Raw genomic sequence first — 47,757 nt, forward strand, 5'->3', positions numbered from 1 at the left:
AATTCAGAGCCTGTCTTAGTTCACTTTATTTCCTTTCTCTTTCTTAAATTTATAAAAACAAATCTAAAGGAGCTTGTCGAAATATTTTAACTTATCGATAATCAATATCGGTTTCGACAAGCTAACTTGACAAATAAAATGTAATTTACTTTTAAGACAGCCTCAAAAATCGTTTAAAACGAGTGGATTATAGGGCAGATTTAAACTGCTCTAAGAAGCGCACATCATTCTCACTTAATAAGCGGATATCACTAATTTGGTGAAGCAACATGGCAATACGGTCTATCCCTACGCCAAACGCAAAACCAGAATATTCTTTAGAGTCAATGTTGCAGTTTTCCAAAACATTAGGATCTACCATTCCGCAGCCACCAATTTCCAACCAACCGGTTCCTTTGGTAATGCGGTAATCCGATTCGGTTTCCAAGCCCCAATACACATCAATTTCTGCACTTGGTTCTGTAAATGGGAAGTAAGAAGGACGCAAACGTATTTTAGATTTCCCAAACATTTGGGTGGTAAAATATTGAAGCGTTTGTTTTAAATCTGCAAAACTGACATCCTTATCAATATACAAACCTTCCAATTGGTGGAAAAAACAATGCGAACGTGCCGAAATAGCTTCGTTACGATACACACGACCCGGTGAAATGGTACGGATAGGTGGTTGATTATTTTCCATATAACGCACCTGTACCGAACTGGTGTGGGTACGCAATAAAATATCGGGATTTGTTTGAATGAAAAACGTATCCTGCATATCGCGTGCCGGATGGTATTCTGGCAAGTTTAATGCGGTAAAATTATGCCAATCGTCTTCAATCTCAGGGCCTTCACTTACGTTAAAACCAATGTTTGAAAAGATATCGATAATTTGATTTTTCACGATAGAAATCGGGTGGCGTGCCCCTATTTGGATGGCATCCCCTGGACGCGATAAATCGCCATAAACACCTTTTACCTCTTCTTTACTTTCAAGTTCTTCCTTTAAGGCGTTTACTTTCTCTTCGGCTGTTTTTTTAAGGGTGTTTATTACTTGTCCGAATTCCTTTTTTTGGTCGTTGGCTACGTTTTTAAACTCAGAAAAAAACTCATTAAGCAATCCTTTTTTTCCTAAGTATTTAATTCTAAAAGCTTCTACTTCCTCTTTGGTTTGTGCTTTAAAAGCATCGGCTTCGGCAATAAGTTCTTTTATCTTGTCTATCATGGTTCGTTCAAAATGATGGCAAATTTAATCAAAATATCGTCATTACGAGGCGAAAACCACCAAGTAATCTTTTAAAATGTAAACAGATTGCTTTGGCAAATACAAACCCAAGGGCGGTTTTTAGCAATTGAAATGACCAAAAAGTTTTGGAAATGCAAATAGATTGTAGTATAAATAATTAAAATTTTAACGTATTTTTTTACAGAAAATAATTTTATATTTACGGGATAACAGTAGCAATAAACTTACCGTAACCAGAATTATTTTTGGGATATGAGTGATGGATGTTGTTATGTAAGGAGTTCGCTACAATTAAACAATAAATGAGCAAAACAAAGGAAACAATAAATCTATCGGAAAAACAATTTGACCTATTTAAAAGTCTATTGATTGCAATCGTCAGTGGATTTAGTGTAGTCTTATTTCAACAAATGTTTTTTAAAAGTAATGTTGACTATGAATTACGGAAAGATATTTTAAAAGATAATTATGAATATTATGTTGCAATTCAAAACTTTGCGGATTTAAATAATTATACCGAATATAATTTTGAAAAAGTACAAAATATCGGAACACCTAGAATACTGATTGACGTCAATACTAATGATACTATTCAGCGAGACACTATTTATGAATACTCAAAAACGAATAAAAAAATTATAATACCAACGATATCTGTAGATAGCTTAAGGCAAAAAAAATGGATAGCTGAAAAAAATTACATCGAGACGAATAAAAACAAAATTGACCAAGATATTTATTTGGATTTTCAGGAAATAGTTAGCATTGTTGAAAATAACTCTTGGCCACAAGAAATCTCCTTTGAGTCTTTAAATAAAAATATCTGGTCTGAAAAAAAATTCGAAAATACTTGGTCTGAAAAAAATATGAAATTACATTATAAAGCAAGTCAATACATAAAAATTAAATAACTGTGGCTAACATGCTATAACAAATAAAAAGTTAAAAAGATTCTGAAAAGCAACAATACACCCTTCAAAACAAAACAGAATCCCTATACCTTTTCCACAAACAAAACGAACAGCATTGGTACTTGGTAATAATTAACACATTGTCACGTCTTAAGTCCTCGCACACAAATACACAACTTTTTCATGTAAATAAACTTTAGGTAAAATTTGAAGAAACACTACGAAATACAGAATAAACTTTTGAGAAGATTGATTTTCGACAATCTGAAAGTGACTTTATTGTTGGTAGTTTTATTTCCAATTTATTTTAAGTTGAAAAACGGAACAGAATTTTTCTTCGAGGAATTTATGATTTGGTTATTAATTGGATTTACTGTTATAACAAATATTCCAGCAATTGTTATTTATTTAAATTATTATCGAGAGAATAAAAACACGAAATTTACTTTAGACTTTGAAGAGGAAAAGATAATTATAACAAAAGACGGAATTGAAAAAGAATATTTAAAAACTGAAATTATAAAATCTACTTATCACTTAGGAATTTATTATAAAAATGCCATTGATAGAGCTGGAAGATTACCAATGCTAATTTCTGATTTTGGTTATTGGGATTTACAATTCAAAAATGGAGACAGATATTATTTAAGTAATATTCTGCACGATTTTCTTCACGAAGCACCTCAAGTTCCAAAAACTAAATATAGATTTAGATTTTATCCTTACATCAATAAAAAGGACACCAAGCAAGCCATAAACCTAAATGAAAAACCAAAAAAAGAAAAAACCTTAACGGAAACCTTTATTGAAAAATTTAAAACCAAAAATGATAAACAATTAAGAGAAATTATAGACAATAAAAAAAGTTATCAGAAAGAAGCTGTGGAAGCTGCGGAATTTGTTCTGAAAAATAAAAACGTTGGCATCAATTAATAAATGAAAATACTTAAACTAACTTTTTTATTTCTATTAATATCCAACATGTGTTACAAACAAAATCCTGAAAACCCACAATATTCAACCTTCAAAATAAAAACAGAATCTCTATTTCTTTTCCATTAACAAAACGAATAGGATTGGTACTTGGTAATGATTAACAGATTGCCGCGTTCTGCTTCCTCGCCATGACGTAAAGAACTACTGGATATACTCGGTTTCTAAAAAGTAGTTTACAATGGCTTCTTTCATTAAAACACTTTGCTCGCCTGCTTTTAAGTGCGGTAAGGTTTCAATGGTTTTGTAATGTGGCCAACCTTCGGCATCCACAAAATCGAGCTCGTAATAGCCATAGGGTGCCAAAAGTTTGCAAATGGCAATGTGCATTAAATCGAGTTTGTGGTCTTTTTTAAACTCACGGTCAAACTGCCCAAGCTCTTGCACGCCTATTAAATAAATAATGGCATCGAGGTCCAGCGTATCGCCATCGGCAAATTGATTGGATAGTTTGTTTACTACCAATTCCCAACGTTCTTTTAATTGTTCGTCTCTAGACATTTATTGAGTTGAAAAGTTTAAAGTTTTAAAAGTTCAAAGTTAGCAAACTTCTAGGTTCTTGCAGATAGTTATGCTTAAAATTGAAAAAAATTGTAGGTTTGTTAAAACGGATTACACATGGTGGCTTTGGATGTTGTTTTATTGGCCTTTTTGGTACTTGGATTTGTAAGAGGCTTTTGGCGTGGTTTTTTTGTTGAAATAGCATCGTTAGTGGCTTTGGTAGCGGGTGTTTATGGCGCATTTCACTTTAGTGCCTATGCCTCGGAATTTTTAAGGGAAAAAGTAGATTGGAATGAAAACACCATAAACATTGTAGCCTCTTTTGGTACGCTGATACTGATAGTTTTGGCCATTGCTTTGGCGGGCAAAGCGTTAACAAAAATTGCCGATTTTGCCGCTTTGGGATTGTTTAACAAGCTTTTGGGAGCTCTTTTTGGTGGTTTGAAAATTGCCGTTATTTTAAGTGCAGTGCTTATTGTTTTTGAAAAGATGAACCGCCCTGTTCCTTTTACAGAAGAAGCTGATAAAGAAGTTTCGGTTTTATATGCGCCCGTAAAATCTATCATTCCGTTGATTTTCCCCAATTTAATGGTGAATGGAAAACCTATTGGTGATGATTTGGATGAAGAGGAAGAAATAAATATGCAAAGTGCCTTGCTTTTTTTGAAGGATTAAGAAGTTAACTGCTTATCCGAAATCAAACATTAATTACTGTCTCCTCGAGCATTGCCGAAATCAAAACATGTTTTGGTTGAAGGTCGTTCGCAAAGCGAATCGAGTGGTTATTAAACTTAACAACTTCAAAGTGAGGTCTCGACTGCGCTCGACCTGACATGGAGAATTTTATTATGATTGATTACGGATATGCGATAAAATTAATCCAAATGATAAATCTCTCGGATGCTTTCAAGGATATTTTCAAAATCTATTTTTAAATCTATCAATTCCCCTGTATGAACATCGAACACCCAACCGTGAACTTTTAATCCGCGTTCTCTGGCTGCTTTTTGTACCGCTGCCGTTTTAATCAGGTTTACACATTGCTCTTGAACGTTAAGCTCCACAAGGCGTTCGTACTTTTTTTCTTCATCTGGAATAGCATTCAACTCGGTTTTATGGATACGGTACACATCGCGTATGTTACGCAACCATGGGTTTAGAAGACCCAAATCGGCCGATTGCATTGCTGCTTTTACACCGCCGCAAGCATAGTGCCCGCAAACCACCACATGATTTACTTTTAAATGCTCTACAGCATAATTCACTACCGACATTACATTTAAATCGATGCTAATTACCATATTGGCGATGTTACGATGTACAAAAACCTCACCAGGACCTAAACCCATGAGTTCTTCGGCAGTAACACGACTATCGGAACAACCAATAAATAATAATTCTGGACTTTGACCTTCACCTAAATTTTCAAAGTATTTGGCATCGGTAGCCAATTTATCTTTAATCCATTGTTTATTGTTCTTAAAGACTCTATCTAGGTTCATATAGTATGGTGTTTGGTTAAAGATACATTAAAAATCAACCTAAGGATACGAAGTAGTTTCCAAAAAAAATATTTTTATTTTGAGGTAAGTTTCGGTGGTATTAAAGTGCTTTGATGTCTTCGGCAGAAATCCAACCCGTTTTACCATCTTGAAGCTTTATTTTTTTCCAATTATCTAGCGTATCTAAAACTTGTACTTTGGTGCCTTCGTGTAACCTGAAAGATTCTTCACTTCTATTGTTCGGGGCATTTTTTACCAAACTTTCCTTTGCAAATACAATAGCTGGCTGGTCCTTTTTATCTAAGTTGTATTTATGGAAAGCAAACAACAAGGCAACACACATGATGGCCAAAGCGGTTAAACTCCCTAAAAAAGCAAGCCGTTTTCTTAATGAGGAATAGGCAAAATAATAGACCAAAAACAAGATAACAAAACAAAACACAAAAGCTATGGCGGTTTTAGCCCACCCATCAAAAGTCATGCTGTTGGTAGCATTGTTCAAAATTTTTGATAAGCCTGCTTCTGGAACCACATCTATGGCATCAATGGTCATGTTTTGTGCAAAAGCTAGGTTATTTTTTATGTCCTCATCATTGGGCGACAACTGTAAAGCCTTTTCGTAATAATAAATACTTGGTGCTATGTTGTTTAACTTGTAATGTGCATTTGCTAAATTGAAATACAGTTCTGCCGAATGGTTTTTAGTATCTAAAATGCTTTTGTACTTATCTATAGCTTCGCCATATTTCCCTTCGTTGTACAAGGCGTTTGCCTGTTCAAAAATAGCTTCGTTTTGGGCTAATACTGCAAAACTGAACAAAAACGATAGTATGTAGAGTAACTTTTTCATCTTAACGTGCTTGTTTATCTATTAATGAAATGGTTTTAGCTGCTTTCTCATAATCTTCTTGCATGGTTACAATATCTATGGGGGTGTAACGCGCTAACTCGCAGCTTTCCAAAATACTAAAGAAATCTTTAACCACACCTGCATCTACTTGTTTCTCGGTAAGTAAGGTATCGATGCGTTCTTTACTTAATTCGTAGGTTTCAATATGTAATTTCGCCTTTAAGTAATTATGCAGTGCTTTTTCCAAAGCAATATAAAAGGCTTCTTTTTTACCAAGCGATTTTTTGGCACTGCTTAAGTATTTTCTAGCCAGTTTATCGGCCTTTCTAATTCTATTTCCATACACATCGGCATCTCTAGTTGCTTTTTTGTTTCTTATAACAATAGCTAATGGAATGGCTAAAAAAGGCAATAGCAACAAACTCCAAAAGGTGGTAGTTTTGAAAAAAGTGGTACTGTGTACGCTTTCAAAATTGGTGCTTGTTTTAATATATGCAAACTGGTCTTTGTTTAAAACTACGGGTTGTTTTCCATTATTGGCAACCGCTGCACTGTTAGCGTTCGCGTTATTAATGGGGCCATCCAACACATCTAAAACAATCTCATCGGAAGATAATCGTTTATAGGTTTCGGTTTTTAAATCGAAATACGAAAAGGAAATACTCGGTATGGGATACTTGCCCTTAAATTGTGGTACAATGGTATAACTATCGGAAATGGCACCTTGCATGCCCGCTAAGGTTGTATTAACTTCTTCTTTATGTTCGGGTTCATAAACCTCCAATGAACTTGGTAGCGTTACTTTAGGAAGCTTAAAAAGTTTTAAATTCCCGTTTCCTTTAACCGCGACTTTTAACTGCAACGATTCGGATGCGCTTAATTCCTTTTTTGAAGGTGTAACATCAAAAGTAAAATTCCCAACGGCACCAGAAAAATCTAATGGCTTGCCTTGTTCGGGCAATGGTTTTACCGTAATGGTGCTATTGCCCGCCGAAACCACTTTGTTGGTACGCGTCATTAAAACACTTCCAAAAATATCGCGTCTGTTGGATGGCACGCGCAAAGCAATGTCCAAACTTAAAGGTTCTATTTCAAGCTTTCCGGTTTTTTGAGGATACAAAACCACTTTCTTTAAAACCAAAAAGCGGTAATCTTCACCTTTAAAAGTTCCGTTTTGTACTTTTTGACCTTGCGTATCTATATTCTGGCTCCAAAAATCGTTATAGCGTGGGCTGTCCAATTCATTCCAGTTATCTACCGCTATATTTGGAGACACGTACAATTTGTAAACTACCGTAATGGCTTCGTTTAAATAAGGATTGGTTTTTGAAATTTCAGCAATTAAATGAATGCCTTCTGAAGCTATATAATCTGGATTATTAGGGTCTTTAGGTACTTCTACTGCTGCCGTAACCTCAATGTTAATGGGTACTGTTTTATACGTTTCGCCTCCAATATTAATAGTTGCCTGTGCAATGGTGAAGTTCCCGCGGCTTTTGGGAGCTAAAAAATAACTATAGGTTTTTTTGAAACTTCTAACCCCATTGATCCATGAATTGCTAACCGATTGATTGGGGCCACCAACGACGTTGAAATTGGAAAAATCGGGCGGATTGAAATTATCGCCATCTTGATTCATTTCAAAATCGATACGCAAACGCTCATTTACCCCAAGTTTTTGTTTACTTACTTTGGCATCAAACTTAACTTGTGCTGAAGCTATACTTGTAACAAGTACGATTAGTAGTAGGTATGTGTGTTTTATAAGTTTCATAATGATTTACGATTTTAGAAGTACGATTTACGATTTTGAAGATGTAGAAATCAAAACTCGTAATTCATAATTCGTAATTCGTTTTACCAATCTTTATCAGTTTTTACTTTTATTCCTTTTTGCTTTTCGGCATTTACTTTTTCTTGAACTTTTTGTTCTTGATTGTTCATGGCTTCTAGCAGACTTTTAACCTGTTGAGGCGACATTTGCCCTGGACGTGGTTGCTGGGGCTGTTGTTTTTCATCTCCTTTTCCTTTATCGTCCTTTTCATCTTTAGGCTTTCCTTTATCATCTTTTTTATCATCACCTTCTTTTTGGTCTTGATCGCCTTTATCCTTTTGGTCTTGGTCTTTTTTATCGTCGCCTTCTTTTTTGTCCTGATCCTTTTTATCGTCCTTTTTATCTTTATTATCCTTGTCGTCTTTCTTATCGTCTTGATTGTCTTTTTGTTGTTCAGCACATATTTTAGCTAAACCTAAATTGTAACGCGTTTCTTCATCGGTTGGATCGTTTCTCAAAGCGTTTTTGTAAGCTTCAACCGCTTCTTGGCATTTTTTGTTTTCCATAAGCACATTGCCTATGTTGTGGTACGCTTTATGTTTTTCTTCTTTTGAAGTTGCAATTTTAGCCGCTTGATCCAATCGGTACAGCGCTTCTTCTAAATTTCCTTTTTTTATGTAAGAACTCCCTAAATTATAAATACCCGCAACGCTTGTAGCTTGCTCTGAAATGGCCTTTCTATATTCCTTTTCAGCTGAAACAAAATCCTTTTCATTAATTAAATTATTGGCCTCGTACACATAATTATTTGCTTTTTTAGCTGCCAATAAAGCTTCCTTGTCTTTCTCTTGCGAAAAGGAAAAGGTTGCGGTTAATGTTATTATAATTAAAATTATATGCTTCATATTATCATTCTTTAATCAACTTATAAATATATAAAACCTAATAACTGCTTCTAGTTAAAGGTTTTATAAAAAATAAACATTAACGAGTAACGAATGCTGATTTTGAATTGCTGAATCACTAATTATTATTCCCATTTATGTTCCAATATCAAAAAATCGTTATTCTGAATTCGTTATTCTTTAGAGGTTTTCGTTAAATAAATTCAATTTTTTTAACCAAGCAGTTTTACGGTCTAATAAGAAAATATCGAGCAGTAAAAAGAGAACAGCAAATGCTAAAAACCATTGAAATTGGTCTTTAAAATCGGCATATTCCTTCGTTTCAAACTCTTTCTTATCCATGCCGTTTAAAATATCACCTATTTTTTTAACGACATCGTTTGTGTTTCTTCCGTTCAAATATACGCCATTGGCTTCGGCTGCAATAGTTTTAAGGGTTTCTTCATCCAAACGGGTAATAACCGTTTCGCCTTGGCTGTCTTTTTTGTAATTCAATACAATACCATTACGTTTTTCTGGGATGGGACCTCCTTTTACATCGCCAACACCAATAGTGAAAATTCTAATACCTGCTTCCTTGGCTTCTTCGGCCACTGCTGCTGCTTCCTCGCTGTGGTCTTCACCATCAGAAATAATGATTAGAATACGATTGGTTTGCTCTTCATCATCAAAATAGGTGGTTGCCAATTTTATGGCTTCATTTATAGCGGTTCCTTGTGATGATAACATATCGGTATTCATACTTTGAAGGAACATTTTTGCCGAACCATAATCGGTTGTAATGGGCAACTGCGGAAATGCTTTAGCAGCATAAGCGATAATACCCACACGGTCGCTAGCCAAATTATTGATGATTTGAGTTACCAATTGTTTTGCTTTGTCTAACCTGTTTGGGGCAATATCTTCGGCAAGCATACTTTTTGATACATCGACAGCAAACACAATATCAACGCCTTCGCGTTTTATGGTTTCCAATTTCGTGCCAATTTTTGGGTTTACCAAGGCAATCGCTAAACAGGCAAATGCTAAGCTTAGCACCACTATTTTTAATACCGATTTGAACAATGACGTATTGGGGCTTAATTTTTTAAGCAATGCTTTGTCGGCAAATTTGCGTTGGGTGCGGTGTTTCCAAAATTGAAGCACCAAAAAGAATAGGATGATTACCGGAATAACTCCTAATGCCCAAAACCATATTTTTTCGTCTAATTGATACATTAATTGTTTATTTGTTTTTTGTGGATTTGTTTATTTTATAAATACAAATTCACAAAATTTTTAATAAAAGTAGGTCTCGACTGCGCTCGACCTGACATTTCAGTTTCTATACAAAACTTCTAAAAAGTGTGTTTCTAAGTAAAAACTCTATTAATAAAAATAAGCCCGCTAACAATACCAACGGACGGTATTTTTCCTCATAATTGTAATATTTAAACTCTTCAACATCCGTTTTTTCAAGTTTATTTATTTCATTATATATTTCTTCAAGCTTTTTGTTGTTTGTGGCTCTAAAATATAAACCACCAGTAACTTTTGCTATGTCTTTAAGTAAGGCCTCATCAATTTCAACGGGAACACGTGCGTATTGAAACTGCCCATTTCTTGGGTCTAACGCTACGGGCGATAAGGCCATTCCGTTTGTTCCTAATCCGATTGTATAGGTTTTAATACCATATTCAACTGCCAATTCACTAGCGATTTTTGGGTCTATAAAACCTGTATTATTAACCCCGTCAGTCAATAAAATAATGACTTTACTTTTTGCTTTACTATCTTTTAATCGGTTTACTGATGTTGCCAACCCCATACCAATGGCAGTTCCTCCTTCTATAATCGTGTTATATTTTATATCTTTTAATGACCTTAATACAATTGATTTATCACTGGTAACAGGTGTTCTTGTATAGCTTTCACCTGCATATTCCACCAAACCTATTCTGTCGTTCGGTCTGCCTTTAATAAATTCTGCCGCTACGTTTTTTAAGGCTTCCAATCGGTTTGGAGATAAATCTTTAGCCAACATACTCGCCGAAACATCAATGGCCATTACAATATCAATACCTCTTGTTGTTTTGGTTCTTGAAGAAACATCTACCGTTTGTGGTCGTGCCAATGCTGTAATTAGTAGAGCCAATGCCAACAAACGCAGTATGAACAAACCGTGTTTTAATTTTGGCAATACCGAATGGGTAAGTTTAAACCCTTTTATGCTAGATATTCTAAGTTCGGCCGTTTGTTTTTTGTGCTTAAAAATATACCACACAATAGCCAAAGGCAAAATTAGAAGTGCCCAAAACCATTGTTTATTTAAAAAATCGATGCCTTCAAACATTATTCTTCTGCTTTTTTAAGTTCAACTGAATTTAAAATACGCGCTATCATTTGGTCTGCATACTCATCATCCAAAGGATAGGATAAAATAATTTGCTGCAACACATTTTCTGAAGTAAACTGCAACAACACATAATTTCCTTCTTGAACTTTCTGCGTTATTGGGTTTTTAACTTTTAATGTACCATAGGTTTTCAACCCTTCGGCGCCATTTGGTGTTATAAACTTATCTCTTAGTACCACAATGTCTTGCGCACCTTGAGCTTCAATGCCTTTAAGACTTCCTTCGGAAGCTTTTTCTAAATCAATTTTATTTTCACCTAAATTTTTATAGGACGTAGTCGAAACCATAACACTGAACATGTCCAACAAGGTTCCGTACATAAAAGCCGTTTGCGTTACTTGGGCTTTCATTTCATCGGGTAATGGAAGCTCTACACGTGTTAGCACTTTTGGTGTTGAAATGGTAACTGGTGGGAAACCGTATTCGCTGGTTACCCATTCGCCTTCTAAAAGTTCTACGCTATCGTGACCAATAATAGTGTCTTTTACATAGTTGAAACCATATTTTAAACCAAAACCAACAAATGTTGCCATTAATAGAAATACACCAATTACAACGGTAACAATAACTTTTTTGCGTTTCTTTTTGCGTTCTAACTCCTCGCGGTATTTTTCATCCAAAAGTTTTTCTTCCTCGGTGGGTTCTGGAAGTGCTTCTTTTACATGGTCTATTTCAATATCAATGGTTTTTCTATCTATTTTGGCAAGCTCTACATCTACCGCAGATTTTGCGAATTTTACCAAATCGGCACGTTTTAAGATGCTTTCTAAGTTTCTAATATCTTCTTTACTTAGCTCTATTTGATTGCTTTCTTTAAGGATGTTAAGTCGGGTAATCAACTCGTCCGTAGTGCTTTCCAAAGCCTTATCATAAACTTTTTCATCAAGATATTTTCTAATAATGAAGGTAAGCTCCGAATAATATTCTTTTATAGATTCGGTTTCCAAATAATGGCTTTCGTCAAGCTTTCTTAAGGCTAATTTTGCTCTGTCGTAAGGTGGTAATAAGGCTATTTGTTCTGCTTCGGTTAATGGTTTTTTTCGCCAAATGAACCAATACATTAAAAACCCAATCACACCAATTATTAAAAGCGTTATCAATAAATATTTCCACCAATCGCTGCCTTTTTTATCAACCTCTATGATGGGTTTTATATCATAAAGCCCTTGTTTTGTAGTATCTACAACCACATTATTAACCTCAACTTTTAACGAATCGGTAAAAAATGTTTTATCGCCAATAATTATTTTTTGCCTTGGAATGGTGTATTTTCCAGAATCGAATTGGGTTAAACCATACTTTTTTATCAGGTTGTATCTATCGTTCTTTTTGATGGTATCAATGGCGTACGATTCAATCATTTCCAAAGGTGAAAATGTTTGCCCTTCGGGGAACACCACCAAGCTATTTGGTTTGCTTTCCACTTCAATTTTATAGGTAATTTGTTGTCCTATTTTGATTTTTGTGGAATCGATTGACGATTTTACCTGTGCGTTTAAGACACTAGACGATAGAATCAAGAAGAAAGAAAAAAAGACCAATGACAGATGCCTGTTGACCATGGCTTTCATATTCGTAATTCGTAATTCGTAATTCATAATTTGTTTATCCTCTTCTTTTAAAATACCCCAACATTTTTTTTACATAACTCTCGTCCACACGGCAATCGATGGTACCTGCGCCCGATTTTGTAAAACTCTCTCTGTAATAATCTACTTTTTCTTGGTAGAACTTAGCGTAATTTAAACGCACCTTTTTTGATGATGTGTTAACCAGCATATACTCGCCCGATTCTTCGTCTTGCATCTGGACCACACCCAAATTTGGTATGTCTTCTTCACGTTTATCGTATACTCGAATACCTGTTACATCGTGTTTACCAGAAACAATTTTCATGGTTTGATTGTAATCATCCGCAATAAAATCAGATAGTACAAACACGATGGCTTTCTTTTTCATAACGTTTTGCATGAATTTTAAAGCTTCGGCTAAATTGGTTTGTTTGCTTTCCGGTTCAAACTCAATCAATTCTCTAATGATACGCAATACGTGGGAGCGTCCTTTTTTTGGCGGGATGTAAAGCTCCACTTTATCTGAAAATAATATCAGCCCTATTTTATCGTTATTCTGGGTTGCCGAAAACGCCAAAGTAGCGGCAATTTCAGTAACCACTTCATTTTTAAATTGGGTATCGGTACCAAACATTTCAGAGCCCGAAACATCTACCATAAGCATCATGGTAAGTTCGCGCTCCTCTTCAAAAACTTTTACAAAAGGTTCATTGTAACGTGCTGTAACGTTCCAATCGATATTTCTAACATCATCACCAAATTGGTACTGGCGAACTTCGCTGAAAGTCATACCTTTCCCCTTGAAGGTAGAATGGTATTCACCTCCAAAAATATGATCGGACAAACGGCGTGTCTTAATCTCTATTTTCCGTACTTTTTTTAGTAATTCTTTAGTATCCATTTTTTAATTTACGATTGTAGATTTTTGATTTACGACTTCATACATTACTGAAAATCATAAATCGTCATTCGTTATTCTAAAATCTGAAATCCTATGGTACTTCTATTTCGTTTACTATTTTGTTGATGATGTCTACCGACGTTACATTTTCAGCTTCCGCTTCGTAAGTAATGCCAATTCTGTGTCTTAGCACATCATAAACTACGGCACGTACATCTTCAGGAATTACATAACCACGACGTTTGATGAAAGCATAACATTTTGCTGCGGTAGCTAAATTGATACTTCCACGAGGTGATGCTCCAAACGAAATAAGTGGTTTTAAATCGGCAAGTTTATATTTTTCTGGGTAACGCGTAGCGAAAATAATATCAAGAATGTATTTTTCAATTTTCTCGTCCATGTACACATCACGAACTGCTACCTGCGCTTTTAAAATTTGTTCTACGGAAACTACGGGGTTTACTTTATCCCAAGCACCTTTCATGTTGGCGCGCATAATTAGTTGCTCTTCAGCAATTTTTGGGTAGTCAATCACTGTTTTAAGCATGAAACGGTCTACTTGCGCTTCTGGTAATGGATAGGTTCCTTCTTGCTCAACAGGGTTTTGGGTTGCCATTACTAAAAATGGTTTGTCTAACTTAAAGGTTTCATCTCCAATGGTTACTTGTTTTTCCTGCATCGCCTCAAGTAATGCCGATTGCACTTTTGCAGGTGCACGGTTAATCTCATCTGCCAATACGAAGTTTGCAAAAATAGGTCCTTTCTTGATGGAGAAGTCGTTAACCTTCATGTTGTAAATTAAAGTACCGGTAACATCGGCAGGTAATAAATCTGGGGTAAACTGTATTCTGCTAAAGCTACCATGAACAGCCTGTGCCAAGGTATTAATGGCCAAGGTTTTCGCCAATCCGGGAACACCTTCAAGCAAAATATGTCCTTGCCCTAGCAAACCAATAAGCAAACGTTCAACCATATGCTTTTGCCCTACTATGACCTTGTTCATCTCTAGCATCAGTAAATCAACAAAAGCACTTTCCTTTTCAATTTTTTCGTTAATTGTCTTAATATCAATAGTACCTGTTTCTTCCATCATTTATATTTTTTTTAACGCCCGAATATACTAAGCTTATTTGAGCAGTGCAAATTGTTAAAATTTTTCTTTGAACGCTGTTAAATATTGGTTAAAATAATTGGGGTACAGCGTTAATACTAGGTTAAAATAAAAAGAGCAGCTTCCTTAAGAAACTGCTCTTTAACTATTTGATATTGTTTAATTTATTGAGCCACCAATGTAATATCTGCTAAAGTAGTTAGCATATTAGCTGTTACTATAGCTTCTATATCTTGCGATACATATCCTGCAGCACCAACCGTTACTGTGTAAGTTCCGGCTGGAAGATTTTCAATTAAGAATTCACCATTAGCATTAGAATCAACCGTTGCCAGAACTTCAACCGAGCCTTTTAATTTTACAGTTACTGCAACAACGATATCATTTGTTACATCTCCACTAATAGAACCTGGCTTTAATTGTAATTCAATAGGGTTTGAAATAGTAGTCGTTTCTCCATTAACAACGGTTGCCATCGCGCTTCCAGAACCGTAATTAGAAGTTTCATCTAAAGGTGTAACAACAACCTCATAAGTTCCGGCAGGAACTCCCCATAAGGCAAAAGCACCATTTTCATCTGTATTTGCTGAAATAATAAAATCATCATCCGTTTCTGGCGTTCCTTTATCATCTACCAATACGGATGCTACCGCAGGTACATCTGACGGACTTACTGTACCTTGAATAATCCCTGAACTAACTTCTGCACTCGCATAAAGCACAGGCTTTAAGATAATGTTGCCTGAATTTCCGGCCATTACAATAGATTTTTCCACATCAAAATCTAACACAAAATCATAAGTAAATCCTTCTTCTAAAACCGTGTTTATTTTCACCTTCAAACCAGATTGTTGCGCACTTGGTGTTTTAAGTTCGTACTCCGCATCCCCAGTCTCACCTTCTATAACGATGGTATTTCCATTGCCCAATACCAAACGCATTTGGCTTAATGTTCCAGCAGGTATTGGAAAACGATCTACCAGAACCTTACTAAACCCGCCAGTAAAATCTAATAAATTAACCGTTCCGTTTTCTGCGTTTAAAGATATCCATCCACTATCGCTGTCTGAATCATCATCCATTTTGACCATAACATCTACAATCTCTACATTAACAGCTTTATAATCGCCCGGAGCATCCACAAGTCTTACTGATATGGTTGGATCCGATTTGTCAATACTATTAGAATCTGAATCTGTACAAGAAAAAACAAACGCTAATAATAGTAAAGAGAATAAAAGTTTTAATTTTTTTAGAGTTTTCATAAACATGCTATTTTTTAAATTTACACTATAGTTTTATATACGCACATCTTTGTTGATTTGGATGCTTTAAACTATTTCAACCAAAATTTAACGCTTGTTTTTAAAGGTCAACATTTTAATACCCATGGTACAATCTACTAAAAATCAATCATAAAGAACATTTAAAAAGTAAAATCAAAATATTAAATACAATTTAAGTATTTTTATAAATGTATTAAAAAACAACATTAACAAATGGCAAAAACAGCCTTAATAACGGGTGCAACAAGTGGTATTGGATTTGCAACTGCCTGCGAATTTGCAAAACATGGCATGCGCTTAATTTTATGCGGAAGACGTTTGGAACGCCTACATGCCTTACAAGAAGCACTTAGCAAGCTCACCAATGTGCATATTTTAAATTTTGATGTGAGGGATAAAACCGAAACTTTTAAAGCCATTGAGTCGCTACCCGAAAATTTTAAACAGATAGATATTTTAATTAATAATGCAGGAAACGCCCATGGTTTAGACCCCATTGATGCCGGGAGTTTGGACGATTGGGATGCCATGATGGATATAAACGTAAAAGGTTTATTGTATGTAAGCAAAGCCATTATACCACAGATGACGGCAAGAAAATCAGGGCATATCATCAATATTGGTTCATCGGCAGGAAAAGAAGTGTATCCAAAAGGCAATGTATATTGTGGGAGTAAACATGCTGTTTTGGCCATTACGGAAGGTATGCGTATTGATTTGAATCCATATGGCATAAAAGAGGTGCTATTAATCCAGGCTTGGTAGAAACCGAATTTTCTCAAGTACGTTTTAAAGGTGATAAAATTGCCGATACCGTTTACAAAGGGTTTAAAGCACTACAAGCCGAGGATGTTGCTGAAGTTATCTATTTTGCCATATCACGACCGCCTCATGTGAACATTGCCGATGTATTGATGTTTTGTACGGCACAGGCAAATAGTGTTACAGTAAATAAAGAACTTTAAACTAAATACATGAGATTTCCGCCTGCGCGGGAATGACAAGAGATGATCAACAAACGCCTACTTATAAAAAACCTATTATCGCATAACGATGAAAATAGCTTTTACGACAAAAAGCGCAAAATTGATATTAGTTTTAAAGAAGGTAAAGCGAAGTTTTTAAAACATATTTGTGCACTTTCAAATAGCAACCCAAAAAACAACTCCTATATTGTTATTGGTGTTGAAGATGTCGACAACGATATTGTTGGTGTCGATTTTTTTGATGATAGTAAAATACAAAACCTCATCAATGCCTATTTAACAAACCCACCTATTGTTCAATACGAGAACATCCCATTTCCGCACTTACCAGACCACAAAGTAGTGGGTTTGGTTACCATTCGCCCAACCGGAAAATTAACCTCATTAAGAAAAAACATTTGGAAATATTACGGTGGCTCGGTGTTTTTTAGAGATGGCAGCATGAGCATGCCCAAAGTGTTTGATATTGAAGTTAAAGATGTTAATTCTAAAATTGTAGAGTCTATTGAAAACAACTCACAAAACAACATAGAACACACCTTAAATGGTGTTTTCGATTTTTTAAAAAAACGCAAAGATTACAATCCGCAATACAAGGTTTTTAAAGAATATTTTGTGGTTTGTTGGGCAGGTCAAAAAAAAATAATTAAAAATGAAACTTTTTTCTCTAGAGTTGATATTGAATTAATAAACGAGCAAGTACGATTGTTTTTTTCGGCTTTAGATGAAGTTGCCATTTTTATTGATGAAGATTCTTTTAAAATTATTGAATACGTTAATCTTGGATTTCAAAATTCCAATAAATACTATCAATTGGAAGAAACACTCATCAATTTTGAGCATAATGCAAATTACACTATCGAAACAAAATTATTGTTTGAAGCTCCTCAATATGATAAAAAAGTGCTTCATCATATTTACAATACCACAAATGCCCTTTTGGAAAAACTAAAAAAGGGGCTTTCTTTTACAAAATCGGAAGAAATGGATTTAAAAAACTTGCCCGTAACCTATCTTATCTGTTACCTTAATCTGTTTCATGAAGCCATAGATAAATTGGAGGAAGCAAAACCATATTTAAGAGCATATAGTGACGAATTATACCATCTATACAAAGAGTCAATGCGTGTTTTAAGAAAGGTAAAATACAGTTAATCGAATTTAAATTAACTTAACCTAAAATTAACTTTGGTGCTTTTTTTCTCACGAAATAAAACTTATATTTGTCCCGCTATTAATCTTTTTAAGATACAACCTTGTTCCTCCCGATATAGTTTCGGCATTGGAGCAAGGTTTTTTTTATTAGATAAAATTCATTTGGTTAAACGACCTGTTTAGAATTTTGCTATCATCTACTACCAACCATTTGTTTAATACCGTAGCATAAATAGTTCTAAAATCTATTTCGAATTTTAAATCGCCGTTATCGTCTAAATCACTTAAACTGGCCATGTTGTTATAAACGCCTTGCTTTTTCAAGTTATCGCCAATTACAAACACATTGTTTGCTGTCCCATGGTCGGTCCCTACACTGGCATTTTGATTTACACGACGTCCAAATTCTGAAAACGTTAGCACCAAAGTATCTTTAAACGTGTTGTTTGCTTTTAAATCTTCAACAAAAGCCTCAACAGATTCGGCATAAATTTTTAAAAGTCTTTTTTGGGCATTTAACTGATTTACATGCGTATCAAATCCGCTTAACGATGTGTAAAACACTTTGGTTTCCAAACCGGAATTGATAAACTGCGCTGTTGTTTTAAGTTGATTCCCGAATTTATTATTTGGATACTCTTTTTTTGAAGTAACCGTTTTACTGGTTTCGTAAATATACTTTGCCGATGATTGTGCTTCAATCATGGTTTTATACAAGTAGCCTAAATTATGTTCGCTTAAATGCGCATCGTTTTGGTGTTTCCCTAGATTTTTAAAGTAAGGGTCTCGCAAGAGATTAAACAAGCTTTTAGCATCTTGTGTGGCAATGCCATTTATATTTTCACCTTTTAAAGCTAATGATAACGTATCATCTACCTCAATAACATTATAAGGCTGTTTGCCATAATTATCTAAATAACGCCCTAACCAACCTGTTTGCGAAAATTTATTGGAATCGGTTGCTGTTTGCCAAATATCCATAGACCTGAAATGTGAACGCACCGGATTTGGATAGCCTACATTATTGATGATGGATAAATAGCCATTATCGTATAACCTTTTTAAAGGCATTAAACTGCTATGCAACCCCAGTTCATCATTTAGATTTATAACCTCGTTTTTTGGAATCCCTAAGGTGGGACGTTCTTTATAATATAAATCGTTTCTAAAAGGAATAACGGTATTTAACCCATCGTTTCCTCCAGATAGTTGAATAATAACCAAACGTTTATACCCCAAGCTGCTACTTGCAACTTGCTCAAAAGCTTTTACAAAACTTGGCACAAAAAATAAGCTACTAGCTAAAGATGACTGTTTTAAAAATTTTCTTCTGTCCATAATTAACACATTTGGTATTCTGGCAACGACATAAGTTGTATACCATACTCTTTTTTAGACACCTTGCTTAATGAATTTAAATAACTACTGGCCTCAGGGTTTAATTCGCTTAACAAAATATAATCTTGCAAGTCTTTTACATTTACATCTTTGAAATTTTTATTGAAGGTTTCCCAATCATGCTGTATTTTGAATTTCCTTCCGTAGGTGTTTTTAAATGCAGATTTTTTTACCGCCATCATATCGTCAGATTCGCCCAATTCAGTTTTAGAAATATAGGCATCGTTTAAAAGAATGGATGGCAATTTTAAACGCAGTACAATGGTGTTGCTATCTATCCAACTTTTTCCACCTTTCCAACCTGCCACATTGGGAGGGTCCAATAAGGTTTGTCCTAATTGCTTTTGAATGTATAAAAGTTGTCTTGGATTGTTGAATTGCACAGGAACCAAAACATTCAACCCCACTAAAAACTCTATGGGCGATTTTATTTTTGTTCCAATATTTTCTGGGTTGTAAAACCAATCGGAACTAAACACAAAACGCATCAAAGTTTCAATATTATAGTCTTTATAAAACACATCGACCATTTGTTTTATATGTGTTTCATTTAAAGCATCGTTTACAAAATAGCGGTATATTTTTTCGCAAATAAATTTAGCACATTGCTTTTGTTCTAAAATAATATCAATAATATCCTCTCCATTAAAATTACCTGTTTTTCCAAAAAAAGTTTTGATGGAGGCATCGTGGGTATAGCGCCTAAAAACAAATTCACCATTAAAATTATGGCTATAACCCGTAAAAGCTTTGGCGCTTTCTTTAATATCATTTTCGGTATAATGGCCTTCACCTAAAGTGAACAATTCCATAAGCTCGCGCGCAAAATTTTCATTGGGCTTTTGCTTTTTATTTTGCTTCGTATTTAAATACTTTGTCATGGCAGCTTCTTTTGAAACGGCGTTTACAAATTCTTTAAAATTGCCCAAAGCATGTTGGCGCAACATATTGTTAAACTGCTGAATGTACACCACGTTGTTATCTTCGCAAACAAAAACATTTGCCCAAAACAACGTCATTTTTTCTCGTAAAAGTTCCGATGGGTTGATAAGTCGGTTTACCCAAGCTACATTTAGATCTATGGTTTTTTCGCGACTTAATTGTTGAAGCCTTTTTTGATTTTCTGAAGATATTTTGGTTTCTCCACTTAAGATACTATCTATTTCAGCAGTATCTATTTTTAAAGGCGTTGTTTTTTTCGAGTTTTCGAAAAGACCATCAATAACTTCTTCCTTTTTCTTTTTAGCTAAAGCATGCAATTGGTTTGGTAAAATACCAAAACCTGCACGCCAATATAGATGTTGTATATAATTGACTTTCATAAGAAAAAAGAATAAAGTTATATAACCCTTTAGACTTGAATAGTTTAGAAAGGTTTAATTACTAGTAATTATTATATAAAAACGGTTTTATTCTTTTTTATATTGTTGACTCAACTACAAATCAAACTTAATACCTTGTGCCAAAGGCAATTCGGTGGTATAATTGATGGTATTGGTTTGGCGACGCATATATACTTTCCAAGCATCACTACCAGATTCACGGCCGCCACCTGTTTCCTTTTCACCACCAAAAGCACCGCCAATTTCAGCCCCTGAAGTTCCTATGTTCACGTTGGCAATACCACAATCGGATCCAGAAACCGATAGAAAACGTTCTGCTTCACGTAAGTTGTTCGTCATAATAGCCGAAGACAATCCTTGAGCAACATTGTTTTGAATTTCAATGGCATTGTCAACATCACCCGAATATTTTAAAAGGTATAAAACCGGCGCAAAGGTTTCATGCTGCACAATTTTAAATTCGGGTTTTGCCTCGGCAATGGCTGGTTTAACGTAACAGCCACTTTCGTAACCTGCTCCACGCAATACGCCACCTTCAACAATAACAGTTCCGCCGTCTTCAACCACTTTTGTTAAAGCATTTTGATACATCTTTACAGCATCAGTATCAATCAAAGGTCCCACATGGTTTTTTTCGTCTAGAGGATTGCCTATTCGAAGTTGTTTGTATGCATCGGAAACTGCGGTTTTCACCTTGTCATAAATAGACTCATGAATAATTAATCTACGTGTAGAAGTACAACGTTGTCCGCAGGTACCAACGGCACCAAAAACAGCACCTATAACCGTCATTTTTATATCGGCATCGGGCGTTACAATAATGGCATTGTTTCCGCCTAATTCTAATAAACTTTTACCTAAACGAGCCGCCACTTCTTGCGCCACCATTTTACCCATACGTGTAGAACCTGTTGCTGAAATTAATGGAATTCGGGTGTCTTTAGTCATAAATTCACCAACTTTAGAATCGCCATTTATCAAACATGAAATACCTTCGGGCAAGTTATTTGCTTTAAAAACCTCGGCAGCTATATTTTGGCAAGCTATTCCACAAAGTGGTGTTTTTTCGCTGGGTTTCCAAACGGTAACATCGCCACAAACCCAAGCCAATGCTGTATTCCACGCCCAAACAGCTACGGGAAAATTGAATGCCGAAATAATACCAACAACACCCAAAGGATGGTATTGCTCGTACATACGGTGCCCTGGACGCTCTGAATGCATGGTCAACCCATGAAGCTGACGCGAGAGACCAACGGCAAAATCGCAGATATCTATCATTTCTCGAACCTCGCCCAACCCTTCTTGGTACGATTTTCCCATTTCATAGGAAACCAGTTTCCCTAAGGCTTCTTTTTTTTCTCGGAGTTTATCACCAAACTGTCGTACAATTTCTCCGCGTTGTGGCGCAGGCATCAGTCTCCAAATTTTAAAAGCCTTGGTAGCGGCATCCATTACTTTTTCATAATCATCTTTGGTGGTGGTGGCCACTTTTCCAATTAATTGTCCGTCCACCGGTGAATAGGATTCTAAAACATCTCCAGCCGAAAAATTATTAAGACCTGTAGATGTGCCTTCGTTTATATTCTTAACACCTAATAGGTTTAAAGCTTTTTCAATTCCGAAATTTGCAGAAATTGTACTCATATATATTGATTATTTACGAATTATTTAATAAAAAGTAAAGATACTAATATATAATCACTTTTTTTTAAATTGACCAAGCTTATAAAAAACGTAACTTTAAGAACAATTTAACCCTAAACCAAAATCTTATTTCATAAAATATTCCATACTTTTCTTAACAAGAAACAAACTACGCTTTCTTTTCGTAAATTTCATCGTTCAAAAAAAATCAGCATTCTATGTCGTTCAAAAAGCTTTTCACTTTCACAATGTTAATCTTCTTAGTGGTATCCTGCAAAAAGAAAGAAGTTGAAACCGATAATTTATTCAAGTTTAGAGAGTATATAAGCTATACAACATCTGGGTTGGTATCGGTTGCAGACCCTATCGAAATTAATTTAGCGAAGGAAGTTAATGGTTGGGAAATGGGCAAAGAATTAACCGAAAACCTCATTACCATTACGCCCCATGTTCAAGGAAAATTAACAGTAGCAAACAACCATGCACTCCTTTTTATACCTGATGAGCATTTGGAATCTTCAACAGAATATACTGTTAGTGTAAAATTAGAAGACATCTATAAAAACATACCCAAAGACTTTGAAACTTACACCTTTCAATTTAAAACCATTACACCAAACTTTAGCATAGTTACCAATAATTTACAATCGTACAGTAAAAATTGGCAGTATTTGGAAGCAGTGCTTCGTTCGGCAGATGTGATATCGCTTAACGATGCAAAAAAATTGGTTGAAGCTTATCAAGCAGACAAAAAACTGTCCATCGCATTCAACGAAGCAAACCAACATTCAAGAATATTCGAATTTAAAATTGATAGCATCCATAGAAAAATTGAAGACAGTGAAGTCCTTATAAAATGGAATGGTGCTGCTATAAAAGCTGATAACAAGGGTGAAAATAAAGTATTTATTCCAGGGATTAATAATTTCACAATTGTAAATGTAGAAGTGATTCAAGCTCCCGAACAATGTTTATCGATTAACTTTTCCGACCCTTTAAAAAGGCAACAAAATTTTGATGGCTTGGTAACGCTTCAAGGTGTGAAAAACCCAAAGTATGTTGTTGATGGTAATGTTTTAAAGGTATATCCGGATACTAAATTGGTTGGAAATATTCAGGTTGATGTATTTCAAGGCATTGCAAATACCGATGGTTATAAACTAAAAAAACCTTTTTCTGAACTTATTGCTTTTGAAGAATTAAAGCCCCAAGTACGCTTGTTGACCAGTGGTACTATTCTACCAAATTCGCAAGAACTTAAATTCAATTTTGAAGCGGTTAATTTAAAAGCAGTTGACGTTAGAATCATCAAAATTTTTGAAGACAATATACTCCAGTTTTTACAGGATAATGATTTGAATAATGCCAATTCATACAATGTTAGGCAGGTAGGGCGCCGTATTGCCAAACAAACCATTCAATTGCAATCTGAAGCAGAAAACACTGGAAAATGGAAAGCCTATAGCATTGATTTATCCAAATTTTTTAAAGCAGATCCGGGTGCTATTTATCGTGTAGAGGTAAGTTTTAACAAAAACTATTCTTTATATAATTGTGATGGAAACACAACCGTTTCAAACACTGAAAATGAAGAAGAAGGCTATTATGAAGATGAATACTACGAAGAAGATTATACTGAAAGTACCACACCTGAAGATGAGGAATTGCGTGAAGAAGCCTATTGGGACAACTTAACATATCGCTACAAAAATTACAATTATAATTGGCGTGAAGAAAACAACCCTTGCCATGATGCGTACTACAACGAATCTAAAGTAGTATCTCAAAATTTATTAGCTTCAAATATTGGGGTCATAGCAAAACAAGGGGCAAACAACTCATACTATTTTGCGGTTACCAATATTTTAACTACCAGTCCAGAAGCGGGCGCTACGGTGAAACTTTATAATTTTCAGCAACAAGAATTAGCAAGCACCATAACTGATAATGAAGGGTTAACGTTGGTTGATTTAAACAAAAACGCTGCATTCGCCATTGTTTCCAAAGGGAAAAACAAAACCTACATCAAACTTGCAGATGGCAACTCGCTATCGTTAAGTAAATTTGATGTTTCTGGCAACAAAATACAACGCGGACTTAAAGGCTACATTTATGGTGAACGTGGTGTTTGGCGACCTGGAGATACGTTGCACTTAACGTTTATGCTTAACGATTTTACAAATCCATTACCAAAAGGGCATCCTGTTAAAATGGAAATTACCGATCCTTACGGCAAATTAGTATTTAAAAATGTAACTACTAACAACGTAAACAACTTCTACAAATTTACGGTACCAACCGCTACCGAAGATAAAACAGGAAACTACAAAGCCAAAGTATCGCTTGGTGGTGCGGTATTTTACAAAGATTTAAAAATTGAAACCGTTAAACCCAATCGCTTAAAAATAAAAATAGATTTTGAAAATGAGATTCTTACCAAAAAAGAGCCATTAAAGGGAACTCTTGATGTAAAATGGCTTCACGGTGCACCCGGTAAAAACTTAAAAGCCGAAATTAAAGCAAAATTTAGTAGTGCAACTACATCATTCAAAAACTACAAAGGCTATGTTTTTAACGACCCAACCAAACAATTTGAGACCGAAGAAATCACGGTATTTGAAGGTGCTGTTGATACTGATGGATTGGCAAAAATCAATAAAAAACTAGAAATTAGCAAAAATGCTCCGGGCATGTTGAATGTTCAGTTTTTAGCCAGAGCTTTCGAAAACGGTGGTGATTTTTCTATGGATGCTTTCACCAAACAATACGCACCATACGAATCGTTTGTTGGGTTACATGCCCCTAAAGGAAATGATTACGGTGCCTTTTCTACCAACGAAAATCAAATGTTTGATGTGGTCGTTGTAAATGCCAACGGCAAACCCGTAAAACGCAGTAATGTGGAAGTAAAAGTGTATAAAATTGAATGGCGTTGGTGGTGGAATTCATCATATGATAATTTGTCCAGTTACGTATCAAGCAGCTACCATAAACCGTTTTACGATACCAAAATTAATACAGATACCAATGGAAAAGCCAGTTTCAAATTAAATATTCCTGATAACGAACGTGGGCGTTATTTAATAAGAGTTACAGATCCTGAAAGTGGTCATTCTACAGGTGAAACCGCCTATTTTTATAAAAATTGGTATGTGCCCGCAGGTGATAAAGAAGCGGCAAAAATGTTGGTTTTTTCAGCAGATAAAGAACAGTATCAAGTTGGTGAAACAGCTAAAATTAAATTCAAATCGGGCAGTGAAGGGCGCGCCTTGGTAAGTGTTGAAAATGGCACTGAAGTTTTAAATTTCAAATGGATAAAAACAAAACAAGGTGAAACTACGGTTGAAATTCCTGTAACTTCAGAAATGGCACCAAACGTATTTATCAATATTTCATTATTACAACCACATGCCATAACAGCAAACGATTTACCTATTCGTATGTATGGCATTATTCCATTAATGGTTGAAGACCCAAGCACCATATTACAACCACAAATAAAAATGCCTGAAGTATTACGTCCAGAACAGGCTTTTGATGTGTATGTTTCAGAAAAAAACAAAAAAGCCATGACCTATACAGTTGCGGTTGTTGAAGAAGGTTTATTGGATTTAACACGTTTTAAAACACCAAATGCGTGGGATGCATTTTATGCACGTGAAGCATTGGGTGTAAAAACTTGGGATATTTTTGATGATGTTATTGGAGCGTATTCCGGTAGCATAGACCAAGTATTTGCAATTGGTGGCGATGGCAATGCCGCAGCAGGAAAAAACAAAAAAGCAAACCGTTTTAAACCCGTTGTAACCTATTTGGGTCCGTTTACATTAAAAGCAGGCGAAACCAAAAAGCACAACATCAAATTACCCAACTATATTGGTGCGGTAAGAACCATGGTTATTGCTGGAAACCATACCACCAAAGCCTATGGAAGCACAGACAAATCGGTTGAAGTAAAAAAACCATTAATGGTATTGGCTACGCTTCCGCGGAAATTAAGCCCCGGTGAAAAAGTAACACTGCCAGTAACTGTTTTTGCTATAGAAAACAAAGTGAAAAATGTAACGATTAGTCTTAAATTAAGCAACGGCATTTCGGTAGTTGGGGAGAAAACAAAAAATCTATCGTTTTCAAAACCCGATGAACAAATGACCTATTTTGAATTGGATGTTAGCAAAGCAAAAGGCATCAATACAGTGGAAGTTATTGCGACCGGAAATGGTGAAAAATCAACTTATAAAGTAGAATTGGATGTGGTGAATCCTAACCCCATCACATCCAAATCACTTGATGAAACATTAAATGCCAATGCAAACGAAACACTTGATTTTTCAACCTTTGGTGTTACAGGAACCAATTCGGCAACCATCGAATTTTCAACCTTACCTCCCATGGATTTTTCACGCCGATTGGATTATCTAATTCAATATCCTCATGGATGTGCAGAACAAACAACATCGAGTGTGTTTCCGCAGTTATTCTTAAACGATATTTTCGATTTAACGTATGATAAAAAACAAGCCATTGAAAGTAATATTAAAAACGGCATTACCAGATTAGGACATTTTCAACAACCCAACGGCGGTATGAGTTATTGGATGGGTGAAACAACGGTTGATGATTGGTCTACAAGTTACATTGGTCATTTTATGTTGGAAGCCGAAAAGAAAGGTTTTGTGTTACCATTAACGTTTAAAACCAATTGGTTGCGTTACCAAAAGCAAGCGGCTAGAGATTGGCGCCCAAGTTATAGAAGTTATAATTCCGATTTGGCACAAGCTTACAGATTATATACCTTGGCTTTAGCTGGAAATGCCGATTTAGCAGCCATGAACCGATTACGTGAGTTTACAGAAATATCCAACGAAGGCAAATGGCGACTGGCAGCAGCCTATGCTTTGGCAGGACAAAAAGAAGCTAGTTCTCAAATTTCTAGCACTGCCAATATTAATTTTCAACCACAAAAATATAATTATTACACGTATGGATCGGTTGATAGAAACAGAGCGATGGCTTTAGAAACGATGGTGCTTACCAAAAGTTCTAAAATGCGCGGACTTGCAGAAACCATTGCAAAAGACTTATCGAGCGATATCTGGATGAGTACACAAACCACAGCCTACAGTTTACTAGCTATGGCTAAAATGGTGAAAGCAAACGGCGGCAAAGCATTGCATGTAAGCTATACCTTGAATGGAAAAACAGAAACCATAAGGTCTAAAAGTGCTATCGCACAGCGTACTTTAAAAATTGTTGAAGGCAATAATGCATTATCATTAACTAACCATAAAGACAATGTGGTGTATGTACGTGTTCTAAACGCTGGCAAATTACCCTTAGGAGAAGAAATAGCCGAACAACGTGGTTTGAGTGTGTCTGTAATTTACAAGAACTTAAAAGGTAATAAAATGGATATTTCAAAATTACAGCAAGGGCAAGATTTTATAGCTTCAGTAAGTGTAAGCAACCTTAAAGATTATAACATTCAAAATGTGGCTTTAACTCAAATTTTCCCTTCAGGATGGGAAATTGTAAACACCCGTTTTACAGATTTTGGCGATACCGTTACAAGTCAAGCACGTTATACCGATATACGCGACGACCGAGTGAATTTCTATTTCGATTTATCCCAAAAAGGAAAACACAGTACAAAAACGTTTAATGTAATGTTGAATGCTTCGTATTTAGGAACCTATTATTTACCTGGTATTCAAGCGGAAGCGATGTATGATAACGGCTTTTTGGTAAGAACAAAAGGGCAATGGATAACTGTTGAAAAATAAAAAATGAAAGAAGATTTCAAACCCTACTACGCAGTCATTTTCACTTCAACCCAAAATGAAAACGTTGAAGGATATAATGATATGGCAGATAAAATGGAAACTTTAGCAAAACAACAAAAGGGCTTTTTGGGTATGGACAGCGCCAGAAATGCTGTGGGTATTACCGTGAGCTATTGGGAAAGTTTAGAAGCTATAAAGAATTGGAAACAACATACGGACCATTTGGTGGCACAACAAAAAGGACGAGAAGATTGGTACAGTTGGTACAACGTGAGAATTTGCAAGGTTGAACGTGAGTATGAGTTTAATAAATAAAACAAGTAACGTCATTATGAAGGAAGCATGGCTGAAGTTATCTTTATAATTGAATATTTACATGTAAATAAAGAGGTTGCGATATCGTTTTAATTGCAATGATATTCTAAAATTTAGACCTCACAGGTTTTAAAAACCTGTGAGGTCTTCCAATACCATGAACAAAATAATAGTCTATATAAAACGCAATAAAATTAAATCGACAGTCATTCTGGCTGTTTTAATTGCCTATTACTTTTGTTTGCCTTGGCAGCTTTTTAAAGACCCAACTGCTACTGTAATTACCAGTAAAAACAAAGAACTTTTAGGAGCCCAAATAGCAAAAGATGGCCAATGGCGATTTCCGCAAAACGACACCGTTCCTAAAAAATTTGAAACCTGTATTATTCAATTTGAAGATGAATACTTTTATAAACATCCCGGTTTTAATCCTATCTCCATTTTTAAGGCATTACGAGACAACCTTAAATCTGGCAATGTAAAACGTGGTGGCAGTACGATAACGCAACAAGTAATTCGTTTGTCACGAAAAAATAAAAAGCGCACCTATTTTGAAAAAGGTATTGAAATTCTGCTGGCTACCCGATTAGAACTTCGAGCTTCAAAAAACCGAATATTAGCTTATTACACCAGTAACGCGCCTTTTGGCGGTAATGTCGTTGGGCTAGATGCCGCTTCATGGCGCTATTTTAATAGAAGTGCCAATCAACTTTCGTGGGCAGAAAGCGCTTTACTTGCTGTGTTGCCAAATGCTCCAAGCCTCATTTATCCAGGGAAAAATCATGAGCAGTTAATAAAAAAACGAAATAGGCTTCTTAAAAAGCTTTTTCAAAAAGGTGTGATTGATAAGTTAACCTATCAACTATCCATTGCAGAAGATATTCCAGAAAAGCCATATCCATTGCCTCAAATAGCACCACATTTGCTTCAAAAAGTTTCAAAAACTTATAACGGAAAACGCATTCAAACTTCTATAGATGTGCGCTTGCAAGAACGTATTAATGGAATCGTTCAAAGCCATTACAAGCAATTGAGTCAAAACGAAATTTACAACGCCGCTGTTTTAGTTTTAGATGTAAAAACCCGAAAAGTTTTAGCGTATGTTGGAAATACACCTACCGATAAAGCGCACCAAAAAGATGTAGATGTTATAGATAAACCACGCAGTACGGGCAGTATTTTAAAACCTTTTTTATATGCAGCCATGTTGGATGCGGGTGATGTGTTGCAAAACACCTTGGTGGCCGATGTACCCACGCAATTTGGGAGTTACAACCCCGAAAATTATAACCAAACCTATGACGGTGCTGTACCTGCAAGCAGCGCTTTGTCGCGCTCGTTAAATGTGCCTTCGGTAAGAATGCTTCAAGAATTTGGTTTGGATCGATTTCATCATTATTTAAAAACATTGCGACTCAAAGATTTAAAATACGACGCCAATCATTATGGCTTATCGCTTATTTTAGGTGGTGCCGAAAGTAATTTATGGGATTTATGTAAAAGTTATGCAGCACTATCTTCCACTTTAAATCATTTTTCTGAAACTTCTAGTGAATATTTTTCCAATGAATTTTGTGAACCCATATTTTTAGCTTCAGAAACAATTGATTTCGGGAAAAAATCAACCGAAAAAACACTTTTTGATGCTGCTTCCATTTATTTGACTTATGAGAGTCTAAAAGAAGTAAACCGTCCCGAAGGTGATGAAAATTGGGAATTTTTTGACGGGTCCAAGCAAATAGCATGGAAAACAGGTACCAGTTTTGGGTTTCGTGATGCTTGGGCCATTGGTACCACTAAAGATTACGTGGTAGGGGTTTGGGTTGGAAATGCCGATGGCGAAGGCAGACCTGGTTTGGTGGGTGTGCAAGCTGCGGCTCCCATGTTGTTTGATGTTTTTGATGTGCTACCCAAAACCGATTGGTTTTCAAAACCTTTTGATGAAATGCAGGAAGTTGAAATCTGCAAAAAAAGCGGTTACAGGGCATCTCAAAATTGTGATGAAGTTGAAACAAAATTTATTCAATTAAGTGGATTAAAAACGAAACCTTGTCCGTTTCACATCTTGATTCATTTAGATAATACGGAAACATTTCAAGTAAATACCTCATGTGAAAATTTAAGTAACATTCACAACAAATCGTGGTTTGTATTGCCACCTTTAATAGCGCATTATTATAAAACCAAAAATCCATTTTACAAACCGCTGCCAAAATTTAGAAGTGATTGTTTGAGCGAAAGTGCTATCACCATGGAATTTATTTATCCGAAGGAAAACAACCATATATTTTTAGCAAAAGATTTTGATGAAAAAGCGAATGATTTAATCCTGAAAATAGCCCATTCCAAACCCGAATCTACGTTGTTTTGGTATATGGATGATGCCTTTGTAGGAAGTACTAAAGACATTCACGAATTATCAGTCGTTCCCAAACAAGGCGACCACATGATAACCGTTGTTGATGAATTTGGAAATGAAGCAAAAAGAAAGATGACTATCTCAAAATAATTCATAACTTTATGTAAACCAAACCATTATAACATGCCAGCGTTTCCTAAACCAAATTTTGTATATAATTTTGACATTCATGCCGAGATTCAAAATCTAAAAAAACACAAAAACAAACGTCATATTCCTGAAAAGACAGACGGTAAACTTTTAATTGCCACTTGGAATATTGCCAACCTAGGATTACAAAAACGTTGGAACGAGCATTATAAACTCATTGCTGAAATTATTAGCTGGTTTGATATTATTGCCATTCAAGAAACCAATGACAACCTAGAAGGACTGTATAATATAGAACTGGAATTGCCAAATCATTATGATTTGATTTTTTCGGACGCCGGTGGCAATAATGAACGTTTTGCTTTTATATTCGACAATCAAAAAATAGATAGATTACAATTGGTTGCTGAAATATCCATTCCGCCAAAAGACCATAGACACATAAAGTTGAAAGGTGTAAAATCAAAATTTACCGGTTTTGATAGAACGCCTTACCTATGCTCCTTTCAATGGAAAAATCACAAGCTTATTTTTATAACGGTACATTCCTATTTTGGAAGCGAGAGAAAGGCAGATGTAGAGAGACGTTCTTTAGAAGCGTATGCTATTTCGCGTTATGCGGATTTACGGAAAAATTCAAAATATGCTTTTTCAAAAAAGATTATTACTATGGGCGATTTCAATATTCCTAAAATTGAACAAGGCGACCAAACGTATGATGCCTTGATGGAAAGGGGTCTAAAATTGCCCGACCATTCCACTCAAATTTACTCGAACATTAATGATGATAAACAGTATGACCAAATAGCATTTTTACCTTCGTTAAAATCTAAAATTACAGCTAATGGGGTTTTTGATTTTGACACGGCTATTTTTCCAGATTTATGGGAATCTAACGTTTCGAACTTTAAAAAATATTTGAAATACTACATGTCCGATCACAGACCTATGTGGATTCAACTGAAATTATAAAATTAATTCCTTACATAGGTTTTCAACATCGTATGGTCCGATTTAAACGTATTGATTTTTTGTGTCTTTAAAATTTCCAAATCTTTAGAAACCCATATATGATCGAGCGAAAGTAACGGCAAATTCCAAAACCAGGTTTCTCTAAAACCATTGCCTTTTTCATTAAATGCATGATTAAACTCTGATTTCATTTTGTTTAAATATTTAGATTCAAAAGGTAGATTAAAATCACCTAAAACAATGGTTTTCTGGTTTTTTGAAATTAATTTGTTTACAAAATTTAATTCCCAATTACGTGGTACATCGGTACTACCAGTTACATCAACTACATAAAAGTTAATCCCTTTTGAATTGAAGTTGATAACAGAAGTGCTGTAATTGGATACCGTCTCATTTACTACATTTACTTGCGTTTTAGAAAAAATATATATGCCTCGCCTCAATTCATAAAAAAAATATTTTGGGTATTTTAATTGAAGCTTCTCTAGATTGTTTTTTTTAGACTCTACCAAAACCATCATATCTGGTATTCCTGTATTCAAATTAAAAGCATCTTCAAAACCACTATCACGAGAAGCGTTCCAAAAAACAATTTCAAAATCGGTGTCTTTTATTGTTTCTGGGATATGAATTTTAAAACTTCTACCCAACCAAACAATCAATAACATTACAGCTAATATTAAATGGCACCTTCTCTTTCTAAGAAAAACAGATAATAATAAAACCACTATTATTATTATCGGAAGCGGAAGTGAATAGTAAAGCAACGATTCTTGATAATTACGTTCTTTTAGTAGAAAATGCACCATTAATAACGCCGTAATTATTGCAACATTTACAACCCAATAAAGAATTTTTATTATCTTAAACATTACCTTAGTGGAAGGCCTTTTCCTGCCCACCAAGGGTGTATTTCTATAACCAAACGTCCCGCTTTTACCATAGGATCTGCATTGGCTAAACTATCAGCCATTTTCAGGGTTGGTACATTATAAATCGTGATACCGCGTATGTCTCCTTTATCTCCAAAAGGGCCAGAAATATCGGCATACCCCAACTCGTACATTTTCTTTAAATGGGCTAAATGCTCTTTTTGTAAAATCTCTACATCTTCTTCATTTTGCGATCGAATGGTGCCATTTTTTAAAAAAGCTATAAAATATTGCTGCATTAAAATAGTGTCTTTTGTTTGTTCATCAATATAATCGAAGGTTTGATATCCTTCAGCAGCAAGTTCTTTTTTAATTTGTTTGATTGATTTTTTTATAGGTTTTTCCCTAACATCAACAACAACGGTATCCTTGACGACTTCTTCTGTTACCATTTCTTCTTTTTCTACTTTTCTGCAAGACACCAATGCAAAAATTGTTAAACATATTACTGCTACTTTTTTCATTTGTTCTGTTTTTATAATGTACGTTACCATGTTTTATAAGGATGCTTACTTAACTGTGAATTGTAATATTTTATAATACCCGTAACTTCTTCACCTAGCCAATTGGGTTTTTCAAACATCTCATTTTCGCTTTTTAACTCCACTTCTGCAACTACCAACCCTTCATTATCTCCATAAAATTCATCTATTTCAAAGATATGGTTTCCTACGTTTACTTCGTACCTAGTTTTATCAATTACTCCTGGCTCACAAAGATTTAAAAGCGCTTTAGCTTCTTCCTTAGAAATGGGTTTTTCCCATTCAAACCGTGTTAACCCATCAGAAGTCGATACCCCTTTAACAGTTAAAAAACCCATATCTTCTTTTAGTCGAATTCGTACGGTGCGTTCTTTATGTGTATTTAAAAAACCCTGAATAATTCTGGTACTTTTAAAAGCTTCCTTTTTATATAAAATTGAATTTACCAAAAACTTACGTTCAATTTCTACCATGAGATAAACTACCTATTTTTAATTAAATTACTTATTAAAAGTGCCTATACAAAAATGGCATTTAATGCCTAAATTTACGGTATGTTGAGCGATTTACCAATACGAAAAATTATTCATGTTGATATGGATGCCTTTTACGCCTCTGTAGAACAAATGGACAACCCTGATTTGAAAGGAAAACCCGTTGCTGTTGGTGGAAGCGAAAAACGTGGTGTAATAAGTGCTGCCAGTTATGAAGCCAGGAAATTTGGCGTAAAAAGTGCCATGGCTGGAAATTTGGCCATAAAATTGTGTCCTGAACTTATTTTTGTAAGACCAAATTTTGAACGTTATACTGAAATTTCAAAAAAAATTAGAAAAATATTTCTTGATTATACCGATTTGGTGGAGCCATTATCATTAGATGAAGCTTATTTAGATGTTACCAAAAACAAGAAAGGAAACCCGAGCGCCTCTTTAATTGCACAAGAAATTAGAACACGTATTTTTAATGAAGTGGGCTTAACGGCATCGGCAGGCATTTCCATAAACAAATTTATAGCGAAAGTTGCCAGTGATTATAACAAACCTAACGGACAAAAAACTGTAAACCCTGAAGAAGTTATTGGCTTTTTAGAGGCACTAGACATTAGGAAGTTTTATGGTGTTGGTAAAGTAACAGCCGAAAAAATGTATCAATTAGGCATTTTTACTGGTAATGATTTAAAGCAAAAATCTTTTGAATATTTAGATGAACATTTTGGAAAATCTGGTCGCTATTATTATTACGTGGTAAGGGGTATTCATACTAGTGAAGTGAAACCCAACCGCATTAGAAAAAGTTTAGCAGCCGAACGTACGTTTAGTGAAAATTTACCGAGTGAAGTGTTTATGCTTGAAAAACTGGAACACATTGCAAAAGAAGTGTCTAGAAGGTTGGAAAAAAGTAAAGTTTCTGGAAAAACAGTTACTTTAAAAATAAAGTATAGTGACTTTTCCTTGCAAACCAGAAGCAAGACCTTGCATTATTTTATTAGCGACAAAGCATTAATATTAGATACCGCTAAAGATTTATTATATCAGGAAAAATTAAGCAATTCTGTGCGACTACTAGGTATATCAATGTCTAACCTCAATACCGAAACAAAAAAACCACAAGAACAAAAAAGTGTGAGCGTTCAATTGAAATTTGATTTTTAACTTATTGAAATTAATTCTTTTTGTCTCCTTTTTCTGCTCTTTGAAAGGAATCTTAATTCTAGAAAGTGCCAAGATAAAATGGCCAATACAAGTGTTATGAATAAAACGCAGATACTCACTACAATTGGATTATAAAAATTAAATAAACCAAAAAAAACGAATAGTTGAATTATTGGATAATGATAAATATAAATACCATATGTGAAATCTCCATATTTACCAAAAGTATTTAACCACTTAAAACTATAAGCAAAATAAAAGACCATAAAACCATAAGCTAAAGGTTTCAAATATTGGGTTTCTAACACATATTGCTCAACTAAAAACAATGTTAAACATGGTAATATTATATGATTCTTATACTTTAATAAGAATGAGAAATTTCTATAAAACATAATTCCAACTACAAAAAAAGCTAATGCACCTGGCAACTGTTTAGCGATGCGGTAACTATCTATAGATACAAAATAATTAAAATAAACTACAGATACCATATAAACCAGAGCGCTTAACACATAAATATTAATCTTTTTACGCCTAATTAACCAGTAAAAAACAGGCACTAATAGATAAAAAGCTTCCTCTATTTTAATGGTCCACAAAGCTCCATTTACCGAACAATCTAAATTGGAAACAAACACACCAGGTAGACAGGGGCAAAAATAATTTTGAAATGTTAAGTTGGCTGCTAAATACTTCCAAAACCCACTACTTAAAAAATAATTAGTAATGGAATACGTTGAAATTAATGAAAAAAGTATGGCAGAAAGCATAATTACAAAAAAATAAGCAGGTACAATCCTTTTTATTCTTTTGGTAATATATTCTTTAATAGTATTAGATTTTTCAAAACTTTTTGCAATTAAAAAACCACTGATAACAAAAAACCCGTCTATTGCTAAACGGGTATTAAAAAAAACTTTATAAGGTTGAAATATTTCAATTCCACTTAATTCTATTATGTGTGCAATTGCTACAGTTGTTGCAAAAACAACTCTTAAGAAATCGAAATTGTTAATATTAATTTTATTCAAAAGACGTCTTAAGATTATTAAAATTAAAAACCTTAATGTGAAATCTCTCTCACCCTCAAGGTGTTCACCATACCTTTTTCAGCTATTGGCATTGAGGCTAAACTAATTACCATATCGCCTTTCTTTACTAAATTATGGGCTTTGGCTATGCGGTTAATATCTACAACCGTATCATCGGTAGATACAAATCGGTCATAGAAAAATGCTTGAACACCCCAAAGTAAACTTAATTGGGTCAAGATACGTTTGTTTGATGTAAATACTAAAATGTGACATGATGGTCTCCAAGCAGAAATTTGAAACGCCGTATATCCACTATTCGTTAATGTTGAAATGGCCTGAGCATCAATTTCGTTCGCCATAATAGCAGCATGATAACAAATAGACTTTGTAATGAAACGATTGGTACGAATATGAGGAGGCAATTGCGGTACTTTAATTAATGGTGAATCTTCAACATTTTTTAAAATATTTGCCATTTGTCTAATAACTTGAACTGGATAGCTACCAACCGATGTTTCTCCCGAAAGCATTACCGCATCGGCTCCATCCATAACCGAATTGGCAACATCGTTTACTTCAGCTCTGGTTGGTGTTAAACTGGTAATCATAGTTTCCATCATTTGAGTTGCTATAATTACTGGTATTCTAGCTTTCTTAGCTCTTAAAACCAATTGTTTTTGGATTAACGGTACTTCTTCAGCAGGAACTTCTACACCCAGATCACCACGTGCCACCATTAAACCATCACAATGTGCTACAATAGCATCAATATTCTTTACTGCTTCTGGTTTTTCAATTTTAGCTATAATTGGGATTTTATGGTCACTATGTTTTTCTATTAATTCACGAAGCTGCATTAAATCTTCTGCATGACGTACAAAAGATAATGCCATCCAATCTACATTTTGACTTATAGCAAACAGAGCATCTTCAATATCTTTTTCGGTTAATGCAGGTTGTGATATATTGGTGTTTGGTAAGTTTACCCCTTTTTTAGATTTTAAAGGGCCTCCTTGAATTACCTTAGCTTTAACTTCAGATTTTCCATCGGTTGAAACCACTTCAAAAATTAATTTTCCATCATCTAAAAGAATACGTTCTCCTGGCTTTGCGTCTTGGGGAAACCTATCATAAGTCATGTATACCCTATCCTTTGTGCCTTCAAATCGTTTTCCTGTAGCAAAAATGATTTCATCATCTGGGTTTACCACTACTTCCTCTTTCATAACGCCCACACGAAGTTTAGGGCCTTGTAAATCGGCGAGTATAGAGGCGTTAAAACCAAATTCTTCATTTAGTTCACGTATCATTTTAATACGTTCTGCTACATCATTATAATCGGCATGGGAAAAGTTGATTCTAAATACATTGGCACCTTCTTCAAGCATTCCTTTTAATACTTCTTTAGTGCTTGTGGCTGGACCTAAGGTGGCTACTATTTTGGTTTTTTTTCTTAATGGCATTAGCTAAAAATTAAATTATCTTTTGATTTTAATTGATTTATATCAATACTATAAGCAGTTGCTACTTGTTGTACTTCTAAAATCTTCTTTAAAATATTGTTTTCTTTACTTAAACTGAATTCGTTATCTATTTTTAAAAAATAGTTGACAGCTTTATATTCGGGTACCAAATACGTTGTTTGTATTACTTTTTCTTCTGCACTAAACAGTGAATTAAAATTATGTTTTTTTAAAATCTCTGTTTTACAAATATTAGACACTAAACTCCAATTGATCAATTGTTTGGAATCTTCCCATTCAAAAATTGAATACGTAGCATTATTAAAACTAAAATCTAAATTTGACCTTCTTCGAGCTAGATTGGTACTCAAATTTTTATTTAGAAGATATGCCAAACGATAATCTTCAATGGTGCAATGAATTGCAATTAAAGTGCAATCTACCTCATCAAAAATATCATCAAGAATAAGTTTGTGTACTGCCATAACCTATATTAAACGTTGTAAATATAGTATTTAAAAACATTCAATTGTAAAAGTTATGTGAATCTTAACATGTAAAACAACTAAAACGTTATAGTTAAATGGTCAAATTTAAACGTTCTAAAGCATTTTGGACATTTTGTTTTGGAATACAAAAAAAGCACGTTTTGAAGCTTTTTCTTCGGCCTTTTTTTTAGAAGTAGCTCTTGCTTTTGCAACAACTTTATTGTCTATAGATAGTTTAACCGAAAAGTGCCTTACTTCATCATTTCCAGTATCTTCATAAACATGGTACCCAAAGGTTCTTTTCTCTTTTTGGCACCATTCTATTAATAAGCTTTTGTAGCTTATTACTTTCCCTTCTAAAGTTTCAATATCTACATAAGGGGTAATAACGCGCTTATAAATAAATTTTTCGCAATAATTGTAGCCTCTATCCAAAAAAATAGCGCCTACTAAAGCTTCAAAAAGATTACCATGTATATTGTCTCCAAACTGCCCAGGAGGTATTTTACTTTCTACTAGACTAATTAATTTCAGTTCCTTTCCAAGCTCATTTAGATGCTCTCTACTTACTACTTTAGATCGCATTTTGGTAAGATAGCCCTCATCACCAGCTGGTACTTCAAGATATAAATGAGAAGCGATAACGGCACTTAACATGGCATCACCTAAAAACTCTAATCGTTCATAATTAATAGCGTTTCCTTTGCTATCTTTTATGTTCATAGAACGATGTGTGAAGGCTTTTTTATAGAATTGGATATCTTTAGGCTTAAACCCTAGAATTTTAACTATTTCCATAAAAAAATTCCCGTTGCGTTTAAAACGGGAATTTAATATGTTACGAATGTTTTTCATTCGGGATTTAGTCTAATTTTTTGAATAATACACAAGCGTTATGTCCGCCAAATCCAAATGTATTACTCATTACTACTTTAATATCACGCTTTTGGGCTTGGTTTAAAGTTAAATTTAATTCTGGATCAATGTTTTCGTCAACAGTAGTGTGGTTAATAGTTGGCGGAACAATACCATGTTGCATTGCCAATATAGCCGAAATAGCTTCAATAGCCCCTGCTGCACCTAATAAGTGCCCAGTCATTGATTTTGTTGAATTAATATTTATATGCTTTGCATGATTTCCGAAAACTTCTGAAATTGCTTTCAATTCTGCAACATCTCCTAATGGTGTAGAAGTTCCATGTGTATTAATATGGTCTACATCTTCTGGTTTTAGGCCTGCATTTTCTAGGCAATTTTTCATTACGGCAACAACACCTCTTCCTTCCGGGTGTGGTGCTGTCATGTGGTAAGCATCAGAAGATAAACCTCCTCCAACAAACTCAGCATAAATTTTAGCTCCTCTAGCCTTTGCAAACTCGTATTCTTCTAAAACAAGTGCACCAGCACCTTCCCCAAGTACAAAACCATCTCTGGTAGCATCAAATGGTCTTGATGCTGTTTCTGGACTTTCGTTTCTAGTTGAAAGCGCATGCATTGCGTTAAAGCCACCCATTCCAGCAATAGTAACTGCTGCTTCACTACCTCCTGTAACAACCACATCGCAATGCCCTAAACGTATAGAGTTTAGTGCATCAAACATAGCGTTTGCTGAAGAAGCACAAGCAGAAACTGTTGTGTAATTTGGCCCCATAAATCCATATTTGATGGATATATTACCGGGCGCAATATCTGCAATCATTTTAGGAATAAAGAACGGATTAAATCTGGGCGTTCCATCACCTTTAGCAAAGTTTAAAACTTCTTCTTGAAAGGTTTCTAAACCTCCAATACCTGCTCCCCATATAACACCAACTCGTAGTTTATTAATGGTTTCTAAATCTAACTTTGCATCGGCTATTGCCTCATCAGCAGCTACCATAGCATACTGTGTAAATTTATCCATTCTACTGGCCAGCTTTCTGTCAATAAAATCGGTAGCATTAAAGTTTTTCAATTCGCAAGCGAATTTCGTTTTAAACTTTTCGGTATCGTAATATGTTATAGGCGCAGCACCACTTTTTCCACTTATTAAGCCTTCCCAATATTCATCTTTGGTATTGCCAATAGGTGTTAAAGCCCCTAAACCCGTGACTACAACTCGCTTTAATTCCATAAATGTTTTGCTTATTTTGCAGCTTCTATATAAGAAATAGCTTGACCAACTGTTGCTATATTTTCAGCTTGATCGTCTGGAATTTGGATATCGAATTCTTTTTCAAATTCCATAATTAATTCTACAGTGTCTAAAGAGTCTGCTCCTAAATCGTTTGTGAAGCTTGCTTCAGTTACAACTTCGTTCTCATCAACTCCTAATTTGTCCACGATAATCGCTTTTACTCTTGATGCAATGTCTGACATAATTTTTTAATTTTAAGTTTTAATTAAGTCGCAAAAATAAAAAACTTTATTTTATAATTTGCTATTCTGTTAAAAATGTATTGGTAATTTACTAAAATTACTTTTAAGTATTTCAAATTTAACTCTTAATTGTTAATATTTATTCTTTTTTTTGTTAGAATATTTAAACATTCTTGTCTGTGATATGAAATGAGGATGAAATTTATAAGTCATTCTATGAATTTTAATTACGAATTGCATCAGACAATAATTTAAAAAATAAAAGAGAGTTGATGAAACGTATAGTAATTTTTGCTTCCGGAAGTGGAACTAATGCTGAAAATTTAATTAAGTTTTTTCACAACAGAGAAAATGCGTCTGTTATTCAGGTACTTACTAACAATCCCCATGCCAAAGTTTTAGACCGCTGCAAAACTCTTGAGGTTAGCGCATTGTCTTTCAACAAAATAGCACTCGCAAAAACAAATGATGTGCTTAATATTTTAAAAGCCTCAAAACCCGATTTAATTGTTTTAGCTGGGTTTTTGTGGAAATTTCCAGAGTTTATTCTCAATGAATTTCCTAATAAAGTAATTAATATTCACCCCGCATTATTACCTAAATATGGAGGCAAAGGCATGTATGGCATGCACGTTCATGAAGCTATTGTAGCAAACAAAGAACCCGAAACTGGTATTACTATACATTATGTAAATGAACATTATGATGAAGGCGCCATCATTTTTCAGGCTAAATGCAAAGTAAACGCATCAGATTCTGCTGAAGATGTTGCTGCAAAAATTCATGAATTAGAGATGGAACATTTCCCTAAAGTGGTGGAACAACTTTTAAATTCCAAAAACTAAATTCCAAAACCCAAGTAAAAATCTGTGTCTAAGAAGAAAAAAAAATACTATACCGTTTGGAAAGGGCACAAAACAGGTGTTTTCGAAACTTGGAACGATTGTAAAGCTCAAATTACCAATTTTGAGGGCGCACAATACAAATCGTTTGATAGTTTTGATGCCGCCAAAGAAGCTTCAAAAGGTAATTACTTTAATTATATAGGTAAGAAAAGTGATTTTAAAAGCGAATTATCTTCCATTCAACTAAAAAAAATAGGGCAACCTAATTACAATTCCATATCGGTTGATGCCGCTTCTAGCGGAAACCCAGGCGTTATGGAATACCGCGGCGTAGATACTAAAACTAAAAAACAACTATTTATTCAAGGCCCTTTTGAAGAAGGCACTAATAATATTGGGGAGTTTTTAGCTATAGTCCATGGGTTAGCATTATTAAAAAAAAACAATAGCGACCGAATTTTATACACCGATAGCAAAACTGCTATAAGTTGGGTAAAAAAGAAAAACTGCAATACTAAATTAGAACGCAACGCTAAGAACAAAGCATTATTTGAATTGGTAGATAGAGCTATAAATTGGTTGAAAACGAACACATATCAAACCACTATTGTAAAGTGGGAAACCAAAGCATGGGGCGAAATTCCTGCGGATTTTGGTAGAAAATAATTCCAATAATCAAAACTTATTCTAAATTATTCAGTCTAAAAAAATCTTACATTTGTAACTCATTAAAAAAGTTTTTCCATAAAAAATGCATAAAAATCAGCCTTCCGAGATTGGTGCATTACTTTTAGACATTGGCGCTATGCTAATGAGTTCTGGAGCAAATACCAACCGCATACGCCTAACCATACAGCGCATAGGTAAAAGTTACAACTATAAAACCGATTTTTTAATTACGCATAGAGCCATTATACTTACCTTAAAAGATTCTAGTGGCAATGTGTCTTTTAATGAATTAAAACAAACTTATGCACACATCCCTAATTTTAAAATAGTTAGTGGTTTAAGCAAATTAAGTTGGCGAATTGTAGAAGAAAAATTTTCTGTAAAAAAAGCAAGAAAGGAGGTTAAAAGACTAAAGGCGCTTCCACATTATCCACGTTTCCTAGTATTATCGGTTGTTGCATTTGCTTGTAGCTCCTTTTGTCGCTTAAACGGCGGCTCTTTTATAGAGATGGCAATCGTTTTTATTGCCGCTTTTTTAGGCCTTTTTTTAAAGCAAGAATTAGCTAAAAAAAAGGTTAACCCATTCTTCAATATTTTTATCGCTTCATTTTTTTCTGCTATGCTAGCTGGTGCCATGGGTCAATTATTACCCTACGGGCATGACCGTATCATTTTTATAACCTCCATATTATACTTAATACCGGGCATACAATTAATTAACTCCATCACAGACATTCTAGATGGAAACACACTTAATGGCATAGTTCGTGCTTTTATTGGTCTTGTTGTATCATTTTCTATTTCAACAGGGTTGCTATTAGCAATACTAATTTTTAATACAAATTAAAATGGATATAACTATTTTTATTGAAAAATGGATATGGTTTGGAAGTGCTGCAGTTGGTTTTGCCATTTTATTTAATGTTCCTGTTAGAACGCTGATTCCTATTTTTTTAATGGCTGCTCTAGGAGGCATAATAAAGTTGCTCTTTTTACCTTATATAGGTATTGTATTTAGTTCTTTACTGGGCTGTATATTAATTGGACTCCTAAGCATTTTCGCTGCACATTTTAAGCATTCACCACCTTTCATATTTGCAATTCCTGCCGTTATACCTATGGTACCGGGCACTTTTGCCTATTTTACCATGAAAGGTTTTATTAAGCTTGCTTATAATACGAATCCTAATGAGTTTGAGCAAATATTATATGACACCGTTACCAACGGAAGTAAAACATTATTTGTGCTGATGGCCATTACAATTGGGGTTTATGCACCAATGTTGTTAACCAGAAAAGAGTCGGCAAAACAAATTAAAATCCCTTTGTTAAAGTTAGGCAAAAAATAAAATTGCTGTATAAATCGAATACCAAAATAGCTGCCAATTTTAAAGTTTAATAGTATATTTGCACAAAATTATCAAACAACTTTAATGAGTAAATTAGTAATTGTTGGCACTGTAGCTTTTGATGCTATTGAAACGCCTTTCGGTAAAACCGATAAAATTCTTGGTGGTGCTGCAACATTTATTGGTTTGGCTGCTTCGCATTTTGATATTGATGCTGCTGCAGTTTCTGTTGTTGGCGGCGATTTTCCGCAAAAATATTTAGATCTTTTATCAAATAGAAATATTGACATTTCGGGTATTGAAATTGTTAAAGAAGGAAAAACATTCTTTTGGAGTGGTCGTTATCACAACGATATGAATTCTAGAGATACTTTGGTTACTGAATTAAACACTCTTGCAGATTTTAAACCTGTAGTACCAGAGAATTATCGCGATGCCGAAATAGTTATGTTAGGAAACTTGCATCCTAACGTCCAATCTAGTGTGTTGGACCAAATGGTTAATAAACCAAAATTGGTTATTTTAGATACCATGAATTTCTGGATGGATATTGCTTTAGATGACTTGCACAACGTTATGAAACGCGTAGATGTTATAACCATAAACGACGAAGAAGCTAGACAGCTTACTGGAGAGTATTCTTTGGTTGTTGCGGCTAGAAAAATTCATACAATGGGCCCAAAATACGTGGTAATTAAAAAAGGCGAACATGGCGCTTTATTATTCTATAATGACGATGTGTTTTACGCACCAGCATTACCTTTAGAAGAAGTGTTTGACCCAACAGGAGCTGGTGATACCTTTGCAGGAGGATTTGCAGGGTATATTGCTAAAACAGGAGATACATCTTTTGATAACATGAAAAATGCTGTCATTTTCGGATCAACATTGGCATCATTTTGTGTTGAAAAATTCGGAACCGAGCGCATGGAAACTTTAAAAAACGAAGAAGTTCATAAACGATTGTTGCAATTTAAACAATTAACACAATTCGATATAAAATTAGCATAAACCAACGCGCTCAAAAATAGAGCGCGTTTTTAATTTAAGTAATAATTTATCATTTCTGCGAAATCAAAGATTCACGAATTCAACGATATGAAATAAATTTAATAAGTAAAGCGAAAATCTTTAAAAATGAGTGATTCAATAAAACACGAATGTGGTATAGCAGTTTTAAGACTTTTAAAACCGCTTGAATTTTATAAAGAAAAATATGGCACTGCTTTTTATGGGGTAAACAAAATGTACCTTATGATGGAAAAGCAGCACAACCGTGGGCAAGACGGTGCTGGTTTTGCAAGCATTAAGTTAGACGTAAAACCAGGGGAACGCTATATTAGTAGGGTGCGTTCCATTGCCCAACAACCCATTCAAGACATATTTGCTCAAATAAACGATCGTGTTAATAAAGAGTTTATAGAGCATCCTGAATATGCTGATGATATAGCGCTACAAAAAAAACACATCCCCTATATTGGCGAGGTGTTTTTAGGACACGTGCGTTATGGTACTTTCGGGAAAAACAGTGTGGAAAGTGTACACCCGTTTTTAAGACAGAATAACTGGATGCACCGTAATTTAATTATGGCTGGAAACTTTAACATGACCAATGTTAAAGAGTTATTTGCAAATCTTATTAGGTTAGGGCAACACCCAAAAGAGTATACCGATACCATTACCATCATGGAAAAAATTGGTCACTTTTTAGATGATGCGGTTAGTAAAATTTACAAAGATGTAAAAAAGGAAGGTTACAGCAAAAATCAAGCATCTCCATTAATAGCCGAACGATTAAACGTTGCTAAAGTTTTAAAAAAAGCTGCTAAAGATTGGGATGGCGGTTATGCTATGGCAGGATTAATTGGCCATGGTGACTCTTTTGTATTGAGAGATCCTGCTGGCATTAGGCCAACATACTATTATATAGATGATGAAGTTGTAGCCATAGCTTCAGAACGTCCTGTAATTCAAACGGTTTTTAACGTAAAATTTGAAGACGTAAAAGAATTGGAACCAGGACATGCTATTATTACAAAAAAATCCGGGAAAGTTATCATCAAAAAAATATTACAACCACTGGAACGTAAATCATGTTCTTTTGAACGCATTTATTTTTCTCGAGGAAGTGATGCCGAAATTTACCAAGAACGAAAAATGCTTGGTAAATTATTAATGCCTAAAGTTTTGGAGGCTATTGATAATGATACGAAAAACACCGTGTTTTCTTATATTCCAAATACTGCCGAAACATCCTTTTTTGGGATGATCGAAACAGCCGAAGCTGCATTGAACAAAAAGAAAACAGCTGCTATTTTAGAAGGTCAGCGCTCGCTTTCTGCCGAAAAAGTTACCGATGTGCTATCTGAGCGTATTCGCGTAGAAAAAATAGCGATTAAAGATGTGAAGCTAAGAACTTTTATTACTGAAGACAGTAGTAGAGATGATTTGGTGGCACACGTTTACGACGTAACTTACGGCGTTATAAAACCAAATGACAATTTGGTGATTATTGATGATAGTATTGTAAGAGGCACAACTTTAAAAAAGAGTATTTTAAAGATACTGGACCGTTTAAGCCCTAAGAAAATTATAGTGGTTTCATCGGCACCACAAATACGTTACCCAGATTGTTATGGCATCGATATGGCAAACCTTGAAAGTTTAGTTGCTTTTAGAGCTGCATTGGAATTATTAAAAGAAGCCGATCAATATCATATTGTAAAAGAAGTTTATGATAAATGTGTAGAACAGACGGAATTGGAAGATGTTTATGTACAAAATTTTGTAAAGGAAATATACGACCCATTTACAGATGAACAAATCTCTGATAAAATAGCCGAACTTTTAAGTCCTGATAACATAAATGCCGAAGTTAAAATTATTTTCCAGTCTGTTGAAAATTTACATAAGGCATGCCCTGAACATTTAGGCGATTGGTATTTTACAGGCAACTATCCAACCGTTGGTGGTAACCGCGTTGTAAACCGTGCTTTTATTAATTTTTATGAAGGTAATAAAGAACGTGCCTATTAATTATTATTAATTAATTTATAACCGTAAATAATACAAAAATCACATTTAAACAGAATTAATTACCGTTCATCTAAAAAATATTAAGATTATCTAAAATACATATAAATTAGAATCACCATAACATAAGTAGGTTAAGTTCATGGTAGATTTGGGGCAAAAAAAGGTGAACTTCTGTTCGCCTTTTTTTATGCGTTCTAGTTTTTAAATAGCCCTTTTAAATAATTTAATAAAATCGCTTAAGCCAATAAATTAGCCGTTTAACTAAAATATTTTCCACAACGCTTAAGCCATCATACATTTGCCTCACCATAACATAAGTAGGTTAAGTTCATGGTAGATTTGGGGCAAAAAGGTGAACTCTCGTTCACCTTTTTCATTTTATATAATTCCCATAAAAATGATAATTTCTTTTTTCTTTTCTATCTCATTTTTAAAAAAAATACAATAGATAAAAACTCCTTTATATAATATTCTAAAAAAAATTATCTTTACTGGATAACAGTAACAAGAAACTTACTATATCCCGACATATTTACGGGATATAAGTAATAAAAGTTACTATATAACACGTTGTGCACTATTTGAGAAATGACCGAACTAACAGACAAAATATACTACGCTGATAAAAATATTCTCGAAATTATTGAGTCGGAATTTGAATTAATTGACCGAAAAAGTTGGTACAGATTATATAGGAATAAAACTGACAAATCTTATTGGCGACTTGACGAATGGGACAAGTATCAGGAACAGTTTTTTGTCAATCTTGAATCAACTGAAAAATGGTCTGAATTTAATGACAAAACTTTAAGAATTGAACTTTTAAAAAAGTCAAGAGGTTTATCAGACGAAAAATGTATTTGGAAAGATTGCGAAAAAAACGCTTTGAATAAAATTGTTTATTGCGAGAACCACGCATACAACGAAATGGGAATAAGAAAATGAATTTCGAAAATTTTAGAAAAGACATAGAAAGTAAACTCAATAAGATTGCAGAATTCGAACTTCAGGAATTTCATTTTGAACCTCATAGTTTTGGAAATGGAATTCTTGCATACCGAATTAAAGGACGAATTCACAAGTTTATTTTTGATGGACGAGAAAGTGAATTAACTTGGTTAATAAGCAAATCTCATCAAAAATATTTCGGAGCGGATTTGACTGAATTTAAGAAATTAGATGGACTTGAAATTAGTTCGGAACAATTAAAAAACGGAATAAAAACAGTGCACAACACCGCATAAAATTAATTGCTAGTGCAAGCCTACTTACGAAAATCCTCGCGGATTTTGAACTGCCCCCAAAAAGTTAGACACTATTTGAGGGTATTTTTATGGAAAGAAAAGTCAAGTACAATTACGATTTTAAACTTCGTTGCGTAAAGGAGGTATTGAAAAATCATCAAAC

41 protein-coding genes and 1 pseudogene are annotated in these 47,757 nt (G+C 34.5%); 18 read left to right on the forward strand and 24 right to left on the reverse strand.

The genetic code is table 11. From position 1 onward, the window contains the following. Positions 1-187: 187 nt before the first annotated feature. Entirely contained in the window at positions 188-1,207 is a 1,020-nt protein-coding gene (pheS, locus tag J8H85_RS17465) for a phenylalanine--tRNA ligase subunit alpha (protein ID WP_209656778.1), read from the reverse strand. 323 nt (positions 1,208-1,530) lie between these two features. On the opposite strand from pheS, the gene J8H85_RS17470 reads away from it, so the two are divergent. Further along, positions 1,531-2,139, forward strand: a complete 609-nt coding sequence (locus J8H85_RS17470; RefSeq protein WP_209656780.1) for a hypothetical protein — start codon at positions 1,531-1,533, stop codon at positions 2,137-2,139. Between the two features lie 207 nt (positions 2,140-2,346). After that, complete coding sequence (locus tag J8H85_RS17475; protein WP_209656782.1) at positions 2,347-3,072, forward strand: hypothetical protein; 726 nt, start codon at positions 2,347-2,349, stop codon at positions 3,070-3,072. A gap of 204 nt (positions 3,073-3,276) precedes the next feature. Here J8H85_RS17475 and J8H85_RS17480 read toward each other — a convergent pair whose 3' ends face one another. After that, positions 3,277-3,633: a hypothetical protein gene (locus J8H85_RS17480; RefSeq protein ID WP_209656784.1), complete on the reverse strand. Its 357-nt coding sequence runs from the start codon at positions 3,631-3,633 to the stop codon at positions 3,277-3,279. 117 nt (positions 3,634-3,750) lie between these two features. On the opposite strand from J8H85_RS17480, the gene J8H85_RS17485 reads away from it, so the two are divergent. Next, positions 3,751-4,308, forward strand: coding sequence for a CvpA family protein (locus J8H85_RS17485; RefSeq protein ID WP_209656786.1), 558 nt, complete (start codon positions 3,751-3,753; stop codon positions 4,306-4,308). Positions 4,309-4,508: 200 nt separating this feature from the next. Here the strand turns inward: J8H85_RS17485 and J8H85_RS17490 are convergent, their stop codons facing one another. The 10 genes from J8H85_RS17490 to J8H85_RS17535 form a co-directional block, all read right to left on the reverse strand. Then, positions 4,509-5,135 (reverse strand): carbonic anhydrase, encoded by a 627-nt coding sequence (locus J8H85_RS17490; RefSeq protein WP_209656788.1) that lies wholly within the window; start codon positions 5,133-5,135, stop codon positions 4,509-4,511. A 100-nt stretch (positions 5,136-5,235) separates the two neighbouring features. Further along, complete coding sequence (locus J8H85_RS17495) at positions 5,236-5,985, reverse strand: SH3 domain-containing protein (protein WP_209656790.1); 750 nt, start codon at positions 5,983-5,985, stop codon at positions 5,236-5,238. A 1-nt stretch (position 5,986) separates the two neighbouring features. Continuing rightward, the gene (locus tag J8H85_RS17500) at positions 5,987-7,759 is read right to left on the reverse strand and encodes a BatD family protein (RefSeq protein ID WP_209656791.1); all 1,773 of its coding nucleotides are present in this window, start codon (positions 7,757-7,759) and stop codon (positions 5,987-5,989) included. Between the two features lie 83 nt (positions 7,760-7,842). Next, entirely contained in the window at positions 7,843-8,664 is an 822-nt protein-coding gene (locus J8H85_RS17505) for a tetratricopeptide repeat protein (protein WP_209656793.1), read from the reverse strand. A gap of 180 nt (positions 8,665-8,844) precedes the next feature. After that, complete coding sequence (locus tag J8H85_RS17510; protein WP_209656795.1) at positions 8,845-9,882, reverse strand: vWA domain-containing protein; 1,038 nt, start codon at positions 9,880-9,882, stop codon at positions 8,845-8,847. A gap of 106 nt (positions 9,883-9,988) precedes the next feature. Beyond that, positions 9,989-10,996, reverse strand: a complete 1,008-nt coding sequence (locus tag J8H85_RS17515) for a vWA domain-containing protein (protein WP_209656796.1) — start codon at positions 10,994-10,996, stop codon at positions 9,989-9,991. Continuing rightward, positions 10,996-12,657: a BatD family protein gene (locus tag J8H85_RS17520; protein ID WP_209656798.1), complete on the reverse strand. Its 1,662-nt coding sequence runs from the start codon at positions 12,655-12,657 to the stop codon at positions 10,996-10,998. The genes J8H85_RS17515 and J8H85_RS17520 overlap by 1 nt, the downstream gene beginning before the upstream one ends. A 7-nt stretch (positions 12,658-12,664) precedes the next feature. After that, positions 12,665-13,531, reverse strand: a complete 867-nt coding sequence (locus J8H85_RS17525; RefSeq protein ID WP_209656800.1) for a DUF58 domain-containing protein — start codon at positions 13,529-13,531, stop codon at positions 12,665-12,667. A 91-nt stretch (positions 13,532-13,622) separates the two neighbouring features. Continuing rightward, positions 13,623-14,624, reverse strand: a complete 1,002-nt coding sequence (locus J8H85_RS17530; protein ID WP_209656856.1) for an AAA family ATPase — start codon at positions 14,622-14,624, stop codon at positions 13,623-13,625. A gap of 185 nt (positions 14,625-14,809) precedes the next feature. Next, positions 14,810-15,910: a DUF4382 domain-containing protein gene (locus tag J8H85_RS17535; protein WP_209656802.1), complete on the reverse strand. Its 1,101-nt coding sequence runs from the start codon at positions 15,908-15,910 to the stop codon at positions 14,810-14,812. A 234-nt stretch (positions 15,911-16,144) separates the two neighbouring features. Between J8H85_RS17535 and J8H85_RS17540 the strand changes: the two are divergent. Both J8H85_RS17540 and J8H85_RS17545 read left to right on the forward strand, forming a co-directional pair. Continuing rightward, positions 16,145-16,896 (forward strand): annotated as a pseudogene (locus J8H85_RS17540) (SDR family NAD(P)-dependent oxidoreductase). Positions 16,897-16,938: 42 nt separating this feature from the next. Then, positions 16,939-18,072, forward strand: coding sequence for an ATP-binding protein (locus tag J8H85_RS17545; protein ID WP_209656804.1), 1,134 nt, complete (start codon positions 16,939-16,941; stop codon positions 18,070-18,072). A 147-nt stretch (positions 18,073-18,219) separates the two neighbouring features. Here the strand turns inward: J8H85_RS17545 and J8H85_RS17550 are convergent, their stop codons facing one another. The 3 genes from J8H85_RS17550 to amaB form a co-directional block, all read right to left on the reverse strand. Further along, entirely contained in the window at positions 18,220-19,410 is a 1,191-nt protein-coding gene (locus tag J8H85_RS17550) for a DUF1501 domain-containing protein (protein ID WP_209656806.1), read from the reverse strand. Between the two features lie 2 nt (positions 19,411-19,412). Continuing rightward, a complete protein-coding gene (locus tag J8H85_RS17555; protein WP_209656808.1) occupies positions 19,413-20,792 on the reverse strand; it encodes a DUF1800 domain-containing protein in 1,380 nt (459 codons plus the stop codon). A gap of 114 nt (positions 20,793-20,906) precedes the next feature. After that, positions 20,907-22,460: an L-piperidine-6-carboxylate dehydrogenase gene (amaB, locus tag J8H85_RS17560; RefSeq protein WP_209656810.1), complete on the reverse strand. Its 1,554-nt coding sequence runs from the start codon at positions 22,458-22,460 to the stop codon at positions 20,907-20,909. 218 nt (positions 22,461-22,678) lie between these two features. Here amaB and J8H85_RS17565 point away from each other — a divergent pair, with 218 nt between their 5' ends. From J8H85_RS17565 to J8H85_RS17580, 4 genes are all read left to right on the forward strand, one after another. After that, complete coding sequence (locus tag J8H85_RS17565) at positions 22,679-28,243, forward strand: MG2 domain-containing protein (RefSeq protein ID WP_209656812.1); 5,565 nt, start codon at positions 22,679-22,681, stop codon at positions 28,241-28,243. Positions 28,244-28,246: 3 nt separating this feature from the next. Continuing rightward, on the forward strand, positions 28,247-28,558 hold the full coding sequence (locus J8H85_RS17570; protein WP_209656814.1) for an antibiotic biosynthesis monooxygenase family protein: 312 nt from the start codon (positions 28,247-28,249) through the stop codon (positions 28,556-28,558). 157 nt (positions 28,559-28,715) lie between these two features. Further along, the gene (pbpC, locus tag J8H85_RS17575; protein ID WP_209656816.1) at positions 28,716-31,067 is read left to right on the forward strand and encodes a penicillin-binding protein 1C; all 2,352 of its coding nucleotides are present in this window, start codon (positions 28,716-28,718) and stop codon (positions 31,065-31,067) included. 33 nt (positions 31,068-31,100) lie between these two features. Continuing rightward, positions 31,101-32,039 carry an endonuclease/exonuclease/phosphatase family protein gene (locus J8H85_RS17580; RefSeq protein ID WP_209656819.1) on the forward strand — a complete coding sequence of 313 codons (939 nt, stop codon included), beginning with the start codon at positions 31,101-31,103 and terminating at the stop codon, positions 32,037-32,039. A 2-nt stretch (positions 32,040-32,041) separates the two neighbouring features. Here J8H85_RS17580 and J8H85_RS17585 read toward each other — a convergent pair whose 3' ends face one another. From J8H85_RS17585 to J8H85_RS17595, 3 genes are all read right to left on the reverse strand, one after another. Then, positions 32,042-32,707, reverse strand: coding sequence for an endonuclease/exonuclease/phosphatase family protein (locus J8H85_RS17585; protein ID WP_209656821.1), 666 nt, complete (start codon positions 32,705-32,707; stop codon positions 32,042-32,044). A gap of 203 nt (positions 32,708-32,910) precedes the next feature. Then, complete coding sequence (locus tag J8H85_RS17590) at positions 32,911-33,435, reverse strand: YciI family protein (RefSeq protein ID WP_209656822.1); 525 nt, start codon at positions 33,433-33,435, stop codon at positions 32,911-32,913. Positions 33,436-33,458: 23 nt separating this feature from the next. Beyond that, the gene (locus tag J8H85_RS17595; protein WP_209656826.1) at positions 33,459-33,926 is read right to left on the reverse strand and encodes a CYTH domain-containing protein; all 468 of its coding nucleotides are present in this window, start codon (positions 33,924-33,926) and stop codon (positions 33,459-33,461) included. Positions 33,927-34,007: 81 nt separating this feature from the next. Between J8H85_RS17595 and dinB the strand changes: the two genes are divergently transcribed. Continuing rightward, a complete protein-coding gene (gene dinB, locus J8H85_RS17600; protein WP_209656827.1) occupies positions 34,008-35,105 on the forward strand; it encodes a DNA polymerase IV in 1,098 nt (365 codons plus the stop codon). Here the strand turns inward: dinB and J8H85_RS17605 are convergent. The 6 genes from J8H85_RS17605 to J8H85_RS17630 all read right to left on the reverse strand — a co-directional run bounded on the left by J8H85_RS17605 (position 35,102) and on the right by J8H85_RS17630 (position 40,451). After that, entirely contained in the window at positions 35,102-36,139 is a 1,038-nt protein-coding gene (locus tag J8H85_RS17605) for an acyltransferase family protein (RefSeq protein ID WP_209656829.1), read from the reverse strand. The genes dinB and J8H85_RS17605 overlap by 4 nt on opposite strands. A gap of 32 nt (positions 36,140-36,171) precedes the next feature. Then, the gene (gene pyk, locus J8H85_RS17610; RefSeq protein WP_209656831.1) at positions 36,172-37,605 is read right to left on the reverse strand and encodes a pyruvate kinase; all 1,434 of its coding nucleotides are present in this window, start codon (positions 37,603-37,605) and stop codon (positions 36,172-36,174) included. Then, on the reverse strand, positions 37,605-38,090 hold the full coding sequence (locus tag J8H85_RS17615; protein WP_209656834.1) for an IPExxxVDY family protein: 486 nt from the start codon (positions 38,088-38,090) through the stop codon (positions 37,605-37,607). The genes pyk and J8H85_RS17615 overlap by 1 nt, the downstream gene beginning before the upstream one ends. A 117-nt stretch (positions 38,091-38,207) precedes the next feature. Further along, a complete protein-coding gene (gene rnc, locus J8H85_RS17620) occupies positions 38,208-38,948 on the reverse strand; it encodes a ribonuclease III (protein WP_209656836.1) in 741 nt (246 codons plus the stop codon). A 7-nt stretch (positions 38,949-38,955) separates the two neighbouring features. After that, positions 38,956-40,206 (reverse strand): beta-ketoacyl-ACP synthase II, encoded by a 1,251-nt coding sequence (gene fabF, locus J8H85_RS17625; protein WP_209656838.1) that lies wholly within the window; start codon positions 40,204-40,206, stop codon positions 38,956-38,958. A gap of 11 nt (positions 40,207-40,217) precedes the next feature. Beyond that, the gene (locus J8H85_RS17630) at positions 40,218-40,451 is read right to left on the reverse strand and encodes an acyl carrier protein (protein WP_007647141.1); all 234 of its coding nucleotides are present in this window, start codon (positions 40,449-40,451) and stop codon (positions 40,218-40,220) included. Between the two features lie 272 nt (positions 40,452-40,723). Between J8H85_RS17630 and purN the strand changes: the two genes are divergently transcribed. From purN to J8H85_RS17670, 8 genes are all read left to right on the forward strand, one after another. After that, positions 40,724-41,296, forward strand: coding sequence for a phosphoribosylglycinamide formyltransferase (purN, locus tag J8H85_RS17635; protein ID WP_209656839.1), 573 nt, complete (start codon positions 40,724-40,726; stop codon positions 41,294-41,296). Positions 41,297-41,320: 24 nt separating this feature from the next. Continuing rightward, a complete protein-coding gene (locus J8H85_RS17640; protein WP_209656841.1) occupies positions 41,321-41,962 on the forward strand; it encodes a ribonuclease H1 domain-containing protein in 642 nt (213 codons plus the stop codon). Between the two features lie 85 nt (positions 41,963-42,047). Then, positions 42,048-42,812, forward strand: coding sequence for a threonine/serine exporter family protein (locus J8H85_RS17645; RefSeq protein WP_209656844.1), 765 nt, complete (start codon positions 42,048-42,050; stop codon positions 42,810-42,812). 1 nt (position 42,813) lies between these two features. Next, positions 42,814-43,314: a threonine/serine exporter family protein gene (locus J8H85_RS17650; RefSeq protein WP_209656846.1), complete on the forward strand. Its 501-nt coding sequence runs from the start codon at positions 42,814-42,816 to the stop codon at positions 43,312-43,314. Positions 43,315-43,398: 84 nt separating this feature from the next. Then, a complete protein-coding gene (locus J8H85_RS17655; protein ID WP_209656848.1) occupies positions 43,399-44,325 on the forward strand; it encodes a PfkB family carbohydrate kinase in 927 nt (308 codons plus the stop codon). A 126-nt stretch (positions 44,326-44,451) separates the two neighbouring features. Continuing rightward, the gene (locus tag J8H85_RS17660) at positions 44,452-46,350 is read left to right on the forward strand and encodes an amidophosphoribosyltransferase (RefSeq protein ID WP_209656850.1); all 1,899 of its coding nucleotides are present in this window, start codon (positions 44,452-44,454) and stop codon (positions 46,348-46,350) included. Positions 46,351-46,938: 588 nt separating this feature from the next. Continuing rightward, on the forward strand, positions 46,939-47,295 hold the full coding sequence (locus J8H85_RS17665) for a hypothetical protein (protein WP_209656852.1): 357 nt from the start codon (positions 46,939-46,941) through the stop codon (positions 47,293-47,295). Further along, positions 47,292-47,594, forward strand: coding sequence for a hypothetical protein (locus J8H85_RS17670; protein ID WP_209656854.1), 303 nt, complete (start codon positions 47,292-47,294; stop codon positions 47,592-47,594). Before J8H85_RS17665 ends, J8H85_RS17670 begins: the two co-directional genes overlap by 4 nt. Positions 47,595-47,757: the final 163 nt, after the last annotated feature.

The sequence above is a fragment of the Mariniflexile gromovii genome (genome assembly GCF_017814435.1).
GTDB classification, from domain to species: domain Bacteria; phylum Bacteroidota; class Bacteroidia; order Flavobacteriales; family Flavobacteriaceae; genus Mariniflexile; species Mariniflexile gromovii.

What these genes read in the sequence shown, in the direction of transcription:
- J8H85_RS17660 (WP_209656850.1), top strand. Translation starts at nt 44,452, where the DNA reads ATGAGTGATTCAATAAAACACGAATGTGGTATAGCAGTTTTAAGACTT.
- J8H85_RS17550 (WP_209656806.1), bottom strand. Translation starts at nt 19,410, where the DNA reads ATGGACAGAAGAAAATTTTTAAAACAGTCATCTTTAGCTAGTAGCTTA.
- J8H85_RS17615 (WP_209656834.1), bottom strand. Translation starts at nt 38,090, where the DNA reads ATGGCAGTACACAAACTTATTCTTGATGATATTTTTGATGAGGTAGAT.
- J8H85_RS17530 (WP_209656856.1), bottom strand. Translation starts at nt 14,624, where the DNA reads ATGGAAGAAACAGGTACTATTGATATTAAGACAATTAACGAAAAAATT.
- J8H85_RS17505 (WP_209656793.1), bottom strand. Translation starts at nt 8,664, where the DNA reads ATGAAGCATATAATTTTAATTATAATAACATTAACCGCAACCTTTTCC.
- J8H85_RS17545 (WP_209656804.1), top strand. Translation starts at nt 16,939, where the DNA reads ATGATCAACAAACGCCTACTTATAAAAAACCTATTATCGCATAACGAT.
- J8H85_RS17490 (WP_209656788.1), bottom strand. Translation starts at nt 5,135, where the DNA reads ATGAACCTAGATAGAGTCTTTAAGAACAATAAACAATGGATTAAAGAT.
- J8H85_RS17590 (WP_209656822.1), bottom strand. Translation starts at nt 33,435, where the DNA reads ATGAAAAAAGTAGCAGTAATATGTTTAACAATTTTTGCATTGGTGTCT.
- J8H85_RS17650 (WP_209656846.1), top strand. Translation starts at nt 42,814, where the DNA reads ATGGATATAACTATTTTTATTGAAAAATGGATATGGTTTGGAAGTGCT.
- J8H85_RS17480 (WP_209656784.1), bottom strand. Translation starts at nt 3,633, where the DNA reads ATGTCTAGAGACGAACAATTAAAAGAACGTTGGGAATTGGTAGTAAAC.
- J8H85_RS17595 (WP_209656826.1), bottom strand. Translation starts at nt 33,926, where the DNA reads ATGGTAGAAATTGAACGTAAGTTTTTGGTAAATTCAATTTTATATAAA.
- J8H85_RS17645 (WP_209656844.1), top strand. Translation starts at nt 42,048, where the DNA reads ATGCATAAAAATCAGCCTTCCGAGATTGGTGCATTACTTTTAGACATT.
- J8H85_RS17470 (WP_209656780.1), top strand. Translation starts at nt 1,531, where the DNA reads ATGAGCAAAACAAAGGAAACAATAAATCTATCGGAAAAACAATTTGAC.
- J8H85_RS17525 (WP_209656800.1), bottom strand. Translation starts at nt 13,531, where the DNA reads ATGGATACTAAAGAATTACTAAAAAAAGTACGGAAAATAGAGATTAAG.
- fabF (WP_209656838.1), bottom strand. Translation starts at nt 40,206, where the DNA reads ATGGAATTAAAGCGAGTTGTAGTCACGGGTTTAGGGGCTTTAACACCT.
- J8H85_RS17630 (WP_007647141.1), bottom strand. Translation starts at nt 40,451, where the DNA reads ATGTCAGACATTGCATCAAGAGTAAAAGCGATTATCGTGGACAAATTA.
- J8H85_RS17655 (WP_209656848.1), top strand. Translation starts at nt 43,399, where the DNA reads ATGAGTAAATTAGTAATTGTTGGCACTGTAGCTTTTGATGCTATTGAA.
- rnc (WP_209656836.1), bottom strand. Translation starts at nt 38,948, where the DNA reads ATGAAAAACATTCGTAACATATTAAATTCCCGTTTTAAACGCAACGGG.
- dinB (WP_209656827.1), top strand. Translation starts at nt 34,008, where the DNA reads ATGTTGAGCGATTTACCAATACGAAAAATTATTCATGTTGATATGGAT.
- pbpC (WP_209656816.1), top strand. Translation starts at nt 28,716, where the DNA reads ATGAACAAAATAATAGTCTATATAAAACGCAATAAAATTAAATCGACA.
- J8H85_RS17565 (WP_209656812.1), top strand. Translation starts at nt 22,679, where the DNA reads ATGTCGTTCAAAAAGCTTTTCACTTTCACAATGTTAATCTTCTTAGTG.
- J8H85_RS17510 (WP_209656795.1), bottom strand. Translation starts at nt 9,882, where the DNA reads ATGTATCAATTAGACGAAAAAATATGGTTTTGGGCATTAGGAGTTATT.
- J8H85_RS17515 (WP_209656796.1), bottom strand. Translation starts at nt 10,996, where the DNA reads ATGTTTGAAGGCATCGATTTTTTAAATAAACAATGGTTTTGGGCACTT.
- J8H85_RS17485 (WP_209656786.1), top strand. Translation starts at nt 3,751, where the DNA reads ATGGTGGCTTTGGATGTTGTTTTATTGGCCTTTTTGGTACTTGGATTT.
- J8H85_RS17580 (WP_209656819.1), top strand. Translation starts at nt 31,101, where the DNA reads ATGCCAGCGTTTCCTAAACCAAATTTTGTATATAATTTTGACATTCAT.
- J8H85_RS17495 (WP_209656790.1), bottom strand. Translation starts at nt 5,985, where the DNA reads ATGAAAAAGTTACTCTACATACTATCGTTTTTGTTCAGTTTTGCAGTA.
- J8H85_RS17665 (WP_209656852.1), top strand. Translation starts at nt 46,939, where the DNA reads ATGACCGAACTAACAGACAAAATATACTACGCTGATAAAAATATTCTC.
- J8H85_RS17570 (WP_209656814.1), top strand. Translation starts at nt 28,247, where the DNA reads ATGAAAGAAGATTTCAAACCCTACTACGCAGTCATTTTCACTTCAACC.
- J8H85_RS17500 (WP_209656791.1), bottom strand. Translation starts at nt 7,759, where the DNA reads ATGAAACTTATAAAACACACATACCTACTACTAATCGTACTTGTTACA.
- J8H85_RS17585 (WP_209656821.1), bottom strand. Translation starts at nt 32,707, where the DNA reads ATGTTATTGATTGTTTGGTTGGGTAGAAGTTTTAAAATTCATATCCCA.
- J8H85_RS17520 (WP_209656798.1), bottom strand. Translation starts at nt 12,657, where the DNA reads ATGAATTACGAATTACGAATTACGAATATGAAAGCCATGGTCAACAGG.
- J8H85_RS17555 (WP_209656808.1), bottom strand. Translation starts at nt 20,792, where the DNA reads ATGAAAGTCAATTATATACAACATCTATATTGGCGTGCAGGTTTTGGT.
- pheS (WP_209656778.1), bottom strand. Translation starts at nt 1,207, where the DNA reads ATGATAGACAAGATAAAAGAACTTATTGCCGAAGCCGATGCTTTTAAA.
- amaB (WP_209656810.1), bottom strand. Translation starts at nt 22,460, where the DNA reads ATGAGTACAATTTCTGCAAATTTCGGAATTGAAAAAGCTTTAAACCTA.
- J8H85_RS17670 (WP_209656854.1), top strand. Translation starts at nt 47,292, where the DNA reads ATGAATTTCGAAAATTTTAGAAAAGACATAGAAAGTAAACTCAATAAG.
- purN (WP_209656839.1), top strand. Translation starts at nt 40,724, where the DNA reads ATGAAACGTATAGTAATTTTTGCTTCCGGAAGTGGAACTAATGCTGAA.
- pyk (WP_209656831.1), bottom strand. Translation starts at nt 37,605, where the DNA reads ATGCCATTAAGAAAAAAAACCAAAATAGTAGCCACCTTAGGTCCAGCC.
- J8H85_RS17535 (WP_209656802.1), bottom strand. Translation starts at nt 15,910, where the DNA reads ATGAAAACTCTAAAAAAATTAAAACTTTTATTCTCTTTACTATTATTA.